The sequence below is a fragment of the Stenotrophomonas maltophilia genome, assembly GCF_001676385.1.
Classification (GTDB): Bacteria; Pseudomonadota; Gammaproteobacteria; order Xanthomonadales; family Xanthomonadaceae; genus Stenotrophomonas; species Stenotrophomonas maltophilia_J.
Window position 1 is genome coordinate 229100 of sequence record NZ_LYVJ01000006.1, and the last position, 47265, is coordinate 276364.

The window sequence follows — 47265 nt, forward strand, 5'->3', positions numbered from 1 at the left end:
CGGACCTGCGATTCGAGCTGGGCACGCACTTCGATGCGGTCCAGGTCGACCGCATCGGCGGCCACCGTACCGGTGGCGGCGACTGCCTGCTGCCCGGCCGCCTGCAGCGGCGCTGCGGCCGACATCGCCAGCGTCAGAGTGATGGCAACGGCCAACGGAGTCTTGATATGCACTGGGAAGCCCCATTCCTGTTAAGAATGGGTCTGCACGGTATGTCCGCAAGGTTGCATGGCCATGACATGCACTGGCGCGGCAGGTTCGGGACGGCCCATGCCGGTTTGGGGTTCGCCCCGCGTTCCGGCAGAATGGGTGCTCTCTCCTTCTCCCCTTCCCGACCATGAAGATCGTCGAAGTGCGCCACCCGCTGGTGCAGCACAAGATCGGCCTGATGCGCAATGCAGCGCTCAGCACCAAGGATTTCCGCGAACTGGCCAACGAGCTGGGCACCCTGCTGGCCTACGAGGCCACCGCGGACCTGGACACCGAGCCGCACACCCTGCCCGGCTGGGCCGGTCCGGTCACCGTGCAGCGGATCGCCGGTGCCAAGATCACCCTGGTGCCGATCCTGCGCGCCGGGCTCGGCATGCTCAGCGGCGTGCTGTCGCTGATCCCGGCCGCCCGCGTCAGCGTGGTCGGATTGCAGCGCGATGAAGAAACCCTGCAGCCGGTACCCTACTTCGAGCGCCTCACCGGCCGCCTGGAAGAACGTGATGCCCTGATCCTGGATCCGATGCTGGCCACCGGCGGTACCCTGATCGCCACCATCGACATGCTCAAGCGCGCCGGTGCCCGCCGCATCAAGGGCATCTTCCTGGTTGCCGCGCCGGAAGGCATCGAGGCCGTAAAGGCCGCGCATCCCGACGTGGAGATCTACACGGCCGCCATCGACGCCCAGCTCAACGACAAAGGCTACATCCTGCCAGGCTTGGGCGATGCCGGTGACCGGATCTTCGGTACCCGCGTTGGCTGACCGGCGCGCTCGGGGCATGGGCGGATCCCGCTGGATCTGCCTCCGCGGCCGCGAAGGCACGGGGCGCCATGCGGTGATGTAGAGAGCCGTGCACAGGCTCGGCTGTTCCGCCGGTGGTCATGCCCCGTGCGGAAGCATGGGCCGGGTATGCGCCCGGCCACGCATCACGCCAGCGCGCGCGCCTTCAGTTCGCCCTGCTCGTGCAGGGTCACGAAACGCCCCTTGTCATCGCGGCCCAGCTGCGCCAGTGCCACCTGCGGGTCGTGGGTGAAGAACAGATGCACGTTGCGCGCCAGCTTGTCTTCGAGGAACTGGCGCTTCTCATCGATCAGCAGCTCGGCATTGCGGTCGTAACCCATGGTGATCGGCACGTGCACCCACGAGCGGCCCGGAATCAGGTCCGCGCAGAACACCACGCCCCCATGCGCGACCTCGTCCGCACGTGCACCGCCGACGATCTCGGCCAGCATCAGCCCCGGCGTATGGCCGTCGCTGTAGCTGAAGCGCACGCTGCGCCCCAGCGCCTTCGAGTATTCCCCGTCCACCACTTCCAGGCGGCCACTGGCCTGCAGCAGGCCCGGCAGTTCCGGAATGAAGCTGGCCCGATCGCGCGGATGCGGCTGCAGGGCACGCTGCCAATGCCGGGCACCCACCAGGTAGGTTGCGTTGGGGAACAGCAGTTCCGGCTCGCGCCCTTCGCTCCAGGCCGCCAGCAGGCCGCCGGCGTGGTCGAAGTGCAGGTGACTGAGCACGACCACGTCGATGTCCTCGTGCTCGAAGCCGGCCTCGCGCAACGAATCGATCAGCACGTGCTGGCTTTCCTGCACGCCATAACGCTCGCGCATGCGTGGATCAAAGAACGCGCCGATACCGGTTTCGAACAGCACGGTCTTGCCTTCCAGCGGGCTGGCAAGCAGCGCACGGCAGGCCAGCTCGATGCGATTGAGCTCATCCGGAGCCGCCCATTTTTCCCACAACGCGCGCGGCGCGTTGCCGAACATCGCACCACCATCGAGGCGTTGCGAGTTTCCACGAATCGACCAGAGTTTCATGGTCTGATTATCGGCGGCGGGCCGTTAAATAATCGCTAGAAAGCAAACGGAATAAACCCCGCCGCCATGGGCGGGGTTCAAAGGGCGCGCCGGGCAGGGCCGGAGGCCGGCGGCTGCATCAGCGCGCCGGCACGACCTGGGCACTACCCACGGGGTTGCGCGGGTCGCTGCCGCCGAACAGCCTGTTTGCCTTGCGGTCCCATTCCACGGTCTGCAGGTTGCCCCACACGTGGCTGGACCCGCGGCCGCCGGCGGCGACGTTGCCGGGCAGATCGATCCTGTGGCCCATCGCCTGCAGCTGCTGCACCGTCGCCGCGTCGAACGCATCGCTTTCGGCTTCGATCAGGTCGGGCAACCACTGGTGGTGGTAGCGTGGCAGCGCAGCAACCTGCTGTGCGTCCAGGCCGGCGTCATAGCCCAGGATGCCCAGCAGCACCATGGTGATGATGCGGCTGCCGCCCGGGGTACCGAGCACCACCACCTTGTCCGCGTTCTCCATGAAGGTCGGCGTCATCGAGCTGAGCATGCGCTTGCCCGCCTTCGGCGCGTTCGCCTCGTAGCCCATCACCCCGAAGGCATTGGGGGTACCCGGCTTCAGCGCGAAGTCGTCCATCTCGTTGTTGAGCAGCACGCCGGTGCCCTTCGGAATCAGGCCCGAGCCGTACAGCAGGTTGACGGTCTGGGTAGCGCCGACGCGATTGCCGTCGCGGTCGATGATCGAGAAGTGGGTGGTTTCGTCGTCTTCCAGCGGCGTGGGGTTGCCCGACAGCAGATCGCTGGGCGTGGCCTTTTCCGGATGGATGGTGGCACGCAGGCCCTGTGCGTAGTCCTTGCTGGTCAGCACCTTCTGTGGGATCTGCACGAAGTCCGGGTCGCCGAGGAAGAACGTGCGGTCGCGGTAGGCGCGGCGCATGGACTCCACCACCAGGTGGGTGCGGTGCGCCGGGTCCATCTGCTTGATGTCCCAACCTTCCAGGATCTGCAGCATGCTGGCCAGCGCGATGCCACCGGAAGACGGCGGCGGCGCGGTAGTGATCTTCCAGCCGTTGTAACTGAAGACAATCGGTTCACGCTGCTTCACGCGGTAGCCGGCCAGCTCCTCGGCCGTCCATTTGCCACCGGCCTGCTTCACGCCGGCCAGCAACAGCTGGCCGGTCTGGCCCTTGTAGAAGCCATCGAATCCACCGGCCGCCAGGCGTTCCAGCGTCCGTGCCAGCTCAGGCTGCTTGAACAGATCACCGGTGGCGATCGGTTTGCCGTCGCGCAGGTACACCTCGCGGGTGCCGGGATAGCGCTCCATCACCTCACGGCGCGAGGCATAGCCCTTGGCCATGCGGTCGTACACCGGAAAGCCCTCGCGGGCGATACGGATCGCCGGCTGCAGCGAGGCCGACAATGGCAGCCTGCCATGCTTGGACGACAGCTCGACCAGCGCTGCGGGCAGGCCGGGAATACCGGCCGACCAGGCACCGTTGACCGAGCGGTCCCGGTCCAGGTTGCCCTGCTTGTCGAGGAAAGCCTGCGGCGTGGCGGCGGCCGGTGCAGTCTCGCGCGCATCCAGCATCACGTCCTTGCCGGTGGCCGCATCATGCAGCAGGAAGAAACCACCGCCGCCCAGCCCGGAGCTGATCGGCTCGACTACCGCCAGCGTGGACGACACCGCCACCGCAGCGTCGAAAGCGTTGCCGCCCTGCGCCAGGATGTCGATGCCGGCCTGGGTAGCCAGCGCATGGCCGCTGGCGATGGCCGCGCCATCAGGGCGTTCGGCACGGGCCGGGCTGTCGGCCCAGGCGATCGGGCTCAGCAGCAGGCCGAGCAGCAGCAGGGGGCGGACGATCAGCGTCTTCATTCGGATGGGGGCTCCGCATAGAGTTCGGGGTGATCGTGCTGCAGCCGGCGCAGCTTGGCCAGCAGTTGGTCTTCCGTTTCCACGATCTCCGGATCCGGGTCGATGCATTCGACCGGGCAGACGACCACGCACTGTGGTTCGTCGAAATGACCCACGCACTCGGTGCAGCGGGCAGGATCGATCACATAGATGGTTTCACCCATCGAAATGGCCTGGTTCGGGCAGGCCGGCTCGCAGACGTCGCAGTTGACGCAGAGCTCGTTGATTTTCAGCGACATGGCGATACTCCTCGCCCGCGCCTTGGGACAAAGGACCGGCCAGCGCGGGCGCGCGGGCCGGTCAGGTCATCGGCGGCACCCGGCAGGGCATCGCCCGGGCCATGCCGAAGCATGGCCGCCACGGCTCGGTCTTACTTGGCTTCGACGAAAATGTACTCGGCACCGGTCGGCTGGACTGCCGCCTGCACGCGGGCGTTGTCAGCCGACTGGCCGATGAAGACGACGCGCACGCCCTTCATCGAATCCGGCGACACGTCCTTGAAGACGGCCTGGATCATGTCAGCCATCTTGCCCGAGGCCGACGAACCGAAGGCCAGCATGTTGCCCGGCTGCACGCCACGGGCCACGGCCTGGGTCGCGCTCTCGGTCTGGCGCTCGTACTTGGCCTGGAAGTCCGGGTCCGATTCCGGCGAGAGGTAGTACAGGAACGGGCTGTTGCTGATGTTGCCCATGTTCTGGATGGCCACTTCCTGCAGGTACTTCTTCCAGCCTGCATCGTCATCCTTGGCCGGAGCGACCAGAGCCTGCTTGGCTTCCTCGGCCGGAGCAGCGGCCTCTTCCTTCTTGCAGGCGGTGAAAGCCAGGGCCAACGAAGCGATCAGCATCGCGCGCATGGTGGTGTTCATGGGGTTCCTCCCGGAATGGTGCGTGGTGTTGAATGTCATGGGGTGCAGGGATACAGCGGGCTTACGACTGTGCCGCCTTCGCTTCACGGACCTTGCGCAGGGCTTCGAGTACTGCGGCCGGCACGAAGCCGGACACGTCCCCACCCAAGCGTGCGATCTCGCGGACCAGCGAAGACGAGATGAAGCTGTGCTGCTCGGCCGGCGTCAGGAACAGCGTCTCGACCTCGGGGATCAGGTGGCGGTTCATGCTCGCCATCTGGAACTCGTACTCGAAGTCGGAGACCGCGCGAAGGCCGCGCAGCAGCACTCCCCCCTGGACCGAACGTACGAAATGCGCCAGCAGGGTATCGAAACCGATGACCTCGACATTGCCGTGGTGGGCCAGCGCGCCACGTGCCAGCTGCACGCGCTGCTCCAGCGGCAGCGCCGGGCCCTTGGACGGGCTTTGCGCCACGCCGACCACGACCTTCTCGAACAACGGCGCGGCCCGGCTCACCAGGTCGATATGACCGTTGGTGATGGGGTCGAACGTGCCGGGGTAAACGGCGATGCGGCGGTTGGCCACGGTCATGGGCGGTCGCAGATGTTCAGATGAGGTCAAAGTGTAACAGTGGCGTGGCGGTACAGGGCAAAGCGCACCTCGCGGGTGCCGCCCTCGCGGTGCAGGAGCCAGTCCGGCGGCAGCACCGGCACGTGGCCGGCCGGCGATTCCAGGTACAGCCAGGCATCGGCGGCCAGGTGGCGCGGCAGCTGCGCGAGCACGTCCTGCCACAGGCCATCGGCGAATGGCGGGTCGATGAAGACCAGATCGGCCTGCTGAGCTGCCGCGCCCTGCAGCCAGCGCAGGGCATCGGCCTGCACGACCATGACCTGGTCGGCGGCCTGCAGCCTGGTGACGGCCGCCGACAGGTTGCGCGCCAACTGTGGGTCGCGCTCGACCAGGGTGGCGTGGGCGGCGCCGCGCGACACGGCCTCCAGGCCCAGTGCGCCGCTACCCGCGAACAGGTCCAGAACGCGCGCTCCCCCGACCTTGGGCATCAGCCAGTTGAACAGGGTCTCGCGCACGCGGTCACTGCTGGGCCGGAGGCCCGGTAGGGTGGGCACTGGCAGGCGGGTATTGCGCCAACGCCCGCCGATGATGCGGACCTGGCCGTCATTGCCCCCGCGGCCGCTCATCGGCGCCCCCGGCGGGAGGTATTCGAGAATTTCAGCATGAGCGGGATTGTAGTTCGGCCGGGCGGCGCCCGGGGACGCGCCAACGCATGCGCGCTGTCGCTCCCACGCTTCGCTGCGCGAAACGCGGGCCCCACTTACCAGCTTCCATACCCCCGCCCCCTGACTCAGGGGGCTCTACCCCAGACGCGATCCGATGCTCGACATACAGGCGGGGTCAGATCCGTTTTCCTCAGGAAAACGGATCTGACCCCATTGGATGTATCGATATCTGACAGATGTGTCGACCAAGGTCGACACCTACCAACAGCCGCGTGAACCTGTCAAAGGCGGGGCGGTGTGGGTTCGCGGGGTGTGAGCCGCATGGATGCGGCGACCAAGGCTACATGGACGTACTTGCGCCGTCCCCGCGTACCCACAGTGCCCCGCCATCCCACGGAACGCCGCTCTGGCTCTGGCTTTGGCAGTTGCAGTTGCACTGGGCGGGTGCCGGGCGCAGCCCGGCCGACCAACCCCTTGATTTCGGGACAATCACCCCTACCCCTTGGCGAGGCCGCACGCGCTGGCGCGGCATTGCACATGGAGCCTTACCGATGACCGAGACGACCCAGACCGAAACCCTTGGATTCCAGACCGAAGTCAAGCAGCTGCTGCAGCTGATGATCCACTCGCTGTACTCCAACAAGGAAATCTTCCTGCGCGAACTGGTTTCCAACGCCGCCGACGCCGCCGACAAGCTGCGCTTCGAGGCCCTGACCCAGCCCGGCCTGCTGGAAGGTGACAGCGAACTGCGCGTGCGCGTCAGCTTCGACCCGGTGGCCCACACCATCACCATCGACGACAACGGCATCGGCATGAGCCGCGCCGAGGCCATCGCCCACCTGGGCACGATCGCCAAATCCGGCACTGGCGACTTCCTGCGCCAGCTGTCCGGCGACCAGAAGAAGGATTCGCAGCTGATCGGCCAGTTCGGCGTCGGCTTCTACAGCGCCTTCATCGTCGCCGACGAAGTGGAAGTAACCTCCCGCCGCGCCGGCCTGCCAGCAGGTGAAGGCGTGCGCTGGACATCGCGTGGCGAGGGCGACTTCGAGGTGGCCACCATCGACAAGGCCGAGCGCGGTACCCGCATCGTGCTGCACCTGAAGGATGGCGAGCATGGCTTCGCCGATGGCTGGCGGCTGCGCAGCATCCTCAAGAAATACTCCGATCACATTGGCCTGCCGATCCAGATGCCGAAGGAAGGTGGCGACGAAGGCGCCGCCGCCGAATGGGAGACGGTCAACCGAGCCAGCGCGCTGTGGACCCGGCCGCGCACCGAGATCGGCGATGCCGAATACACCGAGTTCTACAAGCACGTGGCGCACGACCACAGCGACCCGCTGGCGTGGAGCCACAACAAGGTCGAAGGCAAGCTGGAGTACACCTCGCTGCTGTACGTGCCAGGCCGCGCGCCGTTCGATCTGTATCACCGTGATGCGCCCAAGGGCCTGAAGCTGTACGTGCAGCGCGTGTTCGTGATGGACCAGGCCGAGCAGTTCCTGCCGCTGTACCTGCGCTTCATCAAGGGCGTGGTCGATTCCAACGATCTGTCGCTGAACGTTTCGCGCGAGATCCTGCAGTCCGGCCCGGTCATCGATTCGATGAAATCGGCGCTGACCAAGCGCTCGCTGGACATGCTGGAGAAGCTGGCCGCCGACAAGCCCGAGCAGTACGCCACGTTCTGGAAGGAATTCGGCCAGGTACTGAAGGAAGGCCCGGCCGAAGACTACATCAACCGCGAGAAGGTGGCCGGCCTGCTGCGCTTCGCATCCACGCGCGGTGACGGCGATGTCCAGACCGTGTCGCTGGCCGATTACCTGGGCCGCATGGTGGAAGGCCAGGACAAGATCTATTACCTCACCGGCGAGAGCTACAGCCAGGTGCGCAACAGCCCGCACCTGGAAGTGTTCCGCAAGAAGGGCGTGGAAGTCCTGCTGCTGACCGATCGCATCGATGAGTGGCTGATGGGCTACCTGACCGATTTCGACGGCAAGAACTTCGTCGACATCGCCCGTGGCGACCTCGACCTTGGCGCACTGGAAACCGAGGCGGACAAGCAGGAGCAGGAAGCCGCTGCGAAGGACAAGCAGGGCCTGGTCGAACGCCTGAAGACGGTGCTCGGCGATGACGTGGCCGAAGTGCGCGTTTCGCACCGCCTGACCGATTCACCGGCGGTGCTGGCCATCGGCGAACAGGACCTTGGCCTGCAGATGCGCCAGATCCTGGAGGCCAGCGGCCAGAAGGTGCCGGACAGCAAGCCCGTACTGGAAATCAACCCGGGCCATCCGCTGATCGCCAAGCTCGATGCGGAAGCCGATGGCGCGCGCTTCGACGACCTCGGCCGCGTGTTGTTCGACCAGGCCGCATTGGCCGCCGGTGACAGCCTGAAGGACCCAGGCGCCTACGTCGCACGCCTGAACAAGCTGCTGCTGGAGCTGTCGGCCTGACCGAAAGGGCGGTCGCCGGGCATCGCCCGGCGATGCCCTGGTAGGTGCCCACCAAGTTGGCACCCACCATAGGCGGCGGTTGGCACCTGCCAAGGGAGCTCAGGCTTCGCGATCCAGCAGCGAGCCCAGCATCTGGTCCTGTCGACGGATCAGCGCGGCATTGGCAGCGAAGGCCACCACCTCCGCTTTCGCGGCAAGCAGATCGCCCAGCGGCGCGGCGGCATCGATGCCGGCGGGTGTCACCACAGCCTGCACCCCGCCCTGCTCCACCGCACTACGCTGCAGCTGCAGGCGCGGGGCATCGGGGGTCGCAAGGATGGCCACGTTGTGCGCGGCCACCTGCACGCCCTGCCGGGCCGCGCGCATCCCGCTGAGGGCGATTCCCATCACGTTGTCCATGGCGGTCCCCGGGCCGCCCTGCGCAGCCCTCCCGACCGGTTAACGGCCTGCGGGCCGCCACCTTGAGCCCACATCGGCCGGACTGGCTCGAGTGGTAGCATATCCACCTGATTTCAGCGCCTTTTGCCAATGCTCAGTTTTTTCCGCCGCAAGAAGCCCCAGGATGCCCCCGCAGCGGAGGCAGCCAAGACCCAGCACTACTCGGCTGAAGAGCTGGCGGCGGCGTTCCCGCCGGCCACGCCGGCCGAGGGCGGGGAACCGGCGCCGATTGCCATCGAATCCACGCCGGTAGTGCCGGCTCCGGTCGTTCCGGCCCCAGGCTCACCGGAACCTGTCGCCCGGATCGACGTTGCGCCCGTCGCGATACCGGCCATCGAACCGGCGCCGGTGCCTCCCGTGCCGGAATTCACGCCCGCACCGACTTCGACTGCGCCTGCGGGTGCCGACGAGCTGCCCGCGGCCACCTCGGTCGACGCCGCGCCGGCTCCGGCCGGCAAGCCGGGTTGGCGCGAACGTCTGCGCAACAGCGTCATCGCGCGCAGCTTCGGCGGCCTGTTCTCGCGCAATCCCAAGCTCGACGACGACCTGCTGGACGAGCTGGAAACTGCATTGATCACCGCCGACGTCGGCGTCGGCGCCACCACCGACCTGGTCGAGGGCCTGCGCAAGCGCATGAAGTCGCGCGAGTTCGCCGACGCCAATGCACTGCTGGCCGCACTGCGCGCAGAACTGATCGCGATCCTGCAGCCGGTCGCCAGGCCGCTGGTGATCGATCGCAATGCCAAGCCCTTCGTGGTGCTCACCGTCGGCGTCAACGGCGTCGGCAAGACCACTACCATCGGCAAGCTGGCCAAGCGCTTCAAGGACGATGGCCACAGCCTGATGCTGGCTGCGGGCGATACCTTCCGTGCGGCCGCCGTAGCGCAGTTGCAGGCCTGGGGCGAGCGCAACGGCGTGGCCGTGGTCGCCCAGGGACAGAATGCCGATGCTGCCTCGGTGGCGTTCGACGCGCTGCAGGCCGGCAAGGCACGTGGCACCTCGGTACTGATCGCCGATACCGCCGGTCGCCTGCATACCCAGTCCGGCCTGATGAATGAACTGGGCAAGATCCGCCGCGTACTCGGCAAGATCGATCCCACCGCGCCGCATGAAGTCCTGATGGTGATCGATGGCACCACCGGCCAGAATGCGCTGTCGCAGCTGCGCCAGTTCAATGCCGCAGTGAACGTGACCGGGCTGGTGGTGACCAAGCTGGACGGCACCGCCAAGGGAGGCGTGGTGTTCGCGCTGGCCCGCGAGTTCGGCATCCCGATCCGCTTTGCCGGCATCGGCGAGCGCCCGGAAGACCTGCGCGTGTTCGATCCGGAAGCCTTCGTCGACGCGCTGCTGCCCGAAGCGCTTGGCAGTGCCTGAGCCTGCCCGCACCACGCCGGGCGGCGGCTTCGTCGCCCGCCTGCTGCACTGGTTCGACGACCACGGCCGCCACGATCTGCCCTGGCAGCATCCGCGCAGCCCGTACCGGGTCTGGTTGTCGGAGATCATGCTGCAGCAGACCCAGGTGGCCACGGTCATCCCGTATTTCCGGCGGTTCCTGCAACACTTCCCGACCCTGCCCGACCTCGCCGCTGCCAGCAACGACGCGGTGATGGCGCAGTGGGCCGGGCTCGGCTATTACGCCCGCGCGCGCAACCTGCACGCTGCCGCCAGGCGCTGCGTGGAACTGCACGACGGCGACCTGCCGCGTGATTTCGATGCGCTGCAGGCGCTGCCCGGCATCGGCCGCAGCACCGCCGGCGCGATCCTCAGCCAGGCCTGGAATGATCCGTTCGCGATCCTCGACGGCAACGTCAAGCGCGTGCTCAGCCGCTACCACGGCATCGAAGGGTTCCCCGGCCTGCCGGCCATCGAGAAGCAGCTGTGGGCCATCGCCGCGGCGCACGTGGCAGAGGTGCCAGCCGGGCGAATGGCCGATTACACCCAGGCACAGATGGACCTGGGCGCGACCGTGTGCAGCCGCGCCAAGCCGGCCTGCGTGATCTGCCCGCTGCAGGACGACTGCGCGGCACGCCGCGAAGGCCGCACCGCCGAGCTGCCCACGCCCAAGCCGGGCAAAACCCTGCCGGAGCGCGGCGCAGTGGCCCTGCTGCTGCGCGATGCCCAGCAGCGTGTACTGTTGCAGAAGCGGCCGGACACCGGCATCTGGGCGCAGCTGTGGACGCTGCCGCAGGCCGACGCCGGCAGCGCGCTGCAGGACTGGTTCGACGCGCACGTTGAAGGCACGCTGGAAGACGCCGAGGAGCTGCCGGTGCTCCAGCACACCTTCAGCCACTACAGGCTGCATCTGCAGGTCCTGTCGCGGCAGGTACACGGCCTGCGCGTGGAAGAGCCCACGCTGCGCTGGGTCGCCTACGATGAACTGCCCGCGTTGGGCCTGCCCGCGCCGATCCGCAAACTGCTCGACGGCGCCACCACCAGGAAGCCGAAACGAAAGTCCATGAAACCCCGCAACCACGAGTGAGTGCCATGTCCCGAACCGTCTTCTGCCAGTACGAACAACGCGATGCCGAAGGCCTGGACTTCGTGCCTTACCCCGGTGAGCTGGGCCAGCGCATCTTCAACCACATCGGCAAGCAGGCCTGGGCCGCGTGGCTGGCGCACCAGACCATGTTGATCAACGAGAACCGGCTGTCCCCCCGCGACCCGAAGCACCGCGCTTTCCTCGAAGGCGAACTGGTCAAGTTCCTGTTCGAGAAAGACGCGGAAAAGCCGGCTGGCTTCGTTCCGGAAGCATGATCCACAGGTCGCGCGGGCATGGCCCGGCGCGACCGGCCTATTTCGCCGGCTCCTCGCGTTCCTGCAGCTGCGCCTGGCGCAGTTCCTGCTCGGACGCACGCAGCGCTTTCACGTCCAGCTTGCGGATGCTGTTGATGAAGCACGGCACGCGTGGGCCCCCCGTGGGGTCGCGCACCAGCACTTTGTCGAAGCGCGCCGACACCCGGTTCATCCGGCTGGTCAGGCCGATGGCCGTGGCATACGACAGGTCCTGGCAGGGGCCATTCAACTCCAGCAGATACGCTTCACTGGGGCGGGTCCATACGGCCAGCGCGCTGTCACCCAGTTCGGTCCAGCCGTTGAGGCTGCCGAAGAACTGCATGTCACTTTGTGGCGCGCCAGCGTGGGCGCGGTAAAGGTCGAGCTTCTCGGCACTGCTGAGCCGGCCGGTGGTCGCGCAGGCGGCCAGGACCAGGCAGAGGCCGGCCAACAGGAGCGGGGTCTTCATGACGGATCTCCATGGGGATCGCCGCCATGATGCGCCTGCCCAGGCAGCACCGGCGCGACGACCGGGGGGCCATTCAGCCGCCGGTCGGCGGTCGGCGGTCGACCCCTAGCGATGCGGGCCTCGACTGGAACCTGGTAGACGCCCCCCTGGTTGGCGCTTGCCCTGCAAGAGCAGCCGATCAAGGTCGGCTTCCGCAGAGGCGGTCCACCCCGCTCAGACGTCGGCGTGGGCCAGCGCGTGCAGGCGGCCTTCACGCAGTTCCAGCACCCGGTCCAGTCGGCGCGCCAGGCTGCGGTCATGGGTCACCAGCACCAGGCTGGTGTGACGGGCGCGGTTGAGTTCCAGCATCAGTTCGAACACGGTCCCGGCCGTGCGATCGTCCAGGTTGCCGGTCGGCTCGTCACCGAGCACGCAGGCCGGATGATTGACCAGCGCACGCGCCACCGCCGCCCGCTGGCGCTCGCCGCCGGACAGCTCGCCGGGCTTGTGGTCCAGGCGATGGCCGAGGCCGACGGCCTCCAGCAGGGTGGTCGCTCGGCTGCTCGCTTCGGCCACGGCAGTACCGGCCAACAGCACCGGCATCATCACGTTTTCCAGCGCGGTGAATTCCGGCAACAGGTGATGGAACTGGTACACGAAGCCCAGCGCCTGGTTGCGCAGCAGGCCACGCGCCGTGTCCGACAGTGCGGACATGCGCTGGCCGGTGACGTAGACCTCCCCGGCGGTGGGCACGTCCAACCCACCCAGCAGGTGCAGCAGCGTGCTCTTGCCGGCACCGGACGCGCCGATGATCGCCACCGTCTCGCCGGCGGTCACGGTCAGGTCCAGGCCATCGAACACCGGGGTCTGCATGCGCCCTTCGGCGTAGGTCTTGCCCAGCGCTTCGGCGCGGATCACTTCATCGCCGCGGTTGAAGACCTTATTCATAGCGCAGGGCCTCCGCCGGCTGGGTGCGTGCTGCCCGCCAGGCGGGATACAGGGTGGCCAGGAAGCTCATCAGCAGCGCGACCACGGTGATCGCCACCACGTCGCCGGTCTGCATGTCGGTCGGCAGGCCGGTGATGTAGTACACGTCTTCCGGCAGCAGCTTGACGTTGAACACGCTCTCGATGGCGCCGAGGATGCGTTCCAGGTTGAGGGTCAGCGTGATCCCGCCGATCAGGCCGGCCAGGGTACCGAAGATGCCGATCAGCGAGCCCTGCACCATGAAGACCTGCATCACGCCACCGGGAGTCAGGCCGAGGGTACGCAGGATGGCGATGTCGGCCTGCTTGTCGGTCACCAGCATCACCTGCGAGGACACCAGGTTGAACGCGCCCATCGCGATGATCAGCGACAGCAGGATGCCCATCACCACTTTCTCCATGCGCAGCGAGTGGTAGAGATTGGCGTTCTGCTGGGTCCAATCACTTACGCGGTAAGCGCCGCCGAGGTTCTGCGCCAGGTCGACGCCCACTTCCAGCGAGCGGTCCATGTCGTGCAGCTTCAGTCGCACGCCGGTGGCACCATCAGAACGCAGCACGCGCTCCAGGTCCTGCATGTTGGCGAAGCCGACGCCACGATCGACCTCGTTGTAGCCGGCCTCGAAGATGCCGCTGACCGTGAAGCGTTTCATCCGTGGCACCGCGCCGGCGGGCGTGCCCTGCACTTCGGCGAAGGTCACCAGTACCTGGTCGCCGACGTCCACGCCGAGCCAGATCGCCAGCTCCTTGCCCAGCAGCAGGTTGAAGCTGCCCGGCTTGAGACTGTCGTAGCTGCCTTTGGTGACCTTCCTGTCGATCACCGATACCTTCGGTTCCAGCGCCGGGTCGATCCCCTGGATGATGGCGCCCTGCACGCGCGGACCACTGATCATCGACTGGATCTCGATGTACGGCGCAGCGCCGGCCACGCGCGGATCCTTGTTGGCCACCTCCACCACGCGCATCCAATCCGGCATCGGCTCGCCGTCACGGCTGATGGTGGTATGCGCGGTCATCTGCAGCAGCCGGCTGCGGATCTCCTTCTGGAAACCGCTCATCACCGCCAGCGTGGTAATCAGCACCGTGACGCCGAGCGCGATGCCCAGGATCGATGCCATCGAAATGAAGGAGATGAAGCCGTTGCGGCGCTTGGCGCGCAGATAGCGCAGGCCGATGGCCACGGGAATGGGTTTGAACATGCAGGTACGCCGGTCAATTCAGCCTATGGTGCCATCGACCGGGGCCGGCGGGAAACGGCACGAGCCGCGACGGCCAGTCGCAGTTCACGTCGCTGCCGGGAATCGAGCACGTCGGGCCAGAACAGCAGGCGCCGCCGACGGCGGCCTTCACGCCAGTGCAGCGCCAGCCAGGGACCGCGCACCACCAGGTGCGGTGCGTCGATCTCCTGCCCGGCCACCTGCAGTGGCTCCGGGGGCGCAGGCAGGAGCACCTGCGCATGCGGCCGGCGCAGGCGCCAGACCAGTTCGCCCATGCCCGCGACCCAGGCCAGCATGATGGCGGGCGGCAGCAGCGGCGGCGGCAACTCCGATGCGCGCAACAGCCAGGGCGCGGCCAGCAGCACCGCCAGTTGGGCGGCGGCCTGCAGCCGCGAGGGGCGCCACTCAAGGCTTGAGGGCGAGGATCTTCTGCATGAGGGGGATCGCATGCACATGCGGGCAGGCCTCGTAGCCCATGAACCAGCGCCACAACTTATCGTCCTCGCATTCGAGCAGGAACAGGAAAACCTCCCGCTCTTCGGTCGGCGCACTGCTCCATTCACGGTCCAGGTAGCGCTCGAACAGCTGGTCCAGCTCACGCATTCCGCGGCGACAGCGCCAACGCAGCTTCTTCAGCAGGGTCTCTTCATCCATCGTGGGTTCTCCAGATACAGCAAAGCCACGCATCGCGTGGCTCTGCTGGATGGTGCCGCCACGCATGGCGTGGCGCTACCGATACTGCCGGCCCTTGTCAGGCGCGGCGTTCCATCATCAGCTTCTTGATCTCGGCGATCGCCAGCGCCGGGTTCAGGCCCTTCGGGCAGGTCCGGGCGCAGTTCATGATGGTGTGGCAGCGGTACAGCTTGAACGGGTCTTCCAGATCGTCCAGGCGCGCACCGGTGTCCTCATCGCGCGAGTCGATGATCCAGCGGTAGGCCTGCAGCAGGATCGCCGGGCCCAGGTAACGCTCGCCGTTCCACCAGTAGCTCGGGCAGCTGGTCGAGCAGCAGGCGCACAGGATGCACTCGTACAGGCCGTCCAGCTTCTTGCGGTCTTCCGGCGACTGCAGGCGCTCACGGTCCGGCGGCGCCGGGGTCTGGGTGCGGATCCACGGCTTGATCGAAGCATACTGCGCGTAGAAGTGGGTCAGGTCCGGAACCAGATCCTTGACCACGTTCATGTGCGGCAGCGGGTAGATCGGGACTTCCTTCCTGCCGCAGTCCGAGATGGCCCGGGTGCAGGCCAGGGTGTTGGTGCCGTCGATGTTCATCGCGCACGAACCACAGATGCCTTCGCGGCACGAGCGGCGGAAGGTCAGGGTCGGGTCGATCTCGTTCTTGATCTTGATCAGGGCGTCCAGGACCATCGGGCCACAGGTGTCCAGATCGATTTCATAGGTGTCGGTGCGCGGGTTGCTGTCGTCGTCCGGACTCCAGCGGTAGATCTTGAAGGTGCGCACGTTCTTGCCGCCGCTCTTGGCGGGGAAGTGCTTGCCCTTCGTGATCTTGGAATTCTTGGGGAGTGAAAACTCGGCCATGGCTGCTCTCGTTGGCTCAGGCGGCCCGCGCCCGTGGGCGCGGATTGCATGGTAGGCGGGGTCGGATCAGTACACGCGCGGCTTCGGCGGCACCACGGACACGTCGTCGGTCAACGTGTACATGTGCACCGGACGGTAGTCGAAGCTGCACTTGCCCTTCTCGTCGACGCTGACCAGGGTGTGCTTCTGCCAGTTGACGTCGTCGCGGTCCGGAAAGTCCTCGTGCGCATGCGCGCCGCGGCTTTCCTTGCGCTGTTCGGCCGAGTTGATCGTCGCCACCGCATTGAGCAGCAGGTTGTTCAGCTCGTAGGTCTCGATCAGGTCCGAGTTCCAGACCAGCGAACGGTCGGAGACCTTCACGTCCTGGAACGAGTCGAAGATCTTGTCCATCTTCTCGCAGCCTTCCTTCAACGTCTGGCTGGTGCGGAAGACCGCCGCGTCGGCCTGCATGGTGCGCTGCATGCGATCGCGGATGACCGAGGTCGGGGTATCGCCGTTGGCGTGGCGCAGCTTGTCCAGCAGGCCCAGGGCCTTGTCGCAGGCATCGGCCGGCAACGGCTTGTGCGACGCGCCCGGCTTGATCGTCTCGGCGCAGCGGTTGGCCACCGCACGACCGAACACCACCAGGTCCAGCAGCGAGTTCGAGCCCAGGCGGTTGGCGCCGTGCACCGACACGCAGGCCGCTTCGCCGATGGCATACAGGCCCGGCACGACCGCGTTGTCGTTGTCGCCGACCTTCTGCACCACTTCACCGTGGTAGTTGGTCGGGATGCCACCCATGTTGTAGTGCACGGTCGGGATCACCGGGATCGGCTGCTTGTGCACGTCGACGCCGGCGAAGATGCGGGCGCTTTCGGCGATGCCCGGCAGCTTCTCGTCGATCACGCCCGGGCCGAGGTGGGTCAGGTCGAGCAGGATGTGGTCCTTGTGCTCGCCGACGCCACGGCCTTCGCGGATCTCGATGGTCATCGAACGGCTGACCACGTCGCGCGAGGCCAGGTCCTTGTAGTGCGGTGCGTAGCGCTCCATGAAGCGCTCGCCACTGCTGTTGCGCAGGATGCCGCCTTCACCGCGGACACCCTCGGTGATCAGGCAGCCGGCGCCGTAGATGCCGGTCGGGTGGAACTGCACGAACTCCATGTCCTGCATGGCGATGCCGGCACGCATGGCCAGGCCGCCACCGTCGCCGGTGCAGGTATGCGCCGACGTGGCGCTGAAGTAGGCACGGCCGTAGCCGCCGGTGGCCAGCACCACGCCCTGGGCGCGGAACAGGTGCAGCGTGCCATCGGACATGTCCAGGGCCAGCACGCCGCGGCAGGCGCCTTCCTCGTCGAAGATCAGGTCGAGCGCGAAGTACTCGATCATGAAGCGCGCGTCGTGCTTCAGCGACTGCTGGTACAGGGTGTGCAGCATCGCGTGGCCGGTACGGTCGGCCGCCGCGCAGGTACGCTGCGCCGCCGGGCCTTCGCCGTACTTGGTGGTCATGCCACCGAACGGACGCTGGTAGATCTTGCCCTCGGCGGTACGCGAGAACGGCACGCCGTAGTGCTCGAGTTCGATGATGGCCGGAATGGCTTCGCGGCACATGTACTCGATGGCGTCCTGGTCGCCCAGCCAGTCCGAACCCTTGATGGTGTCGAAGAAGTGGTAGCGCCAGTCGTCCTCGCCCATGTTGCCGAGTGCGGCCGAGATGCCGCCCTGGGCGGCAACGGTGTGCGAACGGGTCGGGAAGACCTTGGTCAGGCACACGGTCTGCAGGCCCTTGGCGGCCAGGCCGAACGTGGCACGCAGGCCGGCGCCGCCGGCGCCCACCACGACCATGTCGTACTTGTGTTCGGTGATCTTGTAAGCGGACATCTAATCTGGATTCCTGTGTTGGTGCCTGGGCTCAGGCAACGCCGAGGGCGATGCGGCCCACCGCAAACACACTGACGATCATGCCGAGCACGGCGACGAACTTCACCGCGGTCTGCAGCACCAGGGCCAGCAGCGATTCGTGGATGTAGTCTTCCAGCACGACCTGCATGCCGAGCTGCGCGTGCCAGAACATGGCGATCAGCAGGCCGATCAGCGGCACTGCGTTCCACGGCTTGGCCACGGCGGCGGCGGCGGTCGCGTAATCCGAGCCCAGCAGGCCCAGCACGAAGACCAGGAACCAGATGCCCAGCACCACCAGCGCGGCGGCGGTCAGGCGCTGGTGCACGAAGTGCTCGGTGCCGGTCTTGGCCGAGCCAAGGCCGCGCACGTTCTTCAGCGGGGTACGGAACTTGCTCATGCGGCACCTCCGAACATCACATAGGCCCACACCAGCAGGGTGATCACCAGGCTTCCGGTGACCGACAGCCAACTGCTGCGGATGAAGGCGGGGATGCTGAAGCCGATGGCGAAATCCTGCACCACATGGCGGATGCCATTGCACAGGTGATAGGCGAACGACCATGTCCACGCGAACAGGAACACGCGGCCATACCAGGCCCCGGCATGGCCGGTGAAGCAGTTCCAGGACTCGGGCCCCATCATCAGGGCCAGCAGGCCAGCGGCGATGATGAGGGCACCAACAGACAGAAAGATGCCGGTGGCTCGATGCAGGATCGAGGTGGCCATCTGAATCTGCCAGCGATACACCTGAAGGTGCGGGGAAAGTGGGCGTTGTCTGGTCGCCATTCGCTGGGCTCGTTGTCTCGGCTGGGCGGCACGCGGCCGCGTTGGCTCAATGCTGATCAGAAATCGATGCAGCGTCCGTTTTTCTCCCAGTCGCCATACCGCACCGGATCGAGTCCGCCGCGGCCGCCGAATTCCTCCACCTTTTCCTGTTCCACCGGCACGGGTGCCGCGGGGACCAGCGGGGCTTCAGTTTCGTCGTCGGGAGTGGGGGTTGTTTGGCCTATCATGGGTGGTCTCGCAACGCACAAATTTTAGACCTCGTTCACGTGCCTGACAACCTGCCCCCTGCTTTCGTCGGATATCCACGCCTGCCCGGCCACCAGCTGCTGAGCCTGCTGGGGCCGGATGCGGCCGTCTTCGCCCATGCCCAGTTCAGCAGTGATGTCACCGCCCTGCCCTCGCTGCACTGGCAGTGGAGTGCCTGGCTCAGCGCCAAGGGCCGCACGCTGGCGGTGTTCCAGCTGCTGCGGCTGGCAGAAGACCACGTAATGCTGGTGCTGGCCGACGGCGACGCGGATGCGATTGCGTCGCAACTGCAGCGATTCGTGTTCCGTCGCAAGGTCAAGGTGCTGCCACGCAGTGATCTGGCCGTGGCCGGCGCCTTCACCGCGCCCGAGGCCGCCAGCGGCGCGGCCATCGCACACACCGGAGGTGACAGCTGGGAACTGGACCTGGGCAGCGATGCCCTGCCGCGGACCCTGCGCATCGGCGCTGCCGACGCCTTCGCCGCTGGCAGCGACGCCGATGAGTCAGCTTTCGCACGGGCCTGGCGCCAGGCCGACCTGCGCTATGGATTGCCGCGGCTGGAAGAAAGCCAGCGTGACGTATGGACCCCACAGCAACTGGGCCTGGACCGCCTGAACGGCTACAGCGTGAAGAAAGGCTGCTATCCCGGCCAGGAAATCGTTGCCCGTACCCATTTCCTGGGCAAGGCCAAGCGCGCGGTGCAGTTGCTGCATACCGCAGCACCGGCGCTGGCCGGCGATGGCGTGCAGCAGGACGGCGCGGCACTGGGCACGATCGCCAGCGTGGCCGGCGACCTGGCGCTGGCGGTGCTGCCCCTGGAGGCCGGCTCCGCCGCACTGCAGGTGGGCGGAGCGATCGCGCAGCGCCTGCCGCTGCTGGACGGCCTGGCGCGCTGAATCTGGAGGGCTCTCATCCACGCATGGCGTGGATCTGCTGACCGACCCGGTGGGTGCGGACCGTTGGTCCGCACGCCTGAAATGGTAGTGCCGGCCGCTGGCCGGCAACCAAGCACGGTCGAGATTGCCGGCCAGCGGCCGGCACTACGCCTTACAGGCGCTCGCCGGTTTCCGGGTTGAAGAAATGCAGGCCCTGCGGGTGGATCGCTACGCGGATGTCGTCGCCCACCGATGGCAGCGATTGCGGCGCCACGCGCATGGTCAGTGCGTGCTGGCCACTGCTCAGGTTGACGAAGATCTCGTTGCCGACCGGTTCGATGCCTTCAATGCGCGCGGTGAACGCATGCGCATCATCGGCAGTCGCCGGCTGCAGGTGCTCCGGTCGCACGCCCACCGCGATCGGCTTCTGCAACCACGCCGGATCGATCGTGGCCTGGCCCAGCGGCGCACGCCATTCGCCATCGACCACGGTCACGCCGCCGGCGTCGCCCTGCAGCGTGCCACGCAGCACGTTCATCGCCGGGCTGCCGAGGAAGCCGGCAACGAACAGGTTGGCGGGACGGTCGTACAGCGCCATCGGCGTATCGATCTGCTGGATGATGCCGTCCTTGAGCACCACGATGCGCTGGCCCAGGGTCATCGCTTCAACCTGGTCATGGGTCACATAGATCATGGTGGTGCCCAGCTTGCGATGCAGCTGCGCGATCTCGGTGCGCACGCTGTGGCGCAGCTTGGCGTCAAGGTTGGACAGCGGCTCATCAAGCAGGAACACCGCCGGCTCGCGCACCAGCGCGCGTCCCAGCGCAACACGCTGGCGCTGACCACCGGACATCGCCTTGGGCAGCTTGTCCATCATCTCGGTCAGTCCCAGCGTCTGCGCCGCCTCGGCGATGCGCCTGTCGATGGTCGCCTTGTCATGCCCGCGCAGCTTCAGGCCGAAGGCCAGGTTCTCGGCCACGGTCATGTGCGGATACAGCGCGTAGCTCTGGAACACCATCGCGATGTCACGGTCCTTCGGCGCCACGTCGTTGACCACCCGATCGCCGATGGTCAGCGTACCGCCGCTGATCTCCTCCAGGCCGGCCACCATCCGCAACAGGGTTGACTTGCCGCAGCCGGACGGGCCGACCAGCACCATCAGCTCGCCATCGGCAACCTCGAAGCTGGCGTCCTTCACCGCAACCTGGCCGTTGTCGTAGACCTTGCGCACACCCTGCAACTGCACTTTTGCCATATCACCTAATCCGGTCCGCCCGAAGCCGGGCTGTCTTTTGGGACTGCCTCGGCCCTCCCGATGGCAGTGATGATTGCGCACCTGCCGCATGACGGCGGGCACTGCAATCGAATACAGTTGCCCATTCTGCCATGTAAACGTTTTCACGTGGCACTATCCGATGATCGGTGCGCACCGATCTGCGTCGGCGGTGGAACGAAGCTCCCGCCGAGGCAGCGGTTTCGAATGGAACGGTCTTCCGGAACTGCGGAAACCGGCCCTGACGAGCCTCGGACAGGCAGTTGCGCGGATGTCCCCCGAACCCAGCCATGAAGCGATTGACAACGATGTCACCCGGATCTGAAACTCGAGCGATGCACGACACCCTTTTCCTGTTCGGTGCCACAGGTGATCTGGCCCAGCGCTACCTGTTCCCCTCGCTGCTCCGCCTGCTCGGCGACGGCCTGCTGCCGGAGGACTTCCGCGTCCGCGCGCTGGCCCTGTCCGGTCATGACACCGAAGCCTTCCATGACATCCTGCGGCCACGGCTGCAGCAGGCCATGCCAACGGCCACGCAGGAGGACATCAACGCGCTGCTGCGCCGCATCGATTACCGCTCGGTCGACCTGCGCGATGCCGACTCGGTCGCTGCCGCGGTCGCCGATCTGGTGCACCGCCGGTGCGTCAGCTACCTGGCCATTCCACCGGGGCTGTACATCTCCACCTGCGAAGGACTGGCCAGGGGCGGCGCACTCGCTGCGCCGGCGCGCCTGATGCTGGAAAAGCCCATCGGCAGCGACAGCGAAAGTGCCGAGGCAATCATCAGCACCATCGGCCAGTGGATCGACGAGGATCGCGTGTTCCGCCTCGACCACTACCTGGGCAAGGCGGCGGTGCAGAACCTTATTGCGCTGCGCTTCGGCAATACGCTGCTGGAAGCGGTGTGGAACCGCAATTACATCGAATCGGTGCATATCCTGGTCGCCGAAAGCGAAGGCGTGGACGGCCGTGACGCCTACTACGCCCGTTCCGGCGCGCTGCGCGACATGGTGCAGAGCCATATCCTGCAGTTGCTGTGCCTGGTCGCGATGGAGCCACCGGCGTCACTGGAAGCCGACCGCATCCGCGATGAGAAGGTCAAGGTCCTGCGTGCGCTGCGTCCGCTCGACGCGAAGCATGCTGCACGTGACAGCATCCGCGGCCGCTACACTGCCGGCACCATCAACGGCCAGCCCGCGCAGGCCTACCAGCCACCGGAAGGCAGCGATGTGGAGACTTTCGCAGGCGTCACTGCGCACATCGACAACTGGCGCTGGAGCGGCGTGCCGTTCCACCTGGTCACTGGCAAGCGCCTGCCCGAGCGCACCACCCGCGTGGTGGTGACCCTCAAGCCCGTCACGCACTGGCTGTTCGAGCGCCCGCAGCGCGCGCAGGCCGCACCGAACCGCCTGGTGTTCCAGCTGCAGCCACAGGAGAACATCGAACTGGGACTGATGAGCAGCCTGGCCGGCCCGGAGTGGGGCGCGCTGGAACTGCACCCGCTGGAACTGGAACTGTCGGTACCGACCGGCCTGCACCGCCGCATCGCCTACGAGCGCCTGTTCCTGGATGCCTTCAACGGCAATCACGCGCTGTTCGTGCGCGATGACGAGGTGCGCGCCGCCTGGGCCTGGATCGACAGCGTGGCCGACGCCTGGAAGGCGGCCAAACTGCCGCTGGAACCTTACCCGGCCGGCCAGTGGGGCCCGGCCAACGCAACCGGGTTCCTGCCGCAGGGCGTGGACGCAGCAGACAACGAGGCCTCGGCATGAGCGCTTCCCAGCCAGTGCTGGTCGCTGACATCGGGGGTACCAATGCCCGCTTCGCCCTTGCCGATACCTCGCAGGACACACCGCTGCTCAATGACAGCATCCGCGAGTACGCGGTGGCGGAATTTCCCTCGCTGGGCGATGCCGCCCGCCATTACCTGGAACAGGCCAACGCCACCGCGCGCCGCGGCGTGTTCGCGGTGGCCGGCCGCGTCGATGGCGACGAAGCGCGCATCACCAACCATCCGTGGGTCATCTCGCGCAGCCGCACCGCCGCGATGCTCGGCTTCGACGAGCTGCACCTGATCAACGATTTCGCCGCGCAGGCGATGGCCGTGGCGCTGTTGCAGCCGGATGACGTCGTGCAGATCGGTGGCGCGCACTGGGCGCCGGCCAGGCCTGGCGAGCCGCGCAACTACGGCGTGATCGGTCCGGGCACCGGCCTCGGCGTCGGTGGCCTGGTCGTACGCCATGGCCGAAGCTATCCGCTGGAAACCGAAGGCGGCCACGTCAGCTTCCCACCGGGCACGCCTGAGGAAATCCGCATCCTGGAGATCCTGTCCGAGCAGTTCGGCCGCGTCTCCAACGAGCGCCTGATCTGCGGTCCGGGGCTGGTCAACATCCACCGTGCGGTCTGCGAGATCGCCGGCGTCGATCCGGGCCAGCTGCAACCGGCCGACGTGACCGCGCGCGCCGCGTTGGGCGATCCGCAGGCGATGCGCACCGTCGATGTGTTCTGCGCGGTGTTCGGCGCCATCGCTGGCGACCTGGTGCTGATCCAGGGTGCCTGGGATGGCGTGTTCCTGACCGGTGGGCTGGTGCCGAAGATGCTCGATTCGCTGCAGCACTCCGGTTTCCGCCAGCGCTTCGAGCACAAGGGCCGGTTTTCCTCGATCATGGCACGGGTGCCGTCGCTGGCGATCCTGCACCCCTGCCCGGGGCTGCTGGGCGCCGCCGCCTATGCGGCCGATGCCGAACGCGACGCACCAGGAGTTGCCGCATGAATCCCGTCTTCCACGATGAGCGCGTCGAATTCATCAGCCATGGCGATGCCGACGGCTGGATCGAGGCGGTGGCCGCGGAGATGGCGCAGTCCATCAACCGCGACATCAACGAGATCGGCCGCGCCCGTATCCTGCTGTCCGGCGGCACTACGCCCGCCCCTGTCTACCAGGCGCTGGCCGAGCTGGACGTGCACTGGGACCGGGTGGAAGTAAGCCTGGCCGACGAGCGCTGGCTGTCGCCACAGGATCGCGACAGTAACGCCTGGCTGGTGCGCGAGCACCTGCTCAAGCGTGCCGAGGGCGCGCATTTCGACCCGCTGGTGCGAGTCGGCAAGCCGTTGCCGGAGTGCGTGTATACCGCCAATCTCCAGGCGCAACACAGCCAGCCGCCGAGCCTGGTTGCGCTGGGCATGGGCAATGACGGGCACACCGCGTCCCTGTTCCCGGGTTCGAAGGACCTCACCCGGGCACTGGACAGCGCCCTGCCCTACGCGGCGCTGGACGCTACCGGTTGCCCGGGCGCCAACCAGTGGCCGCTGCGCATCACCCTCACCCCCCATGGCCTGCGCCAGTGCCGCCAGCGCCTGCTGCTGCTGCGCGGCAAGCAGAAGCTGCAGGTCCTGCGCCAGGCGCTGGACAGCAACAATGCCCAGCAGTATCCGATCCTCAACGCCATCAACCTGGAAGGCGCGCGCCTGCGCGTCCACTGGGCCGATTGACAACGGCGGCGGCAACCCGCCACCGCTTGCCTCCCGCCACCACGAACGCCGGTAGCCAATGAGCCTCCATCCGCAACTGCACGCCATCACCGAGCGCGTCATCCGCCGCAGCGCCGCCTCGCGCGCCGCCTACCTGGCCGCGATCGATGCCTCCCTGCGTGACGGCCCGTTCCGCAGCCGCCTGAGCTGCGGCAACCTCGCCCACGGTTTCGCTGCCTGTGGCAGCACCGACAAGGGCCGCCTGCGCGGCGGGGTGACGCCGAACCTCGGCATCATCACCGCCTACAACGACATGCTGTCGGCACACCAGCCGTTTGAGACCTATCCCGAACATATCCGCAGGATCGCGCGCGAGCTGGGCGCCACCGCGCAGGTTGCCGGCGGCGTGCCGGCGATGTGTGACGGCGTTACCCAGGGCCGCGGTGGCATGGAACTGTCGCTGTTCTCGCGCGACGTGATCGCGCAGGCGACCGCGATCGGCCTCAGCCACGACATGTTCGACACCACGGTCTACCTCGGTGTGTGCGACAAGATCGTGCCCGGACTGCTGATCGGTGCGCTGGCGTTCGGCCACCTGCCGGCGGTATTCGTGCCAGCTGGCCCGATGACCCCGGGCATTCCCAACAAGCAGAAGGCGGAAGTGCGCGAGCGCTACGCCGCCGGCGAAGCCACCCGTGAAGAACTGCTGGAAGCCGAGTCCGCCTCCTACCATGGCGCCGGTACCTGCACCTTCTACGGCACTGCCAATTCCAACCAGGTGCTGCTGGAAGCGATGGGCGTGCAGCTGCCGGGCGCATCGTTCGTCAACCCGGGCACGCCGTTGCGCGACGCACTCACCCGCGAAGCCACCGAACGCGCACTGGACATCACCGCGCTGGGTGACGACTTCCGTCCACTGGGCCGGATCATCGATGAGCGCGCCATCATCAATGCGGTCATCGCATTGATGGCCACCGGCGGTTCGACCAACCACACCATCCACTGGATCGCGGTGGCGCGTGCGGCCGGCATCGTGCTGACCTGGGACGACTTCGACGAGCTGTCGCAGCTGGTCCCGCTGCTGGCCCGCGTATATCCGAACGGCGAGGCCGACGTAAACCGCTTTGCTGCGGCAGGTGGCCCGGCGTTCGTGTTCGGTGAACTGATCAGGGCCGGCCTGATGCACGGTGACCTGGTCACTGTGGCACGCGGCGGGATGGCCGACTATGCACGCGAGCCGCAGCTGCGCGATGGCCGGCTGGTCTATCTGCCGGGGCTGCAACACAGCGCCGACGAAGAGGTGGTGCGTGGCGTCGACACGCCGTTCGAGCACCAGGGCGGCCTGCGCCTGCTGCGCGGCAACCTGGGCAAATCGCTGATCAAGCTGTCGGCGGTGAAGCCGCAGTACCGCACGATCGAAGCACCGGCGGTGGTGGTCGATGCGCCACAGGTGCTGAACAAGCTGCATGCCGGCGGCCTGCTGCCTCAGGACTTCGTGGCGGTAGTGCGCTACCAGGGCCCGCGTGCCAACGGCATGCCGGAGCTGCATTCGCTGGCGCCATTGCTGGGCCTGCTGCAGAACCAGGGCCGGCGCGTGGCACTGGTCACCGACGGCCGCCTGTCCGGCGCCTCGGGCAAGATTCCGGCCGCAATCCATGTGACGCCGGAAGCGGCGCGCGGCGGTCCACTGGCCAAGGTCCGCGAGGGCGACATGATCCGCCTGGACGGCGAGGCTGGCACCCTTGAGGTACTGGTGGACGCGGCGGAGTGGGCGGCCCGTCCGTTGGCGCCTAACACTGCTCCGGCCGCGCATGACCTGGGCCGCAACCTGTTCGCGATCAACCGCCGCGTGGTCGGCCCGGCCGATCAGGGTGCGATTTCGATCTCATGCGGGCCGGCGGCGGCCGATGGTGGGCCGTGGGAATACGACGCGGAGTATGAGCTGGGACACGATGCCGCGGCGGCGGCGCCGCCGCATGAGGCGAAGGACGCCTGAAGCGAAAAGCCGCGGCAGGCTTCCCGGCTTGGGCAGTAGAGCGCCCTGGCCGGGACACGCCGTAAACCCATCCATGGGGGCTCGATCGCGGCATCCATGCCGCTCACGGTCCCGGCCAGGGCGCTCTACTGCCCTTGGACAATTCCCGGCGCGTCATTTGCGCTGCGGCCACTGAATCAAGAAGAGCAAAGGCAAGGGCAAAAGCATGGGTATCGAGCAACATCAGTTGAAGGCGGCGGAGCTGTTGCATGCGGCGGGCATCCTGCCGGTGGTGACGGTTCATACGCTGGATCAGGCGCGCGCGGTCAGTGCGGCGCTGCTGGAAGGTGGACTGCCAGCGATCGAGCTGACGCTGCGCACGCCGGTGGCGATGGACGCGCTGGCGATGCTCAAGCGGGAGCTGCCGGGCGTGGTGGTGGGCGCGGGTACGGTGCTGACCGTGGAGCAGATGCAGCAGTCCATCGATGCAGGCGCGGACTTCCTGGTGACCCCGGGTACGCCGCCGGCGCTGGCTGATGCACTGGCCGCTGCGCCGCTGCCGGTGGTTCCCGGTGCAGCCACGCCGACCGAACTGCTGTCGCTCTACGCAAGGGGCTTCCGCGTGTGCAAGCTGTTCCCGGCCACGGCCGTGGGCGGCCTGGCAATGATCAAGGGACTGGCCGGCCCGGTCGCGGACCTGAAGCTGTGCCCGACCGGTGGCATCACCGAAAACACCGCCGCCGAGTACCTCGAGCAGAAGAACGTGGTCTGCATCGGAGGTTCGTGGATGGTGCCGGGCAACTGGATCGCCGACGGCGAATGGGACAAGGTGCGCGCCAGTGCCACCCAGGCCACCGCCATCGTCAGGCGCGTGCGCGGCCACTGAGCCCGACGCAGCTGTAGAACCGAGCCCACGCTCGGCTCCGCGCCAGCGGAACGGAAAGCAGCCGAGCATCGGCTCGGCTCTACAGAACCAGCATCCCGAGCGCGCGCAGCGCGCGACCCGCTCCTGCTCTTCCTTCTTCATTCCGCGGTGGCGGCGCACGGAAATTGTCCGTGGCCGGGCGGATGGGCTGTGCAGGGGCGTGAGCCGCATGGATGCGGCGACCGAGCTTACAGCGGCGTACTTGCATCGTCCCCTGCACAGCCGATCCGCCCGGCCAATCTCCGGAAATCCAACCGCACCACCACCGCCAGGGGCTGCGCCGTTGGCTGAAAGGCCTTACAACGGCCGCGCTGGATCCACCAGCCCGTATTGGCTGGCCATGCGCGCCAGCGCGATGTTGTCGTGGATTCCCATCTTCTCGAACAACCGCGCCTTGTGGGTGTTCACGGTCTTGGCGCTCAGGCTCAACCGGCGGGCGATGTCTTCCTGGCGCAGGCCTTGGGTCAGCAACAGCGCGACCTCCAGCTCACGGGGCGACAGGCTGTCGAACGGCGAGCCATTGCCCTCGACCGTCGAAAGGGCCAGATTCTGCGCGATGCTGGTCCCCAGGTAGCGCCGGCCGGCCGCCACGTCACGCACCGCGCGCAACAGCTCCTGCGCATCGCAGCCTTTCCCGATGTAGCCGGCCGCGCCGGCCTCCAACAACCGCTTTGGCAGCGGCCCGTCTTCCAGTACCGACACGATCACGACACGGATATTGCGGTGGCTGCGGACGATGCGCTCGGTCACTTCCATGCCGCTCACCCCCGGCAGGTGCAGGTCGCACAGCACCACATCAGGCAGCAGCTGCCGCACTTCGCGCAGCGCATCCTCGCCGGTCTCGGCTTCGCCCACCACCTCGATGTCGGTTTGCCCCGACAGGATCATCTTCATCCCGGTACGGACCAGCGCGTGGTCATCAACCAGGTAGACTCGAATCGTCATTCACGTACCTCTTCGAATGCGGCCTTTGCAGTCAAGCTGACAGGGTGCCGATACCCCTGCAAGCGCGTTCGAAATGCGGCCGCGGCAATCTGCCTTGCCCATCACAGTAACGCGCGCTGTGCTTGCCCCCTGTCTTGCAGAATCTGCTGCAACGAAACAACCGATCTATCCCATGGACGTCCCGGAAGGGCCATCCACGTCAATCCCCCCGCATTGATGCTTCGATGGCCGTCGCTGGCGGCGAACCACGATGCCGCCATGGGTGGCGGCGACTGAACATGACCAGATAACACCCTACCACCCAAACCAGCGCGGCACACCACCCGGCCAGGATATCGGACGGGTAATGCACCCCCAGGTAGACCCGGGACACACTGACCAGCAGGCTGAACGCCGGCGCCAGCAGCAGGACCGGCCAGCGCCAGCGGGTATTCCAGGCCAGCAGGACCAGGGTGGCCGCAAGGGTCATCGACCCCATCGCATGGCCACTGGGGAAACTGAACGTCGATTCCGGCGCGATCGAATCCCACAGGCTCGGGCGCTCGCGCTGGAAGACGTGCTTGCTGCCGATGTTCAGCAGCGCAGAGCCGACAAAGCTCACCGCCACGAAGGTGGCCTCGCGCCAGCGCCGGTAGCCCAGCAGCAGGCCGATGATCAGCACGTCGGCCGGGATCAGGAACCATTCGTAGCCCAGTTTCGAGATCAGCACGAAGAAGCGGTCCAGCAGCGGCGAATGCAGTCCGTGCATATGCCACAGCAGGGGCGCGTCGAAATGGAACGATTCAAATTCGTGCACTTCGTCGGCCAGCGTGACGAACCCGGCCAACGGCAGAAGCACGCCACCGAACAGAAGGACCAGGCGCCAGGCGTTACGCGCCAGCCAGTGGCGGAAACCGGAGGCGGACTCCGGCGCAGCGAGGATTGCGGGCTTATCCGGCGCTTCGGACATAGGTACGTTCGACGTAATCGTCGATCAGGGCAACGAACTCCTGGGCGATGTTCTCGCCGCGCAGGGTCACCTTCTTCTCGCCGTCGACGAATACCGGTGCCGACGGCGCCTCGCCGGTCCCGGGCAGCGAGATGCCGATGTTGGCATGCCGTGATTCGCCGGGGCCGTTGACCACGCAGCCCATCACCGCCAGGGTCATGTTTTCCGCGCCCGGGTGATGGATCTTCCACAGGGGCATCTTCTCGCGCACGTGGTTCTGTACCACCCCGGCCAGCTCCTGGAAGAACTCGGACGTGGTACGGCCGCAGCCGGGGCAGGCCGTGACCAGCGGCGTGAAGGCCCGTTGCCCGGTGGTCTGCAGCAGCTCCTGGGCAACGATCACCTCCTGCGTACGCGACTGGCCCGGTTCCGGGGTCAGCGAAATGCGGATGGTGTCGCCGATGCCTTCCTGCAGCAACACGCCCAATGCCGCTGCCGACGCCACGATGCCCTTGCTGCCGATACCGGCCTCGGTCAGGCCCAGGTGCAGGGCGAAGTCGGAGCGTTGGGCCAGGTCGCGATACACCGCGATCAGTTCCTGCACGCCACTGACCTTGGCCGACAGCACGATGCGATCACGCGGCAGGCCGATCTGCACCGCCTGTTCGGCCGAATCCAGCGCCGAGCGGATCAGCGCCTCGCGCAGTACACGGCCGGCATCCCACGGCTGCTCGCGGTGGCTGTTCTCGTCCATCAGCTTCGCGGCCAGGGCCTGGTCCAGCGAGCCCCAGTTGGCGCCGATGCGCACCGGCTTGTTGTAGCGGATCGCGAACTCGATCAACTGCGCGAACTGCAGGTCCTTCTTCTTGCCGAAGCCGACGTTGCCTGGGTTGATGCGGTACTTGGCCAGCGCCTCGGCGCACGCCGGCTCGGCGGTCAACAACTGGTGGCCGTTGTAATGGAAATCGCCGATCAGCGGCACCTCGATGCCCATCATCGCCAGCTTGTCGACGATGCGTGGGATGGCGGCGGCCGCTTCGACGGTATTGACGGTCAACCGCACCATCTCCGAACCGGCGCGCCACAGCTCGGCCACCTGCTTCACGCTGGAGGCGACGTCGGAGGTATCGGTGTTGGTCATCGACTGCACCACGACCGGCCTGCCGCCGCCGACGGTGACCCCGCCGATCTGGACGGCTTGGGTCTGGCGGCGCGGCCAGGCAGTGGCATCGGAAGGCGGAGTCGGGCGAGTGACGGCGTCGTGCATGGACGCATTCTACCGCTGGGCCCCACCTTCCGGGTGAGTCGCATTCAGCCAGCGGCACGGCTGCGGCCGATTGTCGCAGGCACGACTGCCCGTGAACGCATACGATGGGCGCGAATGACCGGCCCAGACGCTCCCTTTCTCCGCACCCTGTGCAGCCTGCGCTGGCTTGCCGTAGGTGGCCAGGCCGCGACCATCCTGGTTGCCACCTGGGTGCTGGGCCTGCCGCTGCCGCAGCTGCCACTATGGTCCGGTGTGGCAGTGCTGGCGCTGTTCAACATCTATACCCAGATGCGCCCGGAGTCGGCGGACATGGCGCCGCTGACAGCATTTGGCCACATCCTGGTGGATGTGATCATCCTGACGTGGATGGTCGGCTGGAGCGGCGGCATGGCCAACCCGTTCAGCTCGCTGTTCCTGATCCTGATCGCGCTGGCCGCGTTCGCCCTGCCCCTGCGCTGGGCGCTGGCAGTCGCGCTGGCCTGCCTGATCGGCTACGCCTCCAGCGGCATCTTCGGTCAGCCGCTGCCGGACGGCTACTTCCGCGCGCAGGACCTCAACCGCTGGGGCGTGGTGGCCAATTTCCTGATTTCCGCCGCCGTGGTGCTGGCCTTCTCCACCCGCTTGGCATTGGCCCTGCGCCAGCGCGAACTGGAACTGTCGGCCCTGCGCGAACGCTTCGCCCGCAACGAAGGCATCGTCGCCCTGGCCACCCATGCCGCTTCGGTCGCCCACGAACTGAACACGCCGCTGGCGACCATGACCCTGCTGGCCGACGACGTCGCCGAGCGCAGTGAAGAGCCTGAAGTACGCGAGGACATGGAAACCCTGCGCGAGTTGCTGGTGCAGTGCCGTGAACGCGTGCTGGCGCTGGCTGCGCCGGCCTCGGCCGATGCGCCGGGGCGCAATCACTCCAGTGCCCAGCAGGTCCTGGAGCAATGGCGCCTGGTGCGGCCAACGATCGACCTGCACCGCAACGACGACGCGCCGCTGCGGCTGCCGCTGGACCCCGGCGTCGGCCACCTGTTGATGGTCCTGCTCAACAATGCCGCTGATGCCGGCGAACAGGCCGGCCGGCCGCGCGTCGACCTGGACCTGCGCATCGAAGGCGACGACCTGATCGGCGAAGTACGCGACTACGGCCACGGCTTCGACGCCCGTGCCGCCGTGCTGCCGGGTACGCTGTTCGGCAGCAGCAAGAGCGAGGGCATGGGCGTCGGCCTGGCCCTGTCCCATGCCACCATTGAACGCCTCGACGGCGAGATGTGGATGCGCCCGGCCCAGGGGGCCGGCAGCCGCGTCGGCTTCCGCCTGCCGCTGGCCCCACGCGAGGACACCCCATGAGCCTTCACCTCTCTTCCCAGGGCCTGCTGGTCGACGACGACGAGCTCTACCTGCGTACCCTGCAGCGCAGCCTGGCCCGCAAGGGGCTTGAAACCCAGACCGCGCAGGATGCTGCCAGCGCGCTGGCGCTGGCCCGCCAGCACCCTCCGGCATTCGCACTGATCGACCTGAAGCTCGGCAGCGACTCGGGACTGGCACTGATCCAGCCGCTGCGTGCCCTGCGCGCAGACATGCGGATCCTGCTGGTGACCGGGTATGCCAGCATCGCCACCGCGGTGGAGGCGATCAAGCTCGGCGCCGACGACTACCTGCCGAAACCGGCCACCGTGCCGATGATCCTGCGTGCCCTCGGCGAGGAAGACGACGGCCCGGCCGACGATGGCGAAATGGAAGTACCCGATGCAATGACGCCGATCAGCCGCCTGCAGTGGGAACACATCCAGCAGGCGATGCACGAGACCGGCGGCAATGTGTCGGCCGCCGCCCGCCTGCTTGGCATGCACCGGCGTTCACTGCAGCGCAAGCTGGCCAAGCGGCCGAGCCCGGAACGCGACCCGAGCCGTTGAATTGTAGAGTCGAGCCAGGCTCGACTCCGCGTACACCAGAGCCGGGCATGGCCCGGCTACAGAATGCAGGATCGCCTGCATGCCGGCCAGCGGCCGGCACTACCGGAGCCTCAGCCCTTCAGCTGTGACAGGATCTCGCGGGTCACTGGATCGGCAATCGTCACGTCCTCGCCCTGCAGTGCCGGCAGCAGGCCGCTGGCCAGTTGCTTGCCCAGTTCGACGCCGAACTGGTCGAAGGCGTTGATGTTCCAGATCACCGACTGCACGTACACAGCATGTTCGTACATGGCGATCAGTGCACCCAGTGCCTGCGGGGTCAGCGCGTCGAGCAGGATCAGCGTGCTCGGGCGGCCACCGGGGTAATCGCGGTGCGGGTCGTCGCTGCCCTGGCCATTGGCCAGCGCCTCGGTCTGCGCCAGCAGATTGGCCAGCAGCGCCTGGTGGTTGATCGTGTATGGATCATCGTTGTGCACGCAGCCGATGAAATCGGCCGGAACAATGCTGGTGCCCTGGTGCAGTGCCTGGAAGAAACTGTGCTGCACGTCGGTGCCCGCCCCGCCCCACCACACCGGCACGGTGTCGGTGGTGACCGGCTGCCCGTCACGCTGCACGCGCTTGCCCAGGCTTTCCATCACCAACTGCTGCAGGTAAGCCGGCAGCAGCGCCAAGCGCTGGTCATAGGTCATCACCGCGTGGGTGGCATGACCCAGTACGTTGCGGTTCCAGATGTCGGTCAGGCCGTGCAGCACCGGCAGGTTGCGCTCCAGCGGCGCGTCCAGGGCATGCGCATCCATCTGCGCGGCACCGTCCAGCAGCTGTTCGAAACGCTCGAAGCCGATCGCCAGCGCGATCGGGAAACCGACCGCCGACCACAGCGAATAACGACCGCCCACCCAGTCCCACATGGGCAGCACGCGATCGGCGGCAATGGCAAACGCCTTGGCCGCACGCTCGGGGTTGGCGCTGACCGCGTACAGGCGGTCGCTGCCGCCCAGCCAGTCGTGCAGGATCTGCCCGTTGAGCAGGGTTTCCTGGGTGCCGAAGGTCTTGGAAATCAGGATGCCCGCGGTCCTCGCCGGATCCAGCGTGGCCAGCGTGCGCTGCATGGCGGCGCCGTCCACGTTCGACACGAAATGCACGCGCAGGCGCGCACCGGTGACCGGGCGCAGCGCATCGGCGACCAGGCGCGGGCCAAGGTCGGAACCACCGATACCGACACTGACCACATCGGTCACGCCGCTGCCTTCCAGCGCGCGCACCAGCATGCCCATGCGCTGGCGGATTCCGCGCGCGGTGGCATAGGCCTCGGCCGCCACCGGCGCGTCGACCACGTCGCCACGAAGGGCCGTGTGCAGCGCCGCGCGGCCTTCGGTCAGGTTGACCTGCTCGCCACGGAACAGGCGGGTGATGGCACCACCGACATCACGGTCGGCCGCCAGCGCCAGCAACGCCTGCAGCGCCGCGGCATCGTATTTCTGCCGCGCGAAGTTGACGTACAACGGACCGACCCGCAGCGCCAGATCCTGCACCCGGCCGGGTTCGGCGGTGAGCAGGCTGGGAATGCTTGCGCCCTTCAGGCGCTGGGCGTGGGAATGCAGCGAGTCGAATCCGTTGTTCGTGGTCATGCGGCCTGGGTCGGGATCGTGTCGTTGGTGTGGGTGATCTGGTTCTTGCCATCAACGTACACCAGCTTCGGCTTGAAGCTGTCAGCTTCCTGCTCGGTCATGCTGGCGAACGCGGCAATGATGATGATGTCACCGACCTGCACGTGGCGCGCGGCGCCACCATTGAGCGAGACCACGCCGCTGCCGGCTTCGGCACGGATGGCATAGGTCGAGAAGCGCGCGCCATTGGTCACGTCCCAGATGTGCACCTGCTCGAACTCGCGGATACCGGTAGCAGCCAGCAGGTTGTCATCGATGGCGATCGAGCCTTCATAGTTCAGCTCGGAATGGGTGACGGTGGCGCGGTGGATCTTGGTCTTGAGCAGGGACAGGTGCATGGGGGCGCTGCAACGGCAAAGGAAAGGGCGGATTCTAGCACCCGGGGGCCGGGCGGCATCACGGCCGGCAACCTGTTCAGGCAGGCGGTGAAACCGGGGTCAGACCCCCTTTCCCTTGGAAAAGGGATCTGACCCCCATGCATCGCGCGGCGCCGCCGGAACTCAGAATTCCAGATTGTCGATCAGCCGGGTCGTGCCCAGGCGCGCGGCGACCAGCGCCACCCGCCCTCCCGCGTCGGAGGTTGGTTCGGCCAGCTCCGGGGTGCGCAGCACCGCGTAGTCGACCTGGAAACCCACCGCCTGCAGGGCAGCGGCAGCCTCAGCCTCGATGCGCTCACGCGGTTTGCCGGCCACATAGCCCTCGCGCATGCCCAGCAGGGTGCGGTGAAGGGCACTCGCGACCGGACGTTGTTCGGCGCTGAGATATTGGTTACGGGAACTCTTGGCCAACCCATCCTCTTCACGCACGATGTCGGCGCCGACGATCTGGATCGGGAAGGAAAGCTCAGCCACCATCTGCCGGATCACGGCCAGCTGCTGGTAGTCCTTGCGGCCGAATACTGCCACGTCCGGCTGCACCTGCAGGAACAGGCGCGCCACCACCGTGCAGACGCCATCGAAGTGACCCGGGCGGCTTGCGCCTTCCAGCACTTCACTGACACCCGGCGCGTGCATGCGCGTGGTCTTGTCCAGGCCCAATGGGTACATGACCTCGACACTGGGCAGCCACACGGCATCGCAGCCGGCCTGCTCCAGCCCGGCAACGTCGGCCTCGGGCGTTCGCGGGTAGCGGCTGAAATCCTCGTTCGGACCGAACTGGGTCGGGTTGACGAAGATGCTCGCCACCACCTTGTCGGCGTACTGGCGGGCCAGCCTCACCAGTGAATGGTGGCCCCCGTGCAGGTTGCCCATGGTCGGCACCAGCGCCACGCGCAGGCCCTCGCGCTTCCACTGGGCGATCTGTGCGCGCAGTGCGCCGAGCTCGCTGAAGGTCTGGATCATTGGGCGTAGGCGTGCTGTTCGTCAGGGAAGCTGCCGTCGCGCACAGCGTCGGCGAATGCGCGGGTGGCACCGGCCACCGAACCGCCTTCGGCAAGGAAGTCCTTGACGAACTTGGGCCGGCGGTGGCCGCTGTCCAGGCCCAGGAAATCATGCAGCACGAGCACCTGGCCGTCGCACTGCGGGCCGGCGCCGATACCGATGGTCGGCACGGCCACCGCGGCAGTGACTTCGGCCGCGACCGGGCTGGGCATGCACTCCAGCACGATCAGGCTGGCACCGGCGGCGGCCACTGCCCGCGCGTCCTCCACCAGTTGGCGCGCGGCATCGCCGCGGCCCTGGATCTTGAAGCCGCCCAGGCGCAGCACCGACTGCGGGGTCAGGCCCAGGTGCGAGCAGACCGGAATCTCGCGCTCGACCAGGTAGCGGATGATGTCGACCTTGAAGCCCGCGCCTTCGATCTTGACCATCTCGGCACCGGCCTGCAGCAGCTGCAGCGAGGCGTCCAGCGCGCGCTCCGGGGTGGCATCGGCGCCGAACGGCAGGTCGGCCACCAACAGCGCACGCTGCAGCACGCGGGCCACGGCGCGGGTGTGATAGACCATGTCCGCGACGGTCACCGGCAGGGTCGAATCATGGCCCTGCACGACCATGCCCAGCGAATCGCCGATCAGGATCAGGTCGACGCCATTGGCATCGAAGGTCCGGGCGAAGCCGGCGTCGTAGGCGGTCAACATGACCAGCTTCTGGCCATTGCGCTTGGCCTCGGCCAGGGCGGGAATGGTCCAGGGCTTGCTGTCTGCGTGGGTGCTCATGTGCTGATAACCGGGGGAGATAACCCGGGCATTATCACCCTATCGGCGCGATCCCGCAGGCATCCACCCGCATCACTGCATCCCGCACGCGGCCATGGCCGGGAATGGCCAGATCCGGCGCGATTTCGGCCAGCGGCACCAATACGAAGGCGCGCTCGTGCAGGTAAGGGTGCGGCACCTGCAGGCCGGGTTGATCGAGAACCTGTGCGCCGTAGAGCAACAGGTCCAGGTCCAGCGCGCGCGGCCCCCAATGCACCGCAGGGTCACGCACGCGGCCGAAACGCTGTTCCAGTGCCAGCATCGCCTGCAGCAGCCCCTCGGCCGGCAACGTGGTTTCGACCGCAGCCACCGCGTTGACAAAGGGCGGCTGGTCTTCATTGCCCCAGGCCGGCGTGGCGTACAGTCTCGAGGCCTGGCGCAGGCGGGTCCCGGGCAGGTCGTCAAGCGCGGCAATCGCCGCGCCGACGGTCGCGACCGCGTCGCCGAGGTTGGCGCCGAGGCCGATCCAGGCAAGGGTCATCGCTTACTCGCCAGCCGCACCGGCAGCGACGCCCGGACGACGACGGCGACGACGGCGCTTGCGCGGCGCCCCTGCCTCATCATCGTTGCCATCGCTGTGCATCGCGTCCAGCGATGACTCCAGCTCATGACCGGACTGCGCCTGTGCCTCGCGCCAGAATGCAACGTCGGCTGCATGCTCGGCCGAGGCCACCTGGCGCAGGCTGAGGAAGTCGAACGCCGCACGGAAGCGCGGATGGGTCAGGGTGCGGAACACCCGCTTGCGCTGGCGCGAACCAAAGCGCGACTGCAGCAGCCAGATTTCCTGCATCGGCAGCGAGAAACGGCGCGGCAGCGCAATGGTGCCCAGCTGCTGGACGGTGACGCGGTCGGCGGCACGCCGCTGCGCCTCTTCCGGAGCCACGCCCTGCTTGAGCAGGGTCGCCTGCGCGCGGCAGAACGCCGGCCACAGCAGCAGTGCAAACAGGAATGCCGGCGAAACCGGCTCATCGTTGGCGACGCGGGCATCGGTGTTGGCCAGCCCTTCGACCAGCATGCGGCGCAACGCGCCGGTCCGGTTCGCCCTCAATGCCTTGGCGCTTTCCGGGAACAGCACGTCAAGCAGCCCGTAGCGCTCCAGACCTTCGAAGCTGGCCACGCCATGGCCGGACAGGAACAGCTTGAGCACTTCCTCGAACAGGCGCGCCGGCGCGGCTTCGTTGAGCAGGCCGGCCAGATGCGGAATGGGTGCGGCGGTGCCCTCTTCAATCTGGAAACCGAGCTTGGCTGCCAGGCGCACCGCACGCAGCATGCGCACCGGATCTTCGCGGTAACGCTGCTCGGGGTCGCCGATCAGCTTCATCAGGCGGGACTGCACGTCCTCGAAGCCGCCCACATAGTCGCGCACCGAGAAGTCCTCGATCGCGTAATACAGGGCATTGCAGGTGAAATCGCGGCGGACCGCATCGTCTTCGATGGTGCCGTACACGTTGTCACGCACCAGCATCCCGTTTTCCATCTCGCGGTCGCCACTGCCGTCGTCACTGTTGGCACGGAAAGTGGCGACTTCGATGATCTCGCGGCCGAACACAACGTGGGCCAGGCGGAAACGGCGGCCGATCAGGCGGCAGTTGCGGAACAGCTGCTTGACCTGTTCGGGCGTGGCGTCGGTGGCCACGTCGAAATCCTTGGGTTGGCCATTGACCAGCAGGTCGCGCACCGCGCCGCCGACAAGGTAGGCGCCGAAGCCCGCATCGCGCAGGCGATAAAGCACGCGCAGGGCGTTCGGGCTGATGTCCTTGCGGGAGATCGTGTGCTGGTCGCGCGGGATGACGCGCAGGCTGAACGGTGATGTAGCAGGGGAAATGATGTTGGCGCTTCCGGTTGAAGTTTCGGGATTGCCCAATGGCATCGAGGTGCATATACTAGCGCTCCTGCCTCGGCAGCGACACCGTTACGCTCCCTTCGTCTAGTGGTTAGGACGTGGCCCTCTCAAGGCTAAAACAGGGGTTCGAGTCCCCTAGGGAGCGCCAGTCGCCGCAGCAGGAGCCGAAAAAGCCCGCCTCGCGCGGGCTTTTCTGTTTCCCGGGCTCGCATCACGGGGGGTTGGATTGGCTGGCACCCATTTCGGTGCCGCGCCGACACCGGCGGCCAACCTGTTCTAGAATTGCCAGGTTCAGGAATCGATCCACCCCAGCCATGCCCTTTGTCGTCACCGAAAACTGCATCAAGTGCAAACACACCGATTGCGTGGAAGTGTGCCCCGTGGACTGTTTCCACGAAGGCCCGAACTTCCTGGTGATCGACCCGGACGAGTGCATCGACTGCACTCTGTGCGAGCCGGAGTGCCCGGTCAATGCGATCTTCCCGGAGGACGATGTGCCTGCCGGGCAGGAAGGCTTCGTCGCCCTCAACGCCGAACTGGCGAAGGAGTGGCCAGTGCTGACCGTGCGCAAGGACCCACCGGCCGACGCCGGCGAATGGGATGGCAAACCGGACAAGCTGAAGCTGCTGGAGCGCTGAGAAGCGTTACGCAGTGGCAAAGAAAAGGGCGCCGATGGCGCCCTTTTCCTTTTCTCGGCAGGAGCCAACCGCACGATCCGGTAGGTGCCAACCTTGGTTGGCACAGAAATGCCGACCAAGCTCGGCCTCTACCCGGGCAGGTGCGGACCCGGGCCCGCGCCCACCTGGCCGGCCGTTACTGCGCCAGCTTCGCCTTCAGCGCCGCGATCAGCTTCACCGGGGCTTCGGCGGTGGCCGGCAGGCCACGCGGGTCGACCGCGGAGATGTAGGCGCCGGCATCGACGGCGACCACGCGGACCAGGAAGTTGCTGCCTTCGTAGGCCACGTCGTACGAGCCCAGCAGCTGCGCGCGGCTGGCGATGGTGACGCCTTCCACGCCTTCCAGCGCAGTGCCGACCTTGGCGAAGGCCTCGTCCTTGCTTCCCGCGAGCGTGAAACCGGTGTTGCCGGCGGCGGGGGCAGCCGTTGCAGCCGGCGCTGCCGGCTTGGTCGCCGAAGCCAGGGGCGGTACCGTGTTGTCACCCGTGGTGGCCGGCAGGTTCAGGTCCGGCGGGACTTCCAGCGGGCGCATTTCCGGAGCCAGGGCGTAGTCGCCCTTGACGCCCCGCTTGAAGCAGCCGGTGGTGCCGGCGGCGACAGCCACAGCAAGCAGGGCGTAGGACAGCACGCGGACGGTGGAAACGGATTGACGCATGTGAATCTCCTGGGTCAGACCAAGACGGAAGGTCAGTGGCTGGAAAGGGCTTCGAGGGCAGCGATGCCGCCGACGAGATGGTCAGCCGCCGCATGGTGCGGCGCCGACAAGGGCAGCAGCGGCAGGCGCAGATCGTGACCGATGCCGATGCGGCGCAGCAGCGCCTTGACCGGAATCGGGTTCGGTTCGACACCGCAGAAATCATGGAATGGCTGCAGGCGTGCATCCCACGACGCAGCGGCTTCGTGGTCGTGCGCGGCAGCCAGCTCGCACATGCGTCGGTAGGCACCGGGGAGAACGTTGGACCCGACCGAGATCAAGCCGTCGGCCCCGGCCTGGATCGAGCGGGCCGCTGTGCCGTCGTCGCCGCTGAGGACGGCAAACTGCGGGCCACGCAACGCCAGCAGTGCCTGCACGCGGCCGACCTCGCCCACCGCCTCCTTGATGCCGACGATGTTGGGATGGCTGGCGAGCTCGGCCACGGTCTCCGGCTGCATGTCGCAACCGGTACGACCCGGCACGTTGTACAGCACGACCGGCAGCCCGCCCTGGTCGGCAACGGCCCGGTAGTGCGCGATCAGGCCAGCCTGGGTCGGCCGCACATACGGTGGGGTGACCACCAGCGCGTGGCTGGCGCCGAGCGCGGCGGCGCGCCGGGTCTGTTCGATGGTTTTGGCGGTACCGGACAGGCCGGTACCGGCCATGACCGGAATGCGGCCGCCGATGCGCTCGACCGCGCTGGCCAGCAGCTGGTCGTACTCGGCGTCGGTCAGGGTCGCCGCTTCGCCGGTCGAGCCGGCGACGACAACGCCATGGACACCACCTTCCAGTTGCAGGTGCAGCAGGCGCTGCCAACCGTCGGGGTCGAGGGCGCCGTCGGCCCGGAACGGGGTCGCCAGCGCGGTGATGAGGCCGGAAAGGGACAAGGACGTGCTGCTCTTGGCTGGGAAGGGAAAACGCCCGCCACGAAAGGCCGGGGGCGCCCTGAATGTTACTTGCGGCGCGAAAGCACGGGCAAGTATGCTGGACACCGGTGGATCCCCGCCTCCGGCGGGCATTCAGACTCACGCATGCATTACCCGGAATCGCCTTGACCGACACCACCCCGCGCCCCGCGCCGAGCGAAAACCATCTCCTGATCAACGCCTACACGACGCATCCGGAGTCCCCCCTGCTGCCCGTCACCCGCCGCATTGCCGACAGTGGCTGCAATCTGGTGGACGCGCGCCTGGCCACGGTCGGCCGCGATGTGTCGGTCACGGCGCTGGCGACCGGCTCCTGGGACTCGGTCGCCAAGCTGGAGGCGATGCTGACCCGGCTGGAGCGTGAGGAAGGCCTCAAGCTGGTCTGGTACCGCACTGCGGCCAAGCAGGCACAGTCCAATCTGCTGCCCTACGTCGTTGAGGTGATCGCCGCCGACAAGCCGGGCATCCTGTTCCAGCTGGCCGATTTCTTCGACCGCCAGGGCATCACCATCGAGAACCTGCAGAGCACGCGCTACCGCGCCATGCAGACGGGGGCGGAAATGTTCAGCGCGCAGGTGACCATCGGCGTGCCGGCCAACATGCACATCGCCGCGCTGCGCGACGATTTCCTGGAATTCTGCGACCACCTGAACCTGGACGCGATCATGGATCCGATGAAGTTCTGATCATTGGGCCGACTCTTCGCATGTCTCTCACGGGGACGTGGCGTTTCATGTAGTTGTAATGGCAAGAACCCAGGCTCGACAGAAGGACCTCATGAACAACGGCGATACCCTGGACAGCACCACCCTTTCCCTGCCACTGGCGCTGTCCGGTGGCAACCAGGCGACCCTCGGCGACTACGCCGGCCAGTGGCTGGTGCTGTACTTCTATCCCAAGGACAGCACCCCGGGCTGCACCACCGAAGGCATTGACTTCAACGCGCTGCTGCCGAAGTTCAGGAGGGCCGGTGCGGTCGTGCTCGGTGTCTCGCGGGACTCGGTGAAGTCACACGACAATTTCTGTGCCAGGCAGGGTTTCAGCTTCCCGCTGGTCAGCGACAGCGACGAAGCCCTGTGCACTGCCTTCGATGTGATCAAGATGAAGAACATGTACGGCAAGCAGGTACGTGGCATCGAACGCAGCACCTTCCTGATTTCCCCCGACAGCCGCATCGTGCATTCCTGGCGCAAGGTCAAGGTCGCCGGTCATGCCGACGCGGTGCTTGCCGAACTGAAGGCCGCCCAATCCAAGTGAGTCCCATCGCCCACTTTGCCCGCCACCACCCTGCCCTGCAGGCCGTGGTGGTTTTTCCCTGTCCGTAACCAGGAACCGACGATGACCCGAGGCAAGCGCATCTACGTGCTGGATACCAACGTGCTGATGCACGATCCCACCGCGCTGTTCAAATTCGAAGAGCACGACATCTACCTGCCCATGCAGGTGATCGAGGAGCTGGACAACGGCAAGAAAGGCACCTCCGAAGCGAGCCGCAACGCCCGCCAGGTGAGCCGCTTCCTCAACGAACTGGTGGAAGCCTCGGGCCTGGACAACCTGGCCGACGGGATACCGCTGCAGCGACCGCAGGGCCTGCAGCTGCGTGGCAAGCTCAGCGCCGGCAAGCTGCGCTTCCAGACCAGCCATTTCGACGCCGGCAAGAGTTTCGGCCAGGTGATCCCCGATAACGCCATTCTTGGCGCGATCCTGGCCCTCAAGGAAGAGATCCCCGACCTGCCGGTGGTGTTTGTTTCCAAGGACATCAACCTGCGGATCAAGGCCGCGATCGCCGGCATCGTGTCCGAGGACTACGAAAACGACCGTGCGCTGGATGACTTCAGCCTGCTTTACACCGGCGCTACCGAGCTGCCGGAGGATTTCTGGAAGCGCCATGGCGACGACCTGCGCAGCTGGAGTGACAAGGGCCGCACCCATTACGAAATCCAGGCACAGGAGGGTGAGGAGTGGTATCCGAACCAGTTCGTTTACCTGCCTGGGGAAGACGAAGTCGAGCTGCGCGTCAGCCGCGTGGTCGGCGATGGCAAGGTCGTGCTGTCGCTGGTGGATGATTTCCGCCACGGCAGCCATGCCGTCTGGGGCATCAGTGCACGCAACCGCGAACAGAACTTCGCGCTCAACGCCCTGATGGATCCGGAAATCGACTTCGTGACCCTGCTTGGCACCGCAGGCACCGGCAAGACCCTGCTGGCACTGGCCGCCGGCCTGGCGCAGACAATGGACCAGCAGCGTTACCGCGAGATCATCATGACCCGTGCCACGGTCAGCGTAGGCGAGGACATCGGCTTCCTGCCCGGCACCGAAGAAGAGAAGATGACCCCGTGGATGGGAGCACTGACCGACAACCTGGAAGTGCTCACGCACAACCAGGAAGGGGGGGCCTGGGGCCGCCAGGCCACCAACGACCTGCTTGCCAGCCGCATCAAGATCCGCTCGATGAACTTCATGCGCGGCCGCACCTTCCTGTCGCGCTACCTGATCCTGGACGAGGCGCAGAACCTCACGCCGAAGCAGATGAAGACCCTGATCACCCGTGCCGGCCCGGGCACCAAGATCGTCTGCCTGGGCAACGTCGAGCAGATCGACACCCCATACCTGACCGAGACCACCTCGGGCCTGACCTATGCGGTGGACCGCTTCAAGAACTGGCCGCATAGTGCGCATATCACCCTGCGCCGTGGCGAACGCTCGCGGCTGGCCGACTACGCATCGGAGGTACTGTGAACCGCTGCACGCGCCTGCTGCTGCCGACGGCGGTGGCCACCCTTGCGACCGTGCTCGGGGCGTGCACGACCCTGCGCGGCCCGGCCAGCGTACCGACCGCCGAACGCACCGGCCAGTCCTGGGTGGTCACACGGCCGGTCATCGCCGCGCAGGTACTTGATACCTGTTCGCGCCCCAGTCCCGGCCGCGAGGCCGGGCGGGTGAGCGGCTACTGGGCACCCAGCCGGCAACAGGTGGACCAGCTCGAAGCCAGGCTGCCCTCGCTGGAGGCACAGGTGCCGAAGGTATTGGACTTCGACCGCCAATACGTCGGCATCGAAAGCGCTGGCAGGCGGCTGATCTACATCAATGCCTTCCACCTGCCCGACGACAGCGGCATCAACCCGGCACGGGAAGCGATCCGCGCCTGTGATGGTGGAGCGCAGTTCTGGGGCGCTGTGTTCGACCCGGCCAGCAACACCTTCAGCGAGCTGCAGTTCAACGGCGGCTTCGGCGGGCCCTGAGGGCCTGCCGATGGGAATACGCCTGCCCACCTGGGTCTGGATCGGCGCGGTCGCGCTTTCGTGCGTGGCCGGCATGGTCAACGTGGTCGGCTTTCTCGGCTTCGAACACCAGGCTGTCAGCCACATGACCGGCAGTACCAGCCAGCTCGGCATGGCGCTGGCCCAGGGTGACTGGCGCGCGGTCGGCCACCTGTGGGGGCTGCTGATCGCATTCTCCCTGGGCGCCATGCTCAGCGGCCTGCTGATCCAGGACAGCACCCTGCAACTGGGCCGCCGCTATGGCGTGGCCCTGGCGCTGGAATCGGTGCTGCTGCTGGCGGCGATTCCCCTGTTCGAACAGCACCAGATCTGGGGTGCGCTGGCTGCGGCAATGGCCTGCGGCCTGCAGAACGCGATGGCCACCACGTTCAGCGGTGCCGTTGTGCGCACCACCCACCTCAGCGGCATGTTCACCGACCTCGGCATCGGCCTCGGCCACCTGCTGCGCGGCCTGCCACTGCAGGTGCGACGCCTGACCCTCAGTGGCCTGATCATTGGCGGTTTCCTTGCCGGCGGCACCCTTGGCGCCTGGCTGTTCATGCGCTGGCAATATGACGCCCTGCTCGCCCCTGCCCTGCTGACCGGGATGACCGGGCTGGGCTATGTGCTGTACCGGCAGTGGACGCGTTGGCGGCATTGAGGGGCGCGCCTCAGGTCGATGCTACCGCCTTTGCGGTGACCACGGCACAATTGCCGGATGAGTCCGACCACTCCCGCTTCGGCGTTGACCATCGCTGGCTCCGACCCCGGTGGTGGCGCCGGTATCCAGGCTGACCTGAAAGCGTTCGCCGCACACCGCGTGCATGGCCTGTCGGTGATTGCCGCGCTGACCGCACAGAACACCCGCGGCGTCACTGCGGTTCATGTGCCACCGATCGACTTCCTGCGTGCGCAGCTCGAAGCATGCTTCGATGACTTCGACATCCATGCAGTGAAGCTCGGCATGCTCGCCAACGCAGGCGTCATCGATGCCGTCGCCGATGCACTGGAGCGCCATCGGCCGCCCCATGTGGTCCTGGACCCGGTCATGGTCGCCACCAGCGGCGCACGCCTGCTGGAGGACAGCGCCCTGAAGGCGATGCGCGAGCGGCTGATCCCACTGGCCACACTGATCACCCCGAACATGCCCGAGGCGGAACTGCTGGTGGGCAGGCGCATCGGCAGCGGCGACGACGCCGAACAGGCCGCCGCCCGGCTGCTCGATCTGGGCGCCGGCGCAGTGCTGCTCAAGGGCGGCCATCTGCACGAAGGCGCCCGGGTGATCGACCGCTACTTCGATGGTGTCAGCAGCGAAGAGTTCATCCATGCGCGCCTGCCGCTGGACGCGCACGGTACCGGCTGCACGCTGGCTTCGGCCATTGCCGCGCAACTGTGCAATGGCCTCAGCCTGGCCAACGCCTGCGAAGCCGGCATCGCTTACGTGGCACGTGCACTGCAGCAGGGATACACGCCCGGCCGCAGCGAGGTGCGGGTACTCGACCATTTCGGCGCGGCACCGCACGCATGAGCCTGGACCCTCGCGCCCTCTCCGTGCAGTCGGGCGATGGCCATCACTACGAAGTGATCGCCTGCGTGCCCGCACGGCCTACCGTGCGCCTGCTCTGGTTGCCGGCGCTGGGCGTGGCCGCGCGGCACTACCTGCCGCTGGCACTGGCGCTGGCCGCGAAAGGCGTGGCGGTTTACCTGCATGAGTGGCGCGGCAACGGCAGTAGTTCGCTTCGCCCCTCGCGCGCCCGGGACTGGGGCTATCGCGAACTGCTCCAACAGGATCTTCCCGCCAGCCAGGCCGTGCTCGCCGCAGCCGACAGCGAGGCTGGCCCCCTTCCCTGGATCATCGGCGGCCACAGCCTCGGTGGGCAGCTGGCCTGCGTGCAGGCAGGCCGCAACCCGCAGCGCTTCCAGCGGTTGTGGCTGGTCGCCAGCGGCTCGCCATTCTGGCGTGGCTTCCCGCCACCACGCGGCTGGCTGCTGCCCCTGGCCTATCGGTTCCTGCCGTGGATCGCGCGACGCCAAGGCGTTCTGCATGGCCGTCGCCTCGGTTTCGGCGGTACCGAAGCACGTGGGCTGATCGCCGACTGGGCACGCGTGGGGCTCAGCAACCATTACGCCGCCGCCGGCATGGACGAGGACCTGGACGCACAGCTGATGCGCGTGCGGGGCCGCGTGCAGGCCGTACTGATGGAAGACGACTGGCTGGCACCCGCAGGGTCGATGCGGATGTTGTTGGCGAAGCTGCCGCACGTGGCCGTGCAGCTGCGCGTGCTGTCGGCGCAGGAACTGGGCACGCGCGCCGACCACTTCGCCTGGCTGAAGGCCCCGGAAGCGGTGGCGACCAGCTTTTTCATTCAGTTGGATGAAAATCTTCACGAAAACTGTTGACGGTCCGCGCTGGCATCCGCATAATTCCGCTCCTGTCGCAGGGCGCCCGTAGCTCAGTTGGATAGAGTACCTGGCTACGAACCAGGCGGTCGGGAGTTCGAATCTCTCCGGGCGCACCACTCGACAGGCTTCCAGCATCCGCCGCTGGGAATGAAGTAAAATCTGATCGTGTACCGCGCGCCCGTAGCTCAGTTGGATAGAGTACCTGGCTACGAACCAGGCGGTCGGGAGTTCGAATCTCTCCGGGCGCACCACGCACGATCAATACAACAGGTTCATGTAATTGGCGCCCGTAGCTCAGTTGGATAGAGTACCTGGCTACGAACCAGGCGGTCGGGAGTTCGAATCTCTCCGGGCGCACCATTACACCGAAACAGCAGGCCACGGCCTGCTGTTTTTTTTATGCGGGTTTTTCGGCAGGGTTGCACCCTGCACCTGCAGAGGCCACAGCCGGAGCAACAGCAACAGCACGCATTCCGTGGGGTGGCGGGGCGGTGTCGGATTGCGGGGACGCCGTGAACCCGTCCTTGGGGGCTTGGCCGCGGCATCCATGCCGCGGACACCCCGCAATCCGACACCGCCCCACCTCTGACAGATTTCCGCGATCTGTCGGAACGACGTAACTGCTCTGGTAGGTGTCGACCTTGGTCGACACGGTAGATCCACGCCATGCGTGGATGCTCTTCGATCAATTGTCGAAATGTTCGAACTCGATGGAGATTCATCCACGCATGGCGTGGATCCATCAGATCGCGGAAAACTGTCGAAGGCGGGGTGGGTCCGGTTGCGGGGGCCGCTGCAAGTACGTCCATGTAAGCTCGGTCGCCGCATCCATGCGGCTCACGCCCCCGCAACCGGACCCACCCCGCCATCCATCAGGAAACCCGCTTCTGCTGTTGCTGTTGCTGTTGCTGTTGCTCTGGATCGTAGCGGGTGCAGGGCGCAGCCCCGCCAAACCCCTACTCGCTGGCCATCGCCTGCCACCACTGCGAAAGCAGCTCCGGCCTGCGCAGGCGCTCGCGCCACCAGCGCAAGGCCGCACCTTCCTCACCGGTGCGCCAGGCCAGCCAGAATGACTCTTCCGGCTTGTGCTCTTCCACTTCGCGGATCACCAGTTGGCCGCGCGCCACCGCAGCGCGTGCGCACGGTTCGGGCAGGAAGCCGAAGCCCACGCCCTCGCACTGCAGTTTCAACTTGCTGGCCATGTCCGGCACCGTCAGCATTTCCTGTCCCATCAACAGGCCGACCGTGCGTGGCAACAGCCGCCGCGCCGAATCGGAAACTGCGATCGCGCAATGCTCGGCC

The 47265-nt window shown here is 66.8% G+C and carries 51 protein-coding genes, 4 tRNA genes and 1 pseudogene (1 of these 56 running past the window's edge); 25 read left to right on the top strand and 31 right to left on the bottom strand.

The features are described 5' to 3' along the window. Window positions 1-125, bottom strand: partial view of a TonB-dependent receptor gene (locus tag A9K58_RS09790; protein ID WP_407070826.1) — the start only. 2389 nt of this gene lie to the left of the window's left edge; 125 of the gene's 2514 nt are visible here — the first part of the coding sequence; the start codon lies at window positions 123-125; its stop codon lies beyond the left edge, outside the window. A 212-nt stretch (window positions 126-337) separates the two neighbouring features. On the opposite strand from A9K58_RS09790, the gene upp reads away from it, so the two are divergent. Further along, the gene (gene upp, locus A9K58_RS09795; protein ID WP_065199202.1) at window positions 338-970 is read left to right on the top strand and encodes a uracil phosphoribosyltransferase; all 633 of its coding nucleotides are present in this window, start codon (window positions 338-340) and stop codon (window positions 968-970) included. A gap of 164 nt (window positions 971-1134) precedes the next feature. On the opposite strand, the gene A9K58_RS09800 is transcribed toward upp, so the two are convergent. From A9K58_RS09800 to rsmD, 6 genes are all read right to left on the bottom strand, one after another. Then, window positions 1135-2022 (bottom strand): MBL fold metallo-hydrolase, encoded by an 888-nt coding sequence (locus tag A9K58_RS09800; RefSeq protein WP_065199203.1) that lies wholly within the window; start codon window positions 2020-2022, stop codon window positions 1135-1137. 118 nt (window positions 2023-2140) lie between these two features. Further along, complete coding sequence (gene ggt / locus A9K58_RS09805; protein ID WP_065199204.1) at window positions 2141-3871, bottom strand: gamma-glutamyltransferase; 1731 nt, start codon at window positions 3869-3871, stop codon at window positions 2141-2143. Next, the gene (locus tag A9K58_RS09810) at window positions 3868-4149 is read right to left on the bottom strand and encodes a YfhL family 4Fe-4S dicluster ferredoxin (RefSeq protein WP_065199205.1); all 282 of its coding nucleotides are present in this window, start codon (window positions 4147-4149) and stop codon (window positions 3868-3870) included. Before A9K58_RS09810 ends, ggt begins: the two co-directional genes overlap by 4 nt. A gap of 131 nt (window positions 4150-4280) precedes the next feature. Beyond that, a complete protein-coding gene (locus tag A9K58_RS09815) occupies window positions 4281-4775 on the bottom strand; it encodes a hypothetical protein (protein ID WP_065199206.1) in 495 nt (164 codons plus the stop codon). Between the two features lie 61 nt (window positions 4776-4836). Next, complete coding sequence (coaD, locus tag A9K58_RS09820; RefSeq protein WP_005416145.1) at window positions 4837-5346, bottom strand: pantetheine-phosphate adenylyltransferase; 510 nt, start codon at window positions 5344-5346, stop codon at window positions 4837-4839. Window positions 5347-5372: 26 nt separating this feature from the next. Further along, entirely contained in the window at window positions 5373-5951 is a 579-nt protein-coding gene (gene rsmD / locus A9K58_RS09825) for a 16S rRNA (guanine(966)-N(2))-methyltransferase RsmD (protein WP_065199207.1), read from the bottom strand. 590 nt (window positions 5952-6541) lie between these two features. Here rsmD and htpG point away from each other — a divergent pair. After that, window positions 6542-8434 carry a molecular chaperone HtpG gene (gene htpG / locus A9K58_RS09830; RefSeq protein ID WP_065199208.1) on the top strand — a complete coding sequence of 631 codons (1893 nt, stop codon included), beginning with the start codon at window positions 6542-6544 and terminating at the stop codon, window positions 8432-8434. Between the two features lie 99 nt (window positions 8435-8533). Here the strand turns inward: htpG and A9K58_RS09835 are convergent, their stop codons facing one another. Further along, complete coding sequence (locus A9K58_RS09835; RefSeq protein WP_065199209.1) at window positions 8534-8833, bottom strand: hypothetical protein; 300 nt, start codon at window positions 8831-8833, stop codon at window positions 8534-8536. Window positions 8834-8962: 129 nt separating this feature from the next. Between A9K58_RS09835 and ftsY the strand changes: the two genes are divergently transcribed. From ftsY to A9K58_RS09850, 3 genes are read left to right on the top strand one after another with little or no spacing between them, the layout of a single operon-like run. Continuing rightward, a complete protein-coding gene (gene ftsY, locus A9K58_RS09840) occupies window positions 8963-10246 on the top strand; it encodes a signal recognition particle-docking protein FtsY (protein WP_065199210.1) in 1284 nt (427 codons plus the stop codon). After that, window positions 10239-11351: an A/G-specific adenine glycosylase gene (gene mutY, locus A9K58_RS09845; RefSeq protein WP_065199247.1), complete on the top strand. Its 1113-nt coding sequence runs from the start codon at window positions 10239-10241 to the stop codon at window positions 11349-11351. The genes ftsY and mutY overlap by 8 nt, the downstream gene beginning before the upstream one ends. A gap of 5 nt (window positions 11352-11356) precedes the next feature. Further along, window positions 11357-11626 (top strand): oxidative damage protection protein, encoded by a 270-nt coding sequence (locus A9K58_RS09850; protein WP_065199211.1) that lies wholly within the window; start codon window positions 11357-11359, stop codon window positions 11624-11626. Between the two features lie 37 nt (window positions 11627-11663). On the opposite strand, the gene A9K58_RS09855 is transcribed toward A9K58_RS09850, so the two are convergent. From A9K58_RS09855 to A9K58_RS20065, 10 genes are all read right to left on the bottom strand, one after another. After that, window positions 11664-12113, bottom strand: a complete 450-nt coding sequence (locus A9K58_RS09855; protein ID WP_065199212.1) for a DUF6491 family protein — start codon at window positions 12111-12113, stop codon at window positions 11664-11666. A gap of 213 nt (window positions 12114-12326) precedes the next feature. Further along, window positions 12327-13040, bottom strand: coding sequence for a lipoprotein-releasing ABC transporter ATP-binding protein LolD (lolD, locus tag A9K58_RS09860; protein ID WP_049407617.1), 714 nt, complete (start codon window positions 13038-13040; stop codon window positions 12327-12329). Continuing rightward, window positions 13033-14274 (bottom strand): lipoprotein-releasing ABC transporter permease subunit, encoded by a 1242-nt coding sequence (locus A9K58_RS09865; RefSeq protein WP_065199213.1) that lies wholly within the window; start codon window positions 14272-14274, stop codon window positions 13033-13035. Before A9K58_RS09865 ends, lolD begins: the two co-directional genes overlap by 8 nt. A 23-nt stretch (window positions 14275-14297) precedes the next feature. After that, the gene (locus A9K58_RS09870; protein ID WP_065199214.1) at window positions 14298-14747 is read right to left on the bottom strand and encodes a hypothetical protein; all 450 of its coding nucleotides are present in this window, start codon (window positions 14745-14747) and stop codon (window positions 14298-14300) included. Continuing rightward, complete coding sequence (locus tag A9K58_RS09875; protein ID WP_065199215.1) at window positions 14698-14946, bottom strand: FAD assembly factor SdhE; 249 nt, start codon at window positions 14944-14946, stop codon at window positions 14698-14700. The genes A9K58_RS09870 and A9K58_RS09875 overlap by 50 nt, the downstream gene beginning before the upstream one ends. Window positions 14947-15043: 97 nt before the next feature. Further along, window positions 15044-15829, bottom strand: coding sequence for a succinate dehydrogenase iron-sulfur subunit (locus A9K58_RS09880; protein WP_065199216.1), 786 nt, complete (start codon window positions 15827-15829; stop codon window positions 15044-15046). A gap of 66 nt (window positions 15830-15895) precedes the next feature. After that, window positions 15896-17686: a succinate dehydrogenase flavoprotein subunit gene (gene sdhA / locus A9K58_RS09885; protein WP_065199217.1), complete on the bottom strand. Its 1791-nt coding sequence runs from the start codon at window positions 17684-17686 to the stop codon at window positions 15896-15898. Between the two features lie 31 nt (window positions 17687-17717). Next, on the bottom strand, window positions 17718-18104 hold the full coding sequence (sdhD, locus tag A9K58_RS09890) for a succinate dehydrogenase, hydrophobic membrane anchor protein (protein ID WP_005409077.1): 387 nt from the start codon (window positions 18102-18104) through the stop codon (window positions 17718-17720). Continuing rightward, entirely contained in the window at window positions 18101-18493 is a 393-nt protein-coding gene (sdhC, locus tag A9K58_RS09895) for a succinate dehydrogenase, cytochrome b556 subunit (RefSeq protein ID WP_049413479.1), read from the bottom strand. Before sdhC ends, sdhD begins: the two co-directional genes overlap by 4 nt. A 56-nt stretch (window positions 18494-18549) precedes the next feature. After that, window positions 18550-18720 carry a DUF1674 domain-containing protein gene (locus tag A9K58_RS20065; protein ID WP_081284019.1) on the bottom strand — a complete coding sequence of 57 codons (171 nt, stop codon included), beginning with the start codon at window positions 18718-18720 and terminating at the stop codon, window positions 18550-18552. Window positions 18721-18759: 39 nt separating this feature from the next. On the opposite strand from A9K58_RS20065, the gene ygfZ reads away from it, so the two are divergent. Continuing rightward, window positions 18760-19635 carry a CAF17-like 4Fe-4S cluster assembly/insertion protein YgfZ gene (ygfZ, locus tag A9K58_RS09900; protein ID WP_065199218.1) on the top strand — a complete coding sequence of 292 codons (876 nt, stop codon included), beginning with the start codon at window positions 18760-18762 and terminating at the stop codon, window positions 19633-19635. Between the two features lie 151 nt (window positions 19636-19786). Here ygfZ and A9K58_RS09905 read toward each other — a convergent pair whose 3' ends face one another. Then, window positions 19787-20869 (bottom strand): ABC transporter ATP-binding protein, encoded by a 1083-nt coding sequence (locus A9K58_RS09905; protein ID WP_065199219.1) that lies wholly within the window; start codon window positions 20867-20869, stop codon window positions 19787-19789. Window positions 20870-21222: 353 nt separating this feature from the next. Here A9K58_RS09905 and zwf point away from each other — a divergent pair, with 353 nt between their 5' ends. The 5 genes from zwf (at window position 21223) to eda (ending at window position 27219) form a co-directional block, all read left to right on the top strand. Further along, entirely contained in the window at window positions 21223-22659 is a 1437-nt protein-coding gene (gene zwf, locus A9K58_RS09910) for a glucose-6-phosphate dehydrogenase (protein WP_065199220.1), read from the top strand. Next, entirely contained in the window at window positions 22656-23660 is a 1005-nt protein-coding gene (gene glk / locus A9K58_RS09915; RefSeq protein WP_065199221.1) for a glucokinase, read from the top strand. The genes zwf and glk overlap by 4 nt, the downstream gene beginning before the upstream one ends. Next, window positions 23657-24379: a 6-phosphogluconolactonase gene (pgl, locus tag A9K58_RS09920; protein ID WP_065199222.1), complete on the top strand. Its 723-nt coding sequence runs from the start codon at window positions 23657-23659 to the stop codon at window positions 24377-24379. The genes glk and pgl overlap by 4 nt, the downstream gene beginning before the upstream one ends. Before the next feature lie 58 nt (window positions 24380-24437). Then, window positions 24438-26354, top strand: a complete 1917-nt coding sequence (gene edd / locus A9K58_RS09925) for a phosphogluconate dehydratase (protein ID WP_065199223.1) — start codon at window positions 24438-24440, stop codon at window positions 26352-26354. A 205-nt stretch (window positions 26355-26559) separates the two neighbouring features. Further along, complete coding sequence (gene eda / locus A9K58_RS09930; protein ID WP_065199224.1) at window positions 26560-27219, top strand: bifunctional 4-hydroxy-2-oxoglutarate aldolase/2-dehydro-3-deoxy-phosphogluconate aldolase; 660 nt, start codon at window positions 26560-26562, stop codon at window positions 27217-27219. Window positions 27220-27555: 336 nt separating this feature from the next. Here the strand turns inward: eda and A9K58_RS09935 are convergent, their stop codons facing one another. The 3 genes from A9K58_RS09935 to ispG form a co-directional block, all read right to left on the bottom strand. Then, a complete protein-coding gene (locus A9K58_RS09935) occupies window positions 27556-28203 on the bottom strand; it encodes a response regulator (RefSeq protein ID WP_065199225.1) in 648 nt (215 codons plus the stop codon). Window positions 28204-28402: 199 nt separating this feature from the next. Continuing rightward, window positions 28403-29152, bottom strand: coding sequence for a phosphatase PAP2 family protein (locus tag A9K58_RS09940; protein WP_065199226.1), 750 nt, complete (start codon window positions 29150-29152; stop codon window positions 28403-28405). Further along, window positions 29133-30398 carry a flavodoxin-dependent (E)-4-hydroxy-3-methylbut-2-enyl-diphosphate synthase gene (ispG, locus tag A9K58_RS09945; protein WP_065199227.1) on the bottom strand — a complete coding sequence of 422 codons (1266 nt, stop codon included), beginning with the start codon at window positions 30396-30398 and terminating at the stop codon, window positions 29133-29135. The genes A9K58_RS09940 and ispG overlap by 20 nt, the downstream gene beginning before the upstream one ends. A gap of 114 nt (window positions 30399-30512) precedes the next feature. Between ispG and A9K58_RS09950 the strand changes: the two genes are divergently transcribed. Next, window positions 30513-31739, top strand: coding sequence for an ATP-binding protein (locus tag A9K58_RS09950; RefSeq protein ID WP_065199228.1), 1227 nt, complete (start codon window positions 30513-30515; stop codon window positions 31737-31739). Then, complete coding sequence (locus tag A9K58_RS09955; protein ID WP_065199229.1) at window positions 31736-32305, top strand: response regulator transcription factor; 570 nt, start codon at window positions 31736-31738, stop codon at window positions 32303-32305. The genes A9K58_RS09950 and A9K58_RS09955 overlap by 4 nt, the downstream gene beginning before the upstream one ends. A gap of 110 nt (window positions 32306-32415) precedes the next feature. Here A9K58_RS09955 and pgi read toward each other — a convergent pair whose 3' ends face one another. From pgi to pcnB, 6 genes are all read right to left on the bottom strand, one after another. After that, window positions 32416-33930 (bottom strand): glucose-6-phosphate isomerase, encoded by a 1515-nt coding sequence (gene pgi / locus A9K58_RS09960; RefSeq protein ID WP_065199230.1) that lies wholly within the window; start codon window positions 33928-33930, stop codon window positions 32416-32418. After that, window positions 33927-34307, bottom strand: a complete 381-nt coding sequence (gene panD / locus A9K58_RS09965) for an aspartate 1-decarboxylase (RefSeq protein WP_005409061.1) — start codon at window positions 34305-34307, stop codon at window positions 33927-33929. Before panD ends, pgi begins: the two co-directional genes overlap by 4 nt. A 162-nt stretch (window positions 34308-34469) precedes the next feature. Next, complete coding sequence (gene panC, locus A9K58_RS09970) at window positions 34470-35309, bottom strand: pantoate--beta-alanine ligase (RefSeq protein WP_065199231.1); 840 nt, start codon at window positions 35307-35309, stop codon at window positions 34470-34472. Next, window positions 35306-36121, bottom strand: coding sequence for a 3-methyl-2-oxobutanoate hydroxymethyltransferase (gene panB / locus A9K58_RS09975; protein ID WP_065199232.1), 816 nt, complete (start codon window positions 36119-36121; stop codon window positions 35306-35308). The genes panC and panB overlap by 4 nt, the downstream gene beginning before the upstream one ends. Before the next feature lie 34 nt (window positions 36122-36155). Further along, window positions 36156-36641 carry a 2-amino-4-hydroxy-6-hydroxymethyldihydropteridine diphosphokinase gene (gene folK, locus A9K58_RS09980; protein ID WP_065199233.1) on the bottom strand — a complete coding sequence of 162 codons (486 nt, stop codon included), beginning with the start codon at window positions 36639-36641 and terminating at the stop codon, window positions 36156-36158. 3 nt (window positions 36642-36644) lie between these two features. Further along, window positions 36645-38024 carry a polynucleotide adenylyltransferase PcnB gene (pcnB, locus tag A9K58_RS09985; RefSeq protein ID WP_065199248.1) on the bottom strand — a complete coding sequence of 460 codons (1380 nt, stop codon included), beginning with the start codon at window positions 38022-38024 and terminating at the stop codon, window positions 36645-36647. Between the two features lie 52 nt (window positions 38025-38076). Between pcnB and A9K58_RS09990 the strand changes: the two genes are divergently transcribed. Next, a tRNA-Glu gene (locus A9K58_RS09990) sits at window positions 38077-38151 on the top strand. A gap of 166 nt (window positions 38152-38317) precedes the next feature. Next, window positions 38318-38641, top strand: a complete 324-nt coding sequence (gene fdxA / locus A9K58_RS09995; RefSeq protein ID WP_005409054.1) for a ferredoxin FdxA — start codon at window positions 38318-38320, stop codon at window positions 38639-38641. Between the two features lie 175 nt (window positions 38642-38816). Here fdxA and A9K58_RS10000 read toward each other — a convergent pair whose 3' ends face one another. Beyond that, window positions 38817-39335, bottom strand: a complete 519-nt coding sequence (locus A9K58_RS10000) for a hypothetical protein (protein ID WP_065199234.1) — start codon at window positions 39333-39335, stop codon at window positions 38817-38819. 32 nt (window positions 39336-39367) lie between these two features. Beyond that, window positions 39368-40261 carry a 4-hydroxy-tetrahydrodipicolinate synthase gene (gene dapA / locus A9K58_RS10005; protein WP_065199235.1) on the bottom strand — a complete coding sequence of 298 codons (894 nt, stop codon included), beginning with the start codon at window positions 40259-40261 and terminating at the stop codon, window positions 39368-39370. 164 nt (window positions 40262-40425) lie between these two features. Here dapA and A9K58_RS10010 point away from each other — a divergent pair, with 164 nt between their 5' ends. The 10 genes and pseudogenes from A9K58_RS10010 (at window position 40426) to A9K58_RS10055 (ending at window position 46323) form a co-directional block, all read left to right on the top strand. Then, window positions 40426-40986, top strand: coding sequence for a glycine cleavage system transcriptional repressor (locus A9K58_RS10010; protein WP_065199236.1), 561 nt, complete (start codon window positions 40426-40428; stop codon window positions 40984-40986). Window positions 40987-41077: 91 nt separating this feature from the next. Further along, window positions 41078-41557 carry a peroxiredoxin gene (locus tag A9K58_RS10015; protein ID WP_065199237.1) on the top strand — a complete coding sequence of 160 codons (480 nt, stop codon included), beginning with the start codon at window positions 41078-41080 and terminating at the stop codon, window positions 41555-41557. 81 nt (window positions 41558-41638) lie between these two features. Next, entirely contained in the window at window positions 41639-43039 is a 1401-nt protein-coding gene (locus tag A9K58_RS10020; RefSeq protein ID WP_065199238.1) for a PhoH family protein, read from the top strand. After that, the gene (locus A9K58_RS10025) at window positions 43036-43542 is read left to right on the top strand and encodes a hypothetical protein (protein ID WP_081284020.1); all 507 of its coding nucleotides are present in this window, start codon (window positions 43036-43038) and stop codon (window positions 43540-43542) included. The genes A9K58_RS10020 and A9K58_RS10025 overlap by 4 nt, the downstream gene beginning before the upstream one ends. A 10-nt stretch (window positions 43543-43552) precedes the next feature. Next, on the top strand, window positions 43553-44221 hold the full coding sequence (locus A9K58_RS10030; RefSeq protein WP_065199239.1) for a YoaK family protein: 669 nt from the start codon (window positions 43553-43555) through the stop codon (window positions 44219-44221). A 57-nt stretch (window positions 44222-44278) separates the two neighbouring features. Next, entirely contained in the window at window positions 44279-45088 is an 810-nt protein-coding gene (gene thiD / locus A9K58_RS10035; RefSeq protein WP_065199240.1) for a bifunctional hydroxymethylpyrimidine kinase/phosphomethylpyrimidine kinase, read from the top strand. Beyond that, window positions 45085-46012, top strand: a pseudogene (locus A9K58_RS10040) (alpha/beta hydrolase family protein). Before thiD ends, A9K58_RS10040 begins: the two are co-directional and overlap by 4 nt. Continuing rightward, window positions 46003-46079: transfer RNA gene (locus tag A9K58_RS10045), tRNA-Arg, on the top strand. The pseudogene A9K58_RS10040 and the gene A9K58_RS10045 overlap by 10 nt, the downstream one beginning before the upstream one ends. A gap of 58 nt (window positions 46080-46137) precedes the next feature. Next, a tRNA-Arg gene (locus A9K58_RS10050) sits at window positions 46138-46214 on the top strand. A gap of 32 nt (window positions 46215-46246) precedes the next feature. Next, a tRNA-Arg gene (locus A9K58_RS10055) sits at window positions 46247-46323 on the top strand. A 596-nt stretch (window positions 46324-46919) separates the two neighbouring features. Here the strand turns inward: A9K58_RS10055 and A9K58_RS10060 are convergent. Beyond that, on the bottom strand, window positions 46920-47265 hold a 346-nt coding region (locus tag A9K58_RS10060), incomplete at its 5' end, for a LysR substrate-binding domain-containing protein (protein WP_231109283.1).

Bases quoted from the DNA above. Each gene is read 5' to 3' on its own strand.
- A9K58_RS10000 (WP_065199234.1), bottom strand. From the start codon at position 39,335: ATGCGTCAATCCGTTTCCACCGTCCGCGTGCTGTCCTACGCCCTGCTT.
- A9K58_RS09935 (WP_065199225.1), bottom strand. From the start codon at position 28,203: ATGACGATTCGAGTCTACCTGGTTGATGACCACGCGCTGGTCCGTACC.
- A9K58_RS10015 (WP_065199237.1), top strand. From the start codon at position 41,078: ATGAACAACGGCGATACCCTGGACAGCACCACCCTTTCCCTGCCACTG.
- A9K58_RS09955 (WP_065199229.1), top strand. From the start codon at position 31,736: ATGAGCCTTCACCTCTCTTCCCAGGGCCTGCTGGTCGACGACGACGAG.
- ggt (WP_065199204.1), bottom strand. From the start codon at position 3,871: ATGAAGACGCTGATCGTCCGCCCCCTGCTGCTGCTCGGCCTGCTGCTG.
- A9K58_RS10030 (WP_065199239.1), top strand. From the start codon at position 43,553: ATGGGAATACGCCTGCCCACCTGGGTCTGGATCGGCGCGGTCGCGCTT.
- sdhA (WP_065199217.1), bottom strand. From the start codon at position 17,686: ATGTCCGCTTACAAGATCACCGAACACAAGTACGACATGGTCGTGGTG.
- sdhD (WP_005409077.1), bottom strand. From the start codon at position 18,104: ATGAGCAAGTTCCGTACCCCGCTGAAGAACGTGCGCGGCCTTGGCTCG.
- rsmD (WP_065199207.1), bottom strand. From the start codon at position 5,951: ATGAGCGGCCGCGGGGGCAATGACGGCCAGGTCCGCATCATCGGCGGG.
- A9K58_RS09800 (WP_065199203.1), bottom strand. From the start codon at position 2,022: ATGAAACTCTGGTCGATTCGTGGAAACTCGCAACGCCTCGATGGTGGT.
- ftsY (WP_065199210.1), top strand. From the start codon at position 8,963: ATGCTCAGTTTTTTCCGCCGCAAGAAGCCCCAGGATGCCCCCGCAGCG.
- pgl (WP_065199222.1), top strand. From the start codon at position 23,657: ATGAATCCCGTCTTCCACGATGAGCGCGTCGAATTCATCAGCCATGGC.
- thiD (WP_065199240.1), top strand. From the start codon at position 44,279: ATGAGTCCGACCACTCCCGCTTCGGCGTTGACCATCGCTGGCTCCGAC.
- panC (WP_065199231.1), bottom strand. From the start codon at position 35,309: ATGATCCAGACCTTCAGCGAGCTCGGCGCACTGCGCGCACAGATCGCC.
- A9K58_RS10020 (WP_065199238.1), top strand. From the start codon at position 41,639: ATGACCCGAGGCAAGCGCATCTACGTGCTGGATACCAACGTGCTGATG.
- A9K58_RS09835 (WP_065199209.1), bottom strand. From the start codon at position 8,833: ATGGACAACGTGATGGGAATCGCCCTCAGCGGGATGCGCGCGGCCCGG.
- A9K58_RS09855 (WP_065199212.1), bottom strand. From the start codon at position 12,113: ATGAAGACCCCGCTCCTGTTGGCCGGCCTCTGCCTGGTCCTGGCCGCC.
- A9K58_RS09865 (WP_065199213.1), bottom strand. From the start codon at position 14,274: ATGTTCAAACCCATTCCCGTGGCCATCGGCCTGCGCTATCTGCGCGCC.
- edd (WP_065199223.1), top strand. From the start codon at position 24,438: ATGAGCCTCCATCCGCAACTGCACGCCATCACCGAGCGCGTCATCCGC.
- A9K58_RS09815 (WP_065199206.1), bottom strand. From the start codon at position 4,775: ATGAACACCACCATGCGCGCGATGCTGATCGCTTCGTTGGCCCTGGCT.
- htpG (WP_065199208.1), top strand. From the start codon at position 6,542: ATGACCGAGACGACCCAGACCGAAACCCTTGGATTCCAGACCGAAGTC.
- upp (WP_065199202.1), top strand. From the start codon at position 338: ATGAAGATCGTCGAAGTGCGCCACCCGCTGGTGCAGCACAAGATCGGC.
- A9K58_RS09940 (WP_065199226.1), bottom strand. From the start codon at position 29,152: ATGTCCGAAGCGCCGGATAAGCCCGCAATCCTCGCTGCGCCGGAGTCC.
- coaD (WP_005416145.1), bottom strand. From the start codon at position 5,346: ATGACCGTGGCCAACCGCCGCATCGCCGTTTACCCCGGCACGTTCGAC.
- ispG (WP_065199227.1), bottom strand. From the start codon at position 30,398: ATGCACGACGCCGTCACTCGCCCGACTCCGCCTTCCGATGCCACTGCC.
- folK (WP_065199233.1), bottom strand. From the start codon at position 36,641: ATGACCCTTGCCTGGATCGGCCTCGGCGCCAACCTCGGCGACGCGGTC.
- A9K58_RS20065 (WP_081284019.1), bottom strand. From the start codon at position 18,720: ATGATAGGCCAAACAACCCCCACTCCCGACGACGAAACTGAAGCCCCG.
- glk (WP_065199221.1), top strand. From the start codon at position 22,656: ATGAGCGCTTCCCAGCCAGTGCTGGTCGCTGACATCGGGGGTACCAAT.
- panB (WP_065199232.1), bottom strand. From the start codon at position 36,121: ATGAGCACCCACGCAGACAGCAAGCCCTGGACCATTCCCGCCCTGGCC.
- A9K58_RS09875 (WP_065199215.1), bottom strand. From the start codon at position 14,946: ATGGATGAAGAGACCCTGCTGAAGAAGCTGCGTTGGCGCTGTCGCCGC.
- eda (WP_065199224.1), top strand. From the start codon at position 26,560: ATGGGTATCGAGCAACATCAGTTGAAGGCGGCGGAGCTGTTGCATGCG.
- sdhC (WP_049413479.1), bottom strand. From the start codon at position 18,493: ATGGCGACCAGACAACGCCCACTTTCCCCGCACCTTCAGGTGTATCGC.
- A9K58_RS09870 (WP_065199214.1), bottom strand. From the start codon at position 14,747: ATGTGCATGCGATCCCCCTCATGCAGAAGATCCTCGCCCTCAAGCCTT.
- A9K58_RS09810 (WP_065199205.1), bottom strand. From the start codon at position 4,149: ATGTCGCTGAAAATCAACGAGCTCTGCGTCAACTGCGACGTCTGCGAG.
- A9K58_RS09850 (WP_065199211.1), top strand. From the start codon at position 11,357: ATGTCCCGAACCGTCTTCTGCCAGTACGAACAACGCGATGCCGAAGGC.
- lolD (WP_049407617.1), bottom strand. From the start codon at position 13,040: ATGAATAAGGTCTTCAACCGCGGCGATGAAGTGATCCGCGCCGAAGCG.
- A9K58_RS09880 (WP_065199216.1), bottom strand. From the start codon at position 15,829: ATGGCCGAGTTTTCACTCCCCAAGAATTCCAAGATCACGAAGGGCAAG.
- A9K58_RS09905 (WP_065199219.1), bottom strand. From the start codon at position 20,869: ATGGCAAAAGTGCAGTTGCAGGGTGTGCGCAAGGTCTACGACAACGGC.
- zwf (WP_065199220.1), top strand. From the start codon at position 21,223: ATGCACGACACCCTTTTCCTGTTCGGTGCCACAGGTGATCTGGCCCAG.
- fdxA (WP_005409054.1), top strand. From the start codon at position 38,318: ATGCCCTTTGTCGTCACCGAAAACTGCATCAAGTGCAAACACACCGAT.
- panD (WP_005409061.1), bottom strand. From the start codon at position 34,307: ATGCACCTGTCCCTGCTCAAGACCAAGATCCACCGCGCCACCGTCACC.
- A9K58_RS09950 (WP_065199228.1), top strand. From the start codon at position 30,513: ATGACCGGCCCAGACGCTCCCTTTCTCCGCACCCTGTGCAGCCTGCGC.
- pgi (WP_065199230.1), bottom strand. From the start codon at position 33,930: ATGACCACGAACAACGGATTCGACTCGCTGCATTCCCACGCCCAGCGC.